Origin of the sequence: Aquabacterium sp. (genome assembly GCF_048860245.1) — a bacterium.
In the GTDB taxonomy this organism is placed as follows: Bacteria; Pseudomonadota; Gammaproteobacteria; order Burkholderiales; family Burkholderiaceae_C; genus Aquabacterium.
Window position 1 is genome coordinate 1 of the sequence record NZ_JBLIZW010000088.1, and the last position, 56,083, is coordinate 56,083.

Annotated in this window: 50 protein-coding genes (1 of these 50 cut by a window edge); 36 read left to right on the top strand and 14 right to left on the bottom strand. The window is 61.5% G+C overall.

The genetic code is table 11. From position 1 onward, the window contains the following. The first annotated feature begins 297 nt into the window (after positions 1-297). Positions 298-834, top strand: coding sequence for a hypothetical protein (locus tag ACMV18_RS09970; RefSeq protein WP_420817710.1), 537 nt, complete (start codon positions 298-300; stop codon positions 832-834). A 29-nt stretch (positions 835-863) separates the two neighbouring features. Then, entirely contained in the window at positions 864-1,574 is a 711-nt protein-coding gene (locus ACMV18_RS09975) for a glutamine amidotransferase (protein ID WP_420817711.1), read from the top strand. Positions 1,575-1,659: 85 nt separating this feature from the next. Here ACMV18_RS09975 and ACMV18_RS09980 read toward each other — a convergent pair whose 3' ends face one another. Continuing rightward, positions 1,660-3,486 carry a TolC family outer membrane protein gene (locus ACMV18_RS09980; RefSeq protein ID WP_420817712.1) on the bottom strand — a complete coding sequence of 609 codons (1,827 nt, stop codon included), beginning with the start codon at positions 3,484-3,486 and terminating at the stop codon, positions 1,660-1,662. 249 nt (positions 3,487-3,735) lie between these two features. Here ACMV18_RS09980 and ACMV18_RS09985 point away from each other — a divergent pair, with 249 nt between their 5' ends. Continuing rightward, entirely contained in the window at positions 3,736-4,359 is a 624-nt protein-coding gene (locus ACMV18_RS09985; RefSeq protein WP_420817713.1) for a transglutaminase-like cysteine peptidase, read from the top strand. Positions 4,360-4,382: 23 nt separating this feature from the next. Then, complete coding sequence (locus tag ACMV18_RS09990) at positions 4,383-6,305, top strand: bifunctional diguanylate cyclase/phosphodiesterase (RefSeq protein ID WP_420817714.1); 1,923 nt, start codon at positions 4,383-4,385, stop codon at positions 6,303-6,305. 6 nt (positions 6,306-6,311) lie between these two features. Here the strand turns inward: ACMV18_RS09990 and ACMV18_RS09995 are convergent, their stop codons facing one another. Genes ACMV18_RS09995 through ACMV18_RS10010 form a run of 4 tightly spaced genes read right to left on the bottom strand, consistent with a single transcriptional unit; the run spans position 6,312 to position 11,224 of the window. After that, positions 6,312-7,754, bottom strand: coding sequence for an HlyD family type I secretion periplasmic adaptor subunit (locus ACMV18_RS09995; RefSeq protein ID WP_420817715.1), 1,443 nt, complete (start codon positions 7,752-7,754; stop codon positions 6,312-6,314). A gap of 20 nt (positions 7,755-7,774) precedes the next feature. After that, entirely contained in the window at positions 7,775-9,961 is a 2,187-nt protein-coding gene (locus ACMV18_RS10000) for a type I secretion system permease/ATPase (protein WP_420817716.1), read from the bottom strand. 15 nt (positions 9,962-9,976) lie between these two features. Then, positions 9,977-10,522, bottom strand: coding sequence for an NUDIX hydrolase (locus ACMV18_RS10005; RefSeq protein WP_374255855.1), 546 nt, complete (start codon positions 10,520-10,522; stop codon positions 9,977-9,979). Positions 10,523-10,552: 30 nt separating this feature from the next. Next, the gene (locus ACMV18_RS10010; RefSeq protein ID WP_420817717.1) at positions 10,553-11,224 is read right to left on the bottom strand and encodes a chorismate--pyruvate lyase family protein; all 672 of its coding nucleotides are present in this window, start codon (positions 11,222-11,224) and stop codon (positions 10,553-10,555) included. Between ACMV18_RS10010 and pgeF the strand changes: the two genes are divergently transcribed. Then, positions 11,223-12,083 (top strand): peptidoglycan editing factor PgeF, encoded by an 861-nt coding sequence (gene pgeF / locus ACMV18_RS10015; protein ID WP_420817718.1) that lies wholly within the window; start codon positions 11,223-11,225, stop codon positions 12,081-12,083. The two genes, ACMV18_RS10010 and pgeF, sit on opposite strands and share 2 nt — an antisense overlap. On the opposite strand, the gene ACMV18_RS10020 is transcribed toward pgeF, so the two are convergent. After that, a complete protein-coding gene (locus ACMV18_RS10020; protein WP_374255849.1) occupies positions 12,015-12,278 on the bottom strand; it encodes a hypothetical protein in 264 nt (87 codons plus the stop codon). The two genes, pgeF and ACMV18_RS10020, sit on opposite strands and share 69 nt — an antisense overlap. Before the next feature lie 536 nt (positions 12,279-12,814). On the opposite strand from ACMV18_RS10020, the gene ACMV18_RS10025 reads away from it, so the two are divergent. The 3 genes from ACMV18_RS10025 to phbB are packed head-to-tail and all read left to right on the top strand — an operon-like array spanning position 12,815 to position 16,470. After that, positions 12,815-14,473, top strand: coding sequence for a PHA/PHB synthase family protein (locus ACMV18_RS10025; protein ID WP_420817752.1), 1,659 nt, complete (start codon positions 12,815-12,817; stop codon positions 14,471-14,473). Between the two features lie 40 nt (positions 14,474-14,513). Beyond that, positions 14,514-15,692, top strand: a complete 1,179-nt coding sequence (locus tag ACMV18_RS10030) for an acetyl-CoA C-acetyltransferase (RefSeq protein WP_420817719.1) — start codon at positions 14,514-14,516, stop codon at positions 15,690-15,692. Positions 15,693-15,732: 40 nt separating this feature from the next. Continuing rightward, positions 15,733-16,470 (top strand): acetoacetyl-CoA reductase, encoded by a 738-nt coding sequence (gene phbB / locus ACMV18_RS10035; RefSeq protein WP_420817720.1) that lies wholly within the window; start codon positions 15,733-15,735, stop codon positions 16,468-16,470. Between the two features lie 88 nt (positions 16,471-16,558). On the opposite strand, the gene ACMV18_RS10040 is transcribed toward phbB, so the two are convergent. Together ACMV18_RS10040 and lexA are read right to left on the bottom strand one after the other, a co-directional pair. Further along, the gene (locus ACMV18_RS10040; protein ID WP_420817721.1) at positions 16,559-16,903 is read right to left on the bottom strand and encodes a hypothetical protein; all 345 of its coding nucleotides are present in this window, start codon (positions 16,901-16,903) and stop codon (positions 16,559-16,561) included. A 124-nt stretch (positions 16,904-17,027) separates the two neighbouring features. Then, positions 17,028-17,741 carry a transcriptional repressor LexA gene (lexA, locus tag ACMV18_RS10045; protein ID WP_374255841.1) on the bottom strand — a complete coding sequence of 238 codons (714 nt, stop codon included), beginning with the start codon at positions 17,739-17,741 and terminating at the stop codon, positions 17,028-17,030. 103 nt (positions 17,742-17,844) lie between these two features. Here lexA and ACMV18_RS10050 point away from each other — a divergent pair, with 103 nt between their 5' ends. Continuing rightward, positions 17,845-18,816, top strand: coding sequence for an asparaginase (locus ACMV18_RS10050; protein ID WP_420817722.1), 972 nt, complete (start codon positions 17,845-17,847; stop codon positions 18,814-18,816). A gap of 153 nt (positions 18,817-18,969) precedes the next feature. Here the strand turns inward: ACMV18_RS10050 and ACMV18_RS10055 are convergent, their stop codons facing one another. Continuing rightward, complete coding sequence (locus ACMV18_RS10055; RefSeq protein WP_420817723.1) at positions 18,970-19,719, bottom strand: SDR family oxidoreductase; 750 nt, start codon at positions 19,717-19,719, stop codon at positions 18,970-18,972. A gap of 68 nt (positions 19,720-19,787) precedes the next feature. Here ACMV18_RS10055 and ACMV18_RS10060 point away from each other — a divergent pair, with 68 nt between their 5' ends. From ACMV18_RS10060 to ACMV18_RS10075, 4 genes are read left to right on the top strand one after another with little or no spacing between them, the layout of a single operon-like run. After that, complete coding sequence (locus tag ACMV18_RS10060) at positions 19,788-21,017, top strand: efflux RND transporter periplasmic adaptor subunit (RefSeq protein WP_374255835.1); 1,230 nt, start codon at positions 19,788-19,790, stop codon at positions 21,015-21,017. A 4-nt stretch (positions 21,018-21,021) separates the two neighbouring features. Further along, complete coding sequence (locus ACMV18_RS10065; RefSeq protein WP_420817724.1) at positions 21,022-22,995, top strand: MacB family efflux pump subunit; 1,974 nt, start codon at positions 21,022-21,024, stop codon at positions 22,993-22,995. Continuing rightward, entirely contained in the window at positions 22,992-24,401 is a 1,410-nt protein-coding gene (locus ACMV18_RS10070; protein ID WP_420817725.1) for an efflux transporter outer membrane subunit, read from the top strand. Before ACMV18_RS10065 ends, ACMV18_RS10070 begins: the two co-directional genes overlap by 4 nt. Positions 24,402-24,460: 59 nt before the next feature. Then, positions 24,461-25,150: a glutathione S-transferase family protein gene (locus ACMV18_RS10075; protein ID WP_420817753.1), complete on the top strand. Its 690-nt coding sequence runs from the start codon at positions 24,461-24,463 to the stop codon at positions 25,148-25,150. Positions 25,151-25,166: 16 nt separating this feature from the next. Here ACMV18_RS10075 and ACMV18_RS10080 read toward each other — a convergent pair whose 3' ends face one another. Both ACMV18_RS10080 and ACMV18_RS10085 read right to left on the bottom strand, forming a co-directional pair. After that, on the bottom strand, positions 25,167-25,958 hold the full coding sequence (locus ACMV18_RS10080; protein WP_420817727.1) for a PaaX family transcriptional regulator C-terminal domain-containing protein: 792 nt from the start codon (positions 25,956-25,958) through the stop codon (positions 25,167-25,169). 97 nt (positions 25,959-26,055) lie between these two features. Continuing rightward, positions 26,056-26,595 carry a hemerythrin domain-containing protein gene (locus ACMV18_RS10085; RefSeq protein WP_420817728.1) on the bottom strand — a complete coding sequence of 180 codons (540 nt, stop codon included), beginning with the start codon at positions 26,593-26,595 and terminating at the stop codon, positions 26,056-26,058. Positions 26,596-26,717: 122 nt separating this feature from the next. Between ACMV18_RS10085 and moaA the strand changes: the two genes are divergently transcribed. The 23 genes from moaA (at position 26,718) to ACMV18_RS10200 (ending at position 53,350) form a co-directional block, all read left to right on the top strand. Then, entirely contained in the window at positions 26,718-27,698 is a 981-nt protein-coding gene (gene moaA / locus ACMV18_RS10090) for a GTP 3',8-cyclase MoaA (RefSeq protein ID WP_374255824.1), read from the top strand. A 63-nt stretch (positions 27,699-27,761) separates the two neighbouring features. Continuing rightward, entirely contained in the window at positions 27,762-29,852 is a 2,091-nt protein-coding gene (locus ACMV18_RS10095) for a type IV pili methyl-accepting chemotaxis transducer N-terminal domain-containing protein (protein WP_420817729.1), read from the top strand. Beyond that, positions 29,849-30,553, top strand: a complete 705-nt coding sequence (locus ACMV18_RS10100; RefSeq protein ID WP_374255819.1) for a response regulator — start codon at positions 29,849-29,851, stop codon at positions 30,551-30,553. Before ACMV18_RS10095 ends, ACMV18_RS10100 begins: the two co-directional genes overlap by 4 nt. 167 nt (positions 30,554-30,720) lie before the next feature. Then, a complete protein-coding gene (locus ACMV18_RS10105) occupies positions 30,721-31,956 on the top strand; it encodes an MFS transporter (protein WP_420817730.1) in 1,236 nt (411 codons plus the stop codon). A gap of 87 nt (positions 31,957-32,043) precedes the next feature. Beyond that, positions 32,044-33,759, top strand: coding sequence for a hypothetical protein (locus tag ACMV18_RS10110; RefSeq protein ID WP_420817731.1), 1,716 nt, complete (start codon positions 32,044-32,046; stop codon positions 33,757-33,759). Between the two features lie 22 nt (positions 33,760-33,781). Then, positions 33,782-33,982, top strand: a complete 201-nt coding sequence (locus ACMV18_RS10115; RefSeq protein WP_374255814.1) for a hypothetical protein — start codon at positions 33,782-33,784, stop codon at positions 33,980-33,982. A 39-nt stretch (positions 33,983-34,021) separates the two neighbouring features. Continuing rightward, on the top strand, positions 34,022-37,843 hold the full coding sequence (locus ACMV18_RS10120) for a nitrate reductase subunit alpha (protein WP_420817732.1): 3,822 nt from the start codon (positions 34,022-34,024) through the stop codon (positions 37,841-37,843). Further along, entirely contained in the window at positions 37,840-39,363 is a 1,524-nt protein-coding gene (gene narH, locus ACMV18_RS10125) for a nitrate reductase subunit beta (RefSeq protein ID WP_420817733.1), read from the top strand. The genes ACMV18_RS10120 and narH overlap by 4 nt, the downstream gene beginning before the upstream one ends. Positions 39,364-39,365: 2 nt before the next feature. Next, positions 39,366-40,088, top strand: coding sequence for a nitrate reductase molybdenum cofactor assembly chaperone (gene narJ, locus ACMV18_RS10130; protein ID WP_420817734.1), 723 nt, complete (start codon positions 39,366-39,368; stop codon positions 40,086-40,088). After that, positions 40,085-40,786, top strand: a complete 702-nt coding sequence (gene narI, locus ACMV18_RS10135) for a respiratory nitrate reductase subunit gamma (protein ID WP_420817735.1) — start codon at positions 40,085-40,087, stop codon at positions 40,784-40,786. The genes narJ and narI overlap by 4 nt, the downstream gene beginning before the upstream one ends. A 10-nt stretch (positions 40,787-40,796) precedes the next feature. Continuing rightward, positions 40,797-41,591 (top strand): peptidylprolyl isomerase, encoded by a 795-nt coding sequence (locus tag ACMV18_RS10140; RefSeq protein ID WP_374255809.1) that lies wholly within the window; start codon positions 40,797-40,799, stop codon positions 41,589-41,591. Then, the gene (locus ACMV18_RS10145; protein ID WP_420817736.1) at positions 41,592-42,293 is read left to right on the top strand and encodes a carbonic anhydrase; all 702 of its coding nucleotides are present in this window, start codon (positions 41,592-41,594) and stop codon (positions 42,291-42,293) included. A 160-nt stretch (positions 42,294-42,453) separates the two neighbouring features. Further along, on the top strand, positions 42,454-43,152 hold the full coding sequence (locus tag ACMV18_RS10150; RefSeq protein ID WP_420817737.1) for a Crp/Fnr family transcriptional regulator: 699 nt from the start codon (positions 42,454-42,456) through the stop codon (positions 43,150-43,152). Between the two features lie 110 nt (positions 43,153-43,262). Next, positions 43,263-43,700, top strand: a complete 438-nt coding sequence (locus ACMV18_RS10155; RefSeq protein ID WP_374255804.1) for a c-type cytochrome — start codon at positions 43,263-43,265, stop codon at positions 43,698-43,700. An 18-nt stretch (positions 43,701-43,718) separates the two neighbouring features. Next, positions 43,719-45,152, top strand: coding sequence for a cbb3-type cytochrome c oxidase subunit I (locus ACMV18_RS10160; protein ID WP_420817738.1), 1,434 nt, complete (start codon positions 43,719-43,721; stop codon positions 45,150-45,152). Between the two features lie 29 nt (positions 45,153-45,181). Next, a complete protein-coding gene (locus tag ACMV18_RS10165) occupies positions 45,182-46,003 on the top strand; it encodes a CbbQ/NirQ/NorQ/GpvN family protein (RefSeq protein WP_420817739.1) in 822 nt (273 codons plus the stop codon). Continuing rightward, positions 45,981-46,955 carry a 4Fe-4S binding protein gene (locus tag ACMV18_RS10170; RefSeq protein ID WP_420817740.1) on the top strand — a complete coding sequence of 325 codons (975 nt, stop codon included), beginning with the start codon at positions 45,981-45,983 and terminating at the stop codon, positions 46,953-46,955. The genes ACMV18_RS10165 and ACMV18_RS10170 overlap by 23 nt, the downstream gene beginning before the upstream one ends. Beyond that, entirely contained in the window at positions 46,955-48,865 is a 1,911-nt protein-coding gene (locus tag ACMV18_RS10175) for a nitric oxide reductase activation protein NorD (RefSeq protein ID WP_420817741.1), read from the top strand. The genes ACMV18_RS10170 and ACMV18_RS10175 overlap by 1 nt, the downstream gene beginning before the upstream one ends. A 141-nt stretch (positions 48,866-49,006) precedes the next feature. After that, positions 49,007-49,708 (top strand): Crp/Fnr family transcriptional regulator, encoded by a 702-nt coding sequence (locus tag ACMV18_RS10180; protein WP_420817742.1) that lies wholly within the window; start codon positions 49,007-49,009, stop codon positions 49,706-49,708. 21 nt (positions 49,709-49,729) lie between these two features. Further along, the gene (gene ubiU, locus ACMV18_RS10185; protein ID WP_374255790.1) at positions 49,730-50,743 is read left to right on the top strand and encodes a ubiquinone anaerobic biosynthesis protein UbiU; all 1,014 of its coding nucleotides are present in this window, start codon (positions 49,730-49,732) and stop codon (positions 50,741-50,743) included. Positions 50,744-50,752: 9 nt separating this feature from the next. Further along, complete coding sequence (gene ubiV / locus ACMV18_RS10190; protein ID WP_420817743.1) at positions 50,753-51,649, top strand: ubiquinone anaerobic biosynthesis protein UbiV; 897 nt, start codon at positions 50,753-50,755, stop codon at positions 51,647-51,649. Next, on the top strand, positions 51,646-52,095 hold the full coding sequence (gene ubiT / locus ACMV18_RS10195) for a ubiquinone anaerobic biosynthesis accessory factor UbiT (RefSeq protein WP_420817744.1): 450 nt from the start codon (positions 51,646-51,648) through the stop codon (positions 52,093-52,095). The genes ubiV and ubiT overlap by 4 nt, the downstream gene beginning before the upstream one ends. Then, positions 52,085-53,350 carry an NnrS family protein gene (locus ACMV18_RS10200; RefSeq protein WP_420817745.1) on the top strand — a complete coding sequence of 422 codons (1,266 nt, stop codon included), beginning with the start codon at positions 52,085-52,087 and terminating at the stop codon, positions 53,348-53,350. Before ubiT ends, ACMV18_RS10200 begins: the two co-directional genes overlap by 11 nt. A gap of 9 nt (positions 53,351-53,359) precedes the next feature. Here ACMV18_RS10200 and ACMV18_RS10205 read toward each other — a convergent pair whose 3' ends face one another. The 3 genes in view from ACMV18_RS10205 to nirJ are tightly spaced (at most 38 nt apart) and all read right to left on the bottom strand, a layout consistent with a single transcriptional unit that may run on beyond the window. Continuing rightward, on the bottom strand, positions 53,360-53,764 hold the full coding sequence (locus tag ACMV18_RS10205; protein ID WP_420817746.1) for a ribonucleotide reductase subunit alpha: 405 nt from the start codon (positions 53,762-53,764) through the stop codon (positions 53,360-53,362). Between the two features lies 1 nt (position 53,765). After that, positions 53,766-55,313 (bottom strand): cytochrome D1 domain-containing protein, encoded by a 1,548-nt coding sequence (locus tag ACMV18_RS10210; RefSeq protein WP_420817754.1) that lies wholly within the window; start codon positions 55,311-55,313, stop codon positions 53,766-53,768. A 38-nt stretch (positions 55,314-55,351) separates the two neighbouring features. Beyond that, positions 55,352-56,083: the 3' portion of a heme d1 biosynthesis radical SAM protein NirJ gene (gene nirJ / locus ACMV18_RS10215; protein ID WP_420817747.1), read on the bottom strand. Its footprint extends 540 nt past the window's final position; the window shows 732 of its 1,272 coding nt (coding positions 541-1,272); its start codon lies beyond the right edge, outside the window — the gene reads right to left on this strand; its stop codon occupies positions 55,352-55,354.

Consider the following 56,083-nt stretch of genomic DNA (forward strand, 5'->3'; position numbering starts at 1 on the left):
TTTTCCGCAAAAATTTACGCAAACCCGTAATACAGGTACGTGTAAAACAGCGAGCAGAAAGTATCCTTGGCAACAGGGGATGCCCATTGAGGGCAATTACGGGTTCTTCTGATACTGTTTGGTGCTGGTTGCGGCTCCACCGCCAGACATGAACCCCAAGTGATTCGTCACTTGGGGTTTTTTGTTTTGGGCTTGCGATCAGCGTGACGCAAAGAGCCATCGACGATGAGGGCTTATCGCGAAGCTGTCATGTTGACGCCAGATATTCCTGCCTGAGTTTGTTGCAGGAGATCTGATGTGGACTTGTTGGTGCCGTACGCCAAGACCGACCTTGCGTGGGATGTGATTCGGGGGCGCAGTGTGGCGCTGGATGCTGCCATGCGGGCCTTGTTGATCATGATGGATGGCAAGCGTCCGTTGCGAGACTTGTTGCCCGCCATGAAAGCACTGTCGCTGAAGGTTGAGGACGTCCATGCCCTGATGGAACGAGGCTTTGTGCGTCCCTGCGTGACGGCGAATGCGCAGCAGCGCCGACTGGCGTCGCGTATGGCGTTGCCTGCGGCCGAGCCGGACGAGGCATGTGTGCCATCGCCTCCCCCTGCCGCACCGCAGCAGAAGTCCCTTGCAGCTGCGAAGTTCTATGCCTTAGATCAGTTGGCGCGCATTTTGGGGCGTGCGGATGAGTCTCTCCGTCTGGCGTCCCGAGAAGTCGTCGATCGGGGCACGATGGAGGCATGGTTGCGCCGGTGTCGGCAAGAAATTGAACTGGTGGCCGGCTTGGAACGAGCGGACCTGTTTGCGACGCGGGTATTCGAAGAATTGCCCAAGGCCTGACAGAATCACCCCAGCATGGGAGGGGCGCGATGAAATCAGTGTTGGCAATTCGGCATGTGGCCTTTGAAGACTTGGGTTCGTTTGAAGCAGTCTTTCAGCATCACGGTTTTGATGTGACTTACGTGGATGCGTGTGTGGATGATTTGTCTGCCGTGGATGCCGCGGCACCGGACCTGCTGGTGGTGTTGGGCGGGCCCATCGGCGTCTACGAAGAGGACACTTACCCCTTCATCAGGCGCGAAGTGGCGTTGCTACAGGTTCGGCTCGAACGGCAATTGCCGACCCTGGGCATTTGCTTGGGGGCTCAGTTGATTGCGCGCGCCATGGGGGCTCGTGTGTACCCCGGGCCGGCCAAGGAAATCGGATGGAAGCCGCTGCAACTCACGGAAGCGGGGCGCCACTCGGCGGTGGCGCATCTGGACGGTGCCTCGACGTCCATGCTGCATTGGCATGGTGACACGTTCGACCTGCCTGAGGGTGCGACCTTGTTGGCGTCCACCGATCTGTGTGCGCATCAAATCTTCAGCGTGGGCGCACATGTGTTGGCGTTTCAGTGCCATCCGGAGGTTCTTGGCGACACGCTGGAGCGCTGGTTGGTCGGGCATGCTTGTGAGTTGGCGGCCAATCACATTGACGTGCCTGAATTGCGAGCCGACGGGCTACTGTTCAGCCGGCAACTGGCGCAGCAAGGCGCCTTGTGCCTCACGCAATGGCTCGTTCAAACGGGCCTGGTGAAATAGGCCCAAGCCACTGCAAAAAGTAAAAGGCGCCCAAGGGCGCCTTTTGTTTGCTCAGGGGTTGCGCAGCAAACTGCGCGCAGCCTGATCAGCGATTGCTTTCCTTCACGATCACCCAGTTGCCGCCCAGCTCCTTCCAGGTCAGCGTCTTGGTGGTCTTGTCCTGGAAATTGCTCGACGTGTAGGTCTGGGTAAACGATGTGGTGACCTCGTCGCCCGTTGGTGTGACCTTGATGTTGTCCAACTTCACGTCGATGGCGCCAGGCTTGCTCAGAGCGCGTGTGCGCTCGCCGCGCCATTTTTCGGGGGTGGAACGGGAAGGGGTGAAGCCTTCAGCGTAGAAGCTGAAATACCGGGCGGGGTCCTTCGACATCCACGCTTCGGCCCACGTGCGCAGGCGTTGCCCAACGGTGTCTGCGGCTTGAGTTTGTGTCGATGTCACAGGTTGGATGGCTGGCGCTTCGGCCGGAGCGGAGATCGCAGGCCCCGCCAGTTTGCGAGCCCGTGCGTCCAGGTCGGCGCGACTGGTGCTGGCCACGTCAATGGCTACCACCGGGCAGCGCTGCGAGGCTTCGCTGGCAGACTGCCAGTCCTGCGCACCTTCCGGCACATCGCCCTTGGAGGGGGACAGTCCCAGCGCGGTGGTCAAGTTGTGTCGAGCCGCCTGCGTGCGGGCATAGGCCAGCATCAGGTCGAACTCGGCATTGGCATATGCGCGCTTGGCTGTGTACAACTCGTTTTCGGCGTTCAGCAAGTCCAACAGGCTACGCTGCCCAATGTCGAATTGCTGCCGGTATGCGTCGCGAGCCTTTTCGATGGCCAGAACGTTGCGGTCCAGTGCCTTCAGTTGCTCTTGCAGCTTGTGGATGTCGTTGTGCGCAATGGCTGCCGTTTGGCGGACGTCGCGGCAAGTCTTGTCACGCAGGTCGGCAGCTTGATTGATCAAGTCGGCATACTGGCGCACACGGGCCCGGTCGGAGCCACCGTTGTACAAGTTCCAGTTCAGCACGATCTCGGCAGAGGTGTCACGCTTCTGATCTTGTACGCCGTCGAAATTGCGGCCTGTGCCGCTTCGGACGCGTGCTTCAACCGTGGGTTGATAACGGCTCTCGGCAACTTTGGCTTGTGCTTCTGCAGAACGCAGGTTCTCAACCGCAGCGCTGATCCCCGCATGGTGGGCCAGGGCCTGGTTGATGGTGTCGGCATTGGTGGGCGCGATGTTGCGATCCAGGCCGTTATCCAGGGGCATGCGTGCAGCAGGGGCCTCACCCACGACACGCAGGTAGCGTGCGCTGACATCGTGCTGGTTGGCGATTTCGGTTGTCAGGTTGGACTCGGCCAGTGCCAGGCGAGCGTTTGCCTGTTCGGAGTCCACGCCACGACCGACACCAGCCTTGAACTTGGTTTGCAGTTGATCGAACGCGTATTTGTGCTGGACATAGTTGTCTTCAGCCAGCGCCACCAGCTTGCGGTAGCGCTGTACGTCGATGTAGGCGCGTGTGGCTTCCAGCGCTGTGTCTTCTGTGGCGCTCAGGAATTCGAAATAGCGGGTCAGTCGGGCATGGCTGAGACGCTCGACTTCCTTGCGTGTCGCCAAGCCATCCCACAGCATCTGGCTGGCGCTCAAGGCCAAACCGTTGCGCGACAGGCTTTGCGATTGGGGATTTCTGCTCGTGATGCGATCCTGGTCACGGCCCACGCTGGCCGACAGATCGACATTGGGCAGGTAGGCGCCACGTGCCACATCGATTTCATTGGTGGCGGCACGCATGGCGTTCAAGCGTGCGGTCACATCTGGGTTGCTGTCCAGTGCCTTTTGAACGGCATCAGCCAAGCCGGTTGCTGGAGCGCTTTGGGCTTGTGCGACCAGCGTTGCGCAAGCGAGAGCCAGAGTTGTGAGACCGGTCTTGATCATCTTTTTGTTCATATGCCTTGTGGGTACAACCAAAGTGACTCAATGCGCCGGGTTTGACGCAGGACGACGTATTTTGTCACTAATCGTTTCAAGGGCGCTTCCTTGAGGGTCATTGAGTCAAGGGGGTCAAGTTTTCGCCACATTAGCCGATTGAAAGACGTGTTCCGTCTTTTCGACTTATTCCACGTCAAAGATCTCAGGGGTCGCGCAGCAGTTTGCGCTCGACCTGTTGCGGCGTGGGCAATGGTCATGATGCTCGTTGCGGTGCAATGGGTATCGGTTGCGCTGGCTTGGGACAGTGTGCGCATGCTGTCACAAGCCCAGAAGCTGGGGGCGACGACGTATGCCCGCGCGCAGGCGCTGAGTCAGGAAGTTCGTGAGTCGATGTCGGGTGACGAGTTGGAGCGTCTCAAGGCCGTCAACACTTTCTTCAATCGCCAGATTCTCTATCGAGATGACCGCGAGGTGTGGCAGGTCCCTGACTACTGGGCTTCGCCGCTCGAGACCCTGCAAAAGGGGGCGGGTGATTGCGAAGACTTCGCCATCGGAAAGTATTTTTCCTTGCTCGCGGCTGGCGTGCCGGGGGGCAAGATGCGGCTGGTGTACGTTCGTGCTCAGCTGGGCGGGGGCGTCGTGGCACACATGGTGCTCGCTTACTATGCAGAGCCCAATGCCGAGCCACTGATTCTGGATAACCTGATCACCGATATTCGTCCCGCCTCGCGACGTCCTGACCTGACGCCCGTGTTCAGTTTCAACGCGGAAGGTTTGTGGCAGGGCGTGGGCGGGGCCAGTGCAGGGGATCCCTCGGCGCGCTTGTCTCGTTGGCGCGAAGTGTTGTTGAAAGCCCGTAATGAAGGCTGGTGGCCCTGACAGGCCGCGTGAGTGGAGTGTTTATGTCCTTGATACGTCAGATCTGGGTCTTGTTGCTGGTCACGCTGCTGTTGGCGTTCTTCGGCAGTTTTGCGGTCTGGATGGTTTCGTCGCGTTCCTATCTGGAGACGCAGTTGCGTTTGAAAAATGCAGACAATGCCCAATCGCTGGCCTTGACGCTGTCCCAGCAACATGGGGACCAGGTCGCGATGGAAATGGCATTGACGGCCATGTTCGACACGGGCTTCTATCAACGCATTGCGCTGAAGGATTCGGCAGGTCGTCTGGTGGTCAGCCGCGAAGCCGATGCGCAGACGGTGCGTGAGCAAGCGCCGCAGTGGTTCATTCAGCTGATGCCTGTGGAGTCTTTGGCGGGAGTGGCCCAGGTCTCCGATGGTTGGCGCGCACTGGGTTCGGTCGAAGTGGTGAGCCATTCGGCTTTTGCGCATGGTCAGCTGTGGCAAGGTGCGGTCAAAACCGCAGGCTTGCTGGCCTTGCTGGGGGGCGTGGCGGGGCTCGTCGCGACATTTGGGGTGCGCGGCATTCGTCGCCCTCTGGATGCCACTGTCAATCAGGCGCAGGCCTTGATGGAGCGCCGTTTCGTGACCGTGACCGAGCCGCGCGTGCCGGAGTTGGCGCGCTTGAGCCGTGCCATGAACGCTGTGGTCGTGCGCTTGAAGTCGACGTTTGATGAGCAGTCTTCCCAAGTGGAGCAACTGCGTCAGCAGGCGCACTGTGACCCGCTCACTGGGCTGTCTCACCGCCGCTATTTCATGACCCAGGTGGGGGCTGAACTCAGCAAGGAAGAGGGCTCCGGTTCTGGCGTGCTTTATCTGATCCGGCTGATGGATCTGGCCGGGGTCAATCGCGTGTTGGGGCACCGCACCACAGACGATTTGCTTCAACGGCTGGCCAAGGGCATGGTGGAGGTGTCCAGCGGCGTGTCGGGCGCCGTACACGGGCGGCTGAATGGCGGCGATTTTGCAGTCTGCCTGACCACCGACGATGTGCCTTTGCCTTCCGCCATGGATTACGCCGATGCTTTGCGTCAGGTGTTTGTGCAGCAAGCGGTCAATGCAGCGGTGGTCGTTGGCGGTGTTCAGTGGGTACGTGGGACGTCGCTTCAGCAGGTGTTGGCAACGGCTGACTCGGCACTGGCACAGGCCGAGTCTCGTGGCGCCTTCTCGGTGGAGGTGGCCGAGTTGCCGGATGGCGGCGCGGGCTCCGTGATGGGTGAAGATGCCTGGCGGGCGCGTCTGCAAGCCGCGGTGGAGGCACGTCGCGCCAAGCTGGTGCAGTATCCCGTGGTGGATCGGGCCTTGCTGTTGGTGCATCACGAGTGCCCCATGCGCTTGCAGTTGGATGGGAATGGCGACTTTGAGCCCGCAGCCAATTGGTTGCCCATGGCGCTGCGTTCGGGCCTCATCTCGCAAATCGACGAGCTGGCGGTCACCATGGCCATCGAAGCGATCAGAGAAGATCAACAGCCCCGTGGCATCAACTTGTCTCCGGCATCGTTGCTGGACAGTGGCTTCGTGCCGCATGTGCGTGCGTTGCTGGCCAACGCCCCGGACGTGGCGCACCTGCTGTGGCTGGAAGTGGCCGAGACAGCTGCTGTGGAGCGGTTTGAGTTGGTGCGCGAACTGTGCAAGCAACTTCGGCCATTGGGCGCACGCATTGGTCTGGAGCACGCTGGCGCTCGCCTGGCCAAGATCAATTTCCTATTCGAAGCCGGGTTGGACTACGTGAAGTTGGACCCGTCTGTGGTGCAAGGCGTGTCGCACGATCCGTCACGATCTGCCTTCGTGTCGGCCACGGTCAGCATGTTGCATGGCTTGGGGCTGCAGGTTTACGCCGAGGGCGTGACCGAGACGGCCGACATCTTTGCGCTTCGCCAATGCGGCATGGATGGCATGACGGGGCCGGCCGTACGCTTGACGGCCTGAGGCCTGTCAGCGCTCGCGCATGGCGTAGGCCTGCGCTTTGAGGACTGGCTTGAGCAGGTAAGAAAGAATGGTTTTCTTGCCTGTCAGGACGTCCACTTCGGCCGTCATGCCCGGGATGATGGGCATCTTCTCGCTGAAGTTGGTTTTCTTGGTGCGCACACGGACGACGTAATACGTATTGACGCCGCGCTCGTCGGTCACGGTGTCCGGGCTGATGTTTTCGACAACGGCATCCAGTCCGCCGTAAATCGAAAAGTCATAGGCCGTGAATTTCACGGTGGCAGCCTGGCCTGGATGGATGAACGCAATGTCCTTGGGCTGAACGCGAGCTTCCAGAACCAGCGCATCGTCCAGGGGAACCACCTCGACGATGTCTTTGCCAGGCGTCACGACGCCACCCACCGTGTTGGCCAGCAGGCGCTGTACCCGACCGCGAACGGGGGACTTCACCTGCGATTTGTCCACCTTATCGGCCAGCGCCACGGCGCCTTCCGTCAGGGCATTCAGGCGCGCCAGCACCTCCGACAATTCCTTGCGGGCATCGTTGCGGAACGACAGATCCGTTTCCTGAATCTTGCGGGTGGCTTCCATGATGGCGGCCTCCGCGCGAGCGGCCTGTGCCCCCGCTTGCTCCATGTCGCCGCGTGCGCGGCTCACATCGCGTTCAAGACGCAGAATGTCCACTTCCGACACGGCACCGCTGTTCAGCAGCGGCCGGGTCTTGGTCAGCTCTTGCTGAGCCAGATCCAGGCTGCGTGTGGCGGAGGTGCGCCGCGCAGTGGCTTCGCTCAGTTCCTGTCGACGCTGGGCCAGTTGCTGCTGACTGATGGAGACCAGTGCCTCGAGTTCTGACCTGCGGGAGTCGTACAACTGGCGCTCTTCATCGACGATGCGTTGGGCCTCGGGGTCATCCGATGGCACCGACGGTGGAACGAAGGGGGAGCCTTCCGCCAAGGCCTTGAGTCGGGCCTGCTTGACGCGCAGCGAGAAGACCTGCGCCGCGCTTTCACGCACACCTGAATTGGCGCGTGTTTCGTCAATTTTGAGCAGCAACTGGCCAGCCTCGACCACGTCACCCTCTTTGACCAGAATCTGCGACACCACGCCACCGTCCAGAGACTGAATCACCTGCAGTTGGCGAGACGGGATGACCTTGGCCTCGCCTTTGGTCACCTCGTCGATTTCAGCGAGCGAGGCCCAGATCAGCAAGATGGCGGTGAGCAACACCGCACTCCTGACGAGTGTTTGTGCGCGATAGGTCCCCGTGGTGGACATCACCGCGTCGGCCTCTTGCTCGAAATCGCGCATGCCGCCCAACGCTGCCGCCGTGGCATCGACCCTGGCGCCGGTCAGCCTGTCCAGCAGTTTGTCGGTGACTGGGGCAATGCCTTCGCGAATGCGTTCCAGCAGCGTGATGACCTTGTGTCCGGCGTTCAGAATGGGTTTCATGTTGCGCACTCCTGGCCGACTCACGATGCGCGGGCGATGCGGCCCGCAGCCAGTGCCTGCATGATTTGCTCGCGCGGACCGTCTGCCACGATCTTGCCTTGGTCCACCACGATCACGCGGTCGACGAAAGCCAGCATGGAAGTGCGGTGCGTGACCAGCACGACGGTTTTGCCTTGCGTGAAGGCTTGCATGCGCTGGGTGACTTGGGCCTCGGTGGAGAAGTCCATGGAGCTGGTGGGCTCGTCCAGCAACAAGATGGGGGCGTTGTGCAGAACCGCGCGCGCAATACCGACGCTTTGTCGTTGGCCGCCCGAGAGCAGTTCACCGCGTTCACCGACCTGCATGTCAAAGCCTTGCGGGTGGCGTTGGACGAAGTCCGTCAAGGCTGCGGTGTCGGCTGCAGCGACGATGGCGTCATCCTGCGCATGGGGATAGCCGAAGGTGATGTTGTCTCGCAAAGAACCGTAGAACAAGGTGACGTCTTGCGACACGCTGCCAATGTTGCGCCGCACGTCGGCGGGGTCGAGCTGACGCATGTCGATGCCATCGAGCAAAACGGCACCATCGGCAGGCTGATACAGCCCCATGATCAGTTTCTGAAGCGTACTTTTGCCCGAGCCAACCTTGCCGATGAGGGCCAACTTCTCGCCGGGGGCGATCTTGAAGCTGACGTCACTCAGCGAGTTGTCTTCGCGATTGGGGTAGGCAAAGGAGACGTGCCGGAATTCGATTTCACCCTTGAACTCGCGGCGCTGAATGAAGCTGGAACCTTCAGGCCGCTCCACCGGGCGACTCATGATGGCCTCCAGCGACTCCAGGGCCGTTCGGGCGCCCTGATACTGCATCAGCAAACCCACAATCTGGCCGGCAGGGGCCAGTGCCCGTCCTGCCAGCATGGTCGAGGCGATCAAGCCCCCCATGGTCAATTGTTTTTCGCCAATCAGGTAGACACCGATGAGGATGATGGCCACCGAGACCATTTGCTGCAGCGTGGCCGTGCTGTACAAGGCCGCAGACGACAGCCCGCGCATCTTGACGTTCAACGAAGACAGAAACCGGTTGGCACGCTCCCAGCGCGCCTGAATCACGCCTTCGGCGCCTTGCGCCTTGATGGTCTCGATCCCCGTGAGGCTTTCAACCAGCGTGGCATTGCGTTGGGCGGAGGCCTGATAGGTGCTTTGCGACAACTCATGCAGCCGGTGTTGCAGCACATAGGCTGACACGATCACGATGGCGAAGATGGTCAGCACCGGCAAGATGAGCCAAGGTGAAATCCATGCCATCACAAAGATGAAAAGGATGGCAAACGGCAGGTCAATCAGCGCGGTGACCGTGCTGGACGCGATGAAGTCGCGCACCTGCTCAAAACCACGCAGGTTGGATGCGAACGATCCGACGGACTGAGGACGATGTTCCAGCCGCATGCCCAGCACGCGCTCCATCAGCGTGGCCGAGATCTGAACGTCAATGCGAGCGCTGGCTTCGTCCACAAAGTGGCTTCTGAGCAGGCGGATGAAAAAGTCGCCCCCCAGCACCAGGGTGATGCCCAACGCCAGAACCCACAGGGTTTCGACCGCGTGGTTGGGGACCACCCGGTCGTAGACGTTCATGGAGAAGATGGGGAAGGCCAGTGCGAACAGGTTGATCAGCAGCGCCGCCCACATCACGTCGCGATACACGAAGCGCTGGGCCAAAACGGGGCCCCAGAACCAGTGCCCTGAACGGGTGGCCCGAATTTCTGGCGTTCTGGCATCGAAACGGAAACGAGGTCGGGCAAAGAGCACGACCCCGCTGAAACGCAGCGTCAAGGCCTCTGTGTCCAGCACGATTTCGCCTTGCCCGGTTTCTGGCATGAGGACACGCCATTGAGCATCGCTGGTGCGCCCCAGCAGCACACAAGCCCGGTTGCCGTGCAGGATCAGGATGGCGGGCAAGGTGACCGCATCAATCTGATCGAGCTTCAGTCGCTGCAGTTTGGTGCTCAGGCCTGCGCGTGCCGCAGCACGCTCAGCGAGGGAGACGGTCAAGGCACCGCGCCCCACTGGCAGTCCTGCTGCGAGCGATGCCCGTGAGGCCGGCAGGCCGTGGAGATGGCAAACCTCGACCAGACAGTCCAGCAACGGATCGGGGCTGATCAGGTCATCGCGCAAGCGGGGCGCATCACTGTTGGTCGGTGTGGAGGTCACAGGTGCTTGAGGTGCGTTCATGGCTGCGGGCTGCTGTCAGCGGATATCGGCGCAGTGCACATCAAATTGACCCCTCTTGCGATCATCAAAGAAGCGCTGTAGGGTCATGCGAACCGTGCGGAAGGCCAGTTCGTCCCAAGGGATTTCATCCTCGCGGAAGAGGCGCGCTTCCATGGTCTCTGGACCCGGATCGAACGTCGGGTCGAGCAAGCGTGCGCGGTAAAACAGATGGACCTGACCGGCTGCAACCACATTGATGATGCTGTAGAGCCCCTGCATCTCAATGTTGGCGCCCGCTTCTTCATGGGTTTCGCGCGCGGCACCTTCTTCGGTTGTTTCGCCCAGCTCCATGAAACCGGCCGGGAGCGTCCATAAACCCTTGCGCGGCTCAATGTTGCGCTTGCACAGCAGGACTTGCTCGCCCCAGACGGGGACCGTGCCCACGACATTGAGCGGGTTGACATAGTGGATGTGCCCGCAAGAGGGGCAGACAGCCCGTTCGCGGTTGTCGTCGGCAGGCACCTTGTGCTCGACTGGGGTGCCACAGACCTGGCAGTGCTCGATTCGGCGTGAAAACAGCATCCCTGCAGTGTAGGGCAACCCGGTGCGGGCTCATCGTCGTGTTTTCAATCGCGTCACCCACGGCGCAAAGGCCTCTTGGACCTGCAGCGGGGCGCCACGGTGCCAAAACACAGAGCGTCGAATCCAGTCTGGTGTCGGTCCGTGTGTGATGCCGGCAAGGCCTGGGTGACGTCGCCACTGACGATCCATGCGCTGGCGCTGACTGGCATGTCGTTGAATTCGCTGGTGTGTCAAAGGTTCACGGCGCACTTGGCGGTGTGAGAACAGCAGTTCAGCCAGCGGTCGGGCGCCCAACCCCTTGATGGCGCGCCACGGACCTTTGACGGCCCGCGAAGGGGTGCTGCTGCGAGCCCACACTGCAGGTTGGCCGTTCACGCTCAAGATGACCTCTCGGACATGGCCTTGCGTTGTTCGGATGACCTCACGTTCCTGCCGCCAGAGCTTGGCTGAGCCTTGGAACACCACTTGGACGGTGACCGTGCCATGCTCGCGCAAGCGGGCGGTCAAGGAACCCGGGGCGGTCAGCCACGCCTTCAGTGATGGTCGCGTTGCCCCCGCCCGACTGACTCGCGAGGCATGCGGGCGTCGGACCTGACGGTGTCCGAATCCTGATGGGCGAGCGTGGTGCGACATGGCAAGTGCGGTCTGGCGGGGTAGCATCGGGGCTGGATCATAGCGGCCCGATGCGTCAGTTGTCCCCATGTCAGTTTCCCTCCTTTCTTCGTCTCGTGTGGCGGCTGATCTGCCTGATGGATGGATGCATGTCCATCTTGGGCGTGGCGTGGGCGCGATCATGTCTGCGCGGCACGGGGGCATCAGCGAAGGCACCTATGCCCAATGCAACCTGGGTGACCATGTCGGGGATCAGCCTCATGCGGTGGATCGCAACCGACAGGTGTTTGGCAGCGCCATCAAAGCAGAGCCTGTGTGGCTGACCCAGGTTCACGGTCATCGTGTGGTCAGGCTCAGCCGTCGTGCAGCCCCTGCCAGTGCCGTGGACTGGATTGACGTGTCTCAGGCCAACGTGCAACCGCAGGCCGATGGTGCGTTGACCACCGAGCCTGGGATTGCCTGCACGGTCATGGTTGCAGATTGCTTGCCAATTCTGTTGGCTGCGCCTGGCAAGAAGGGCGTTGCTGCGCTTCATGCGGGGTGGCGGGGTTTGGCCGGGGCAGGGGCGATGGGCGGCGTGGGCATCGTGCACAACGGCGTGCGCGCGCTGTGCGAAGCGACCGGGTGTGATCCTGCTGCCTTGCGCGCTTGGCTGGGCCCTTGCATTGGGCCTCGCCAGTTCGAGGTCGGGGCCGATGTGCTGGCGGGGTTTGGTGCTGACCCGGCGTCTCCCAAAGCGCATCGGCGCTTTCTTCAAGCTCCGGACGCAGCCGATGGCCCACGCTGGATGGCCGACTTGCCCGGGTTGGCCCAAGACGTGTTGCACCAAGTTGGTGTGCTGGACATTGGGGGCGGGCGGTGGTGTACCGCCAGCGATGCCTCAAGGTTCTTTTCGTTCCGGCGCGACCGGGTCACTGGCAGGCAGGCTGCCAGCATCTGCCTGCGCTGAGGCGGCTTGCTCGGCAGCCTGTCTGGCTTTGCGGCGTGCCGGCGTGCTGAGGACATACATCACCAGCGCGACAGGCGCCACGCCATAGAACAGCAAGGTGATGATCGCACCGAGGATGGTGCCTTGCGGGTTGGTGGCCTCAGCCATGGCCATCATGATGGCCACGTACATCCAGGCGATTGCGACGATCCACATTCGTTTCGGGGGCTAATAGGGGAAAACGCTAGGTATTCTCTTCGGCGCTTGGCATTGCCGTTGCTAGCTCAGAGTCAGAATACAGAAACATTCAGGGTTCATGATTGGAACCGAACAATCACGGAGAAACGAGGAGAGTTATGGCGGTAACACCACGGTCGCGGTCTGTTCGTGCGACCTCAACAGAAGCGAAGAAAGCTGGCACCACTGCATCGAAGCCGGCTGATACGTCTCCCAAAGCCAGCGCTGCCAAGCGCTCTCCTGTGCGCAAAAAAGCGCCTGTGACTCAGCCGACACCTGAGGTGGTTGATGCCCAAGCCAAGGCGGCGCCGCAAGAGGCATCGGCCGAGCGTCAAAGTGCGACCGGTACGACTTCACACGCATCGGCATTCGAGCAAATGATGTCGTCGTTTCAGTTGCCTGGCTTCGACCAGTCGAAGTGGACGGCACCCTGGGCGGAACAATGGAGCAAGCTGCAAGGCGGGCTGCCCGGCATGAAGGAGTTGCCCGGCTTCAATGCGGATTTGCTGGCCCCCATGAAGCAGGCCATGGATTCGTTGGGGCAAAGCATGCAAGCCAGCTTGTCATCCATGGCAGGGCTGAGCGTGCCGAGCGAGCAACTGCAGGCCATTCAGCAAGAGTATCTGCAACAAGCGACCGAGCTTTGGAATGCCGCTTTGCAGCATCCCGACCAGATCAAGGCGTCTGATCGACGCTTTGCTGCGCCGGAGTGGAACAGTCAGCCAGGCAGCGCCTTCATGGCGTCGATGTATCTGCTGAACTCGCGTACGCTGCAAAAACTGGCTGATCAGCTGCAGGGCAATGAGAAGGCGCGGCAGCGCGTGCGCTTTGCCGTTCAGCAGTGGGCTGATGCCGCGTCTCCCAGCAACTTCCTGGCTTTCAATCCAGAGGCGATCAAGAAGGCCGTGGAGACCAAGGGTGAAAGCTTGCAGCAGGGCTTGCAGCACTTGTTGCATGACATCCGCCAGGGGCACATGTCTCAGACCGACGAGTCGGTGTTCGAGGTAGGCAAGAACGTGGCGACCACCGAAGGCGCGGTGGTGTTCGAGAACCCGTTCTTCCAGTTGATCGAATACAAGCCGCTCACCGCGAAGGTGCACGAAACGCCCTTCCTGTTTGTGCCACCTTGCATCAACAAGTACTACATCCTGGACTTGCAGCCCGATAACTCGCTGGTGCGTTACCTGCTGGAGCAGGGGCATCGCGTGTTCATGGTCAGTTGGGTGAATGCAGACGAGTCGCTCGCGAAAGCGACCTGGGATGACTACATCGAGTCTGGCGTCATCAAGGCGATCGACACCACGCGTGACATCACCGGCGCCGATCAGATCAATGCGCTGGGCTTCTGTGTCGGGGGCACCTTGCTGGCTTCTGCGCTGGCGACCCTGGCGGCCAAGGGACGCAAACCTGTCGCCAGCCTGACCTTGCTCACCACGTTCCTGGATTTCGGTGACACCGGCATCATGGATGTGTTTGTGGACGAGGCCATGGTGCGTCTGCGTGAAATGACCTTGGGCCCCAGCAGCCCACAAGGTGGTGGCTTGATGAAGGGCTCGGAGTTGGCGGCCACCTTCTCGTTCTTGCGCGCCAACGATCTGGTCTGGAACTACGTGGTGGGCAATTACCTCAAAGGGGAGATGCCACCCCCGTTTGACCTACTGTACTGGAACAGTGACAGCACCAATCTGCCAGGCCCCATGTACACCTGGTACCTGCGTAACACCTACCTTGAAAACAACTTGTGCAAGCCCGGTGCAGTGACGGTGTGTGGCGAGCCGCTGGATCTGTCCTTGCTGGACATGCCGGTGTTTGTGTACGGCTCGCGTGAAGATCACATCGTGCCCTGGCAGTCTGCCTACGCTTCGACCCAACTGTTGAGTGGCCCGGTGACCTTTGTGCTGGGTGCCTCGGGCCACATCGCAGGTGTGATCAACCCACCCGCCAAGAAAAAGCGCAGTCACTGGGTAACAGGGGCGTCTGTTCGCCAACTGCCGGCCACAGCGGATGCCTGGATGGCTTCTGCCTCAGAACAGGCAGGGAGCTGGTGGCCCGTGTGGTCCGCTTGGCTGAGCGAGCACGCTGGTGGCACGGTTAATGCACCGCGTCAGCTTGGCAGCAAGAGCCATCCCGCCATGGAGTCTGCGCCCGGACGTTACGTGTTGCGCAAGGCCTGATTTTTCTCCAATAACGTCAATTGCTTGAAGGAGCACAGACATGACCGACATCGTCATCGTGGCCGCAGCGCGAACCGCTGTGGGCAAATTCGGCGGTTCGCTGGCCAAGACCCCGGCCAGCGAGCTTGGTGCCGTGGTGATCAAGGATCTGCTGCGTCGCACCGGTGTATCCGGCGACCAGATCAGTGAGGTGATCCTGGGTCAGGTGCTTCAGGCTGGGTGCGGGCAGAACCCGGCTCGTCAAGCGGTCATCAAGGCGGGTTTGCCGCACAGTGTGCCTGCCATGACGATCAACAAAGTATGCGGCTCGGGATTGAAGGCCGTGATGCTGGCTGCGCAGGCCATTCGCGACGGCGACGCCGAGATCGTGATTGCTGGTGGTCAGGAAAACATGAGCATGTCGCCGCATGTGGTGCCGAACTCGCGTGACGGCATGCGCATGGGCAACTGGCAAATGGTTGACACCATGATCAACGATGGTCTGTGGGACGTCTACAACCAGTACCACATGGGCATCACCGCCGAAAACGTGGCCAAGCAATACGGCATCACGCGCGAAGAGCAGGATGCGCTGGCATTGGCGTCTCAGCAGAAGGCGGCCGCTGCACAGGATGCTGGGCGTTTCAAGGACGAAATCGTGCCCGTGCTGATTCCCCAGCGCAAAGGTGACCCGCTGGTGTTTGACGCCGACGAGTACCTGAACCGCAAGACATCTGCCGAGGCTTTGGCGGGCTTGCGTCCCGCGTTTGACAAGGCTGGCAGCGTGACCGCTGGCAATGCGTCCGGGATCAATGACGGTGCAGCAGCCGTGATGGTGATGAGCGCAGCCAAGGCCAAGGAATTGGGCCTGACGCCCATGGGACGCATCGCGTCGTATGCGAATGCCGGTCTGGATCCTGCCTACATGGGCATGGGGCCGGTGCCTGCATCACGCCGCGCCCTGGAGCGCGCCGGTTGGACACCGGATCAACTGGATCTGCTGGAAATCAATGAAGCCTTCGCCTCCCAGGCCTGTGCGGTGCACAAGGAAATGGGCTGGGATACCAGCAAGGTCAATGTGAACGGCGGTGCGATCGCCATTGGTCACCCCATTGGCGCGTCGGGTTGCCGCGTGCTGGTGTCTTTGTTGCATGAAATGTCCCGCCGTGATGCCAAGAAGGGCATTGCGTCGCTGTGCATCGGTGGCGGGATGGGCGTGGCCCTGACCATCGAGCGTTGAGTTACTCAGTTCATAAATTCATCCCCAAGAGGAGTCAAACATGAGTCAAAAAGTAGCGTACGTGACCGGTGGCATGGGTGGCATCGGGACATCGATTTGCCAGCGTCTGCACAAGGATGGCTACAAGGTCATTGCAGGTTGCGGTCCAAGCCGTGATCACGCCAAGTGGCTGGATGAGCAGAAGGCGCTGGGCTACACCTTCTACGCTTCGGTGGGGAACGTTGCGGACTGGGATTCGACGGTTGAGGCGTTCCGCAAGACCAAGGAAGAGCATGGCCCCATCGACATCCTGGTCAACAACGCCGGTATCACACGCGACGGCATGTTCCGCAAAATGACCAAGGCGGATTGGGATGCCGTGATGGACACCAACCTGAACAGCCTGTTCAACGTCACCAAGCAGGTGATTGACGACATGGTGGACCGTGGTTGGGGTCGCATTGTCAACATCAGCTCGGTCAACGGTGAAAAGGGTCAGTTCGGGCAGACCAACTACTCTGCCGCCAAGGCGGGCATGCACGGTTTCACGATGGCCTTGGCGCAAGAAGTGGCCAGCAAAGGTGTGACCGTGAACACGGTGTCGCCGGGTTACATCGGGACAGAAATGGTGCGCGCCATCCGTCCCGATGTGCTGGACAAGATCGTTGCAACCATCCCGGTGAAGCGCCTGGGGGCGCCGGAGGAAATCGCCTCCATGGTGTCATGGGTCGCCAGTGAAGAAGCCGGCTTTGCCACCGGTGCGGATTTCTCCGTTAACGGTGGTCTGCACATGGGCTAAGTCTCCTGGCCCACTCACATGGGTTGCTCCATGTGATTCGACTGCATCCCGCCCCACCGTCAAGGTGTTGGCGGGATTTTTCATGGCTTCAAGCTGCCGCTTCTTGTTCGATCACCAGGCGATCCAAAGCTGCGCACACTTCGGCAAAGCGACCCGTGATGACGGTTCTGCGAACGTCGCTGGGGTCGGAGCTGATGCGAACGGCATGGTCTGGTGTCCGCCGAGCATCGTGAGGGCGCAAGGCAATCACGTTGTGGGTGGTCGTGGCCGCATGAGGCGGAACCGTCCAGGGTGTGATGGGGCGGGGGCGGATGGGCTGCGGTTCCTTCGGTGCGTTGCCGGACTGGGCCTGTTGTGCCGCAGGAACCAGCATGGGCATGTTTGCACGCTGGATTTGACGGAGGAAAAATGCACGAGCCAGATGGTGAATCATGGTGAACTCCTGATGACAGCAATGAAGTTCGGCAGGATTCCAGCAACACGTCTCCCTGCGGGATTGCGCAATCAGATGTGATGGCGCGAATGCCCGCCACCCGCAAGGTGACGACGAAAAGGGATCAGATCAGCGGCTGGTTGCGGATCAGTCCTACGGCCAGACCTTCCAGTTCAAAGTCTGGGGAGTCTGGCGTGACCACAATGGGTTGGAAGTCTGGGTTCTCGGGCAGCAACTCAATGCCTTGAGCCGTGCGTTGAAAGCGTTTGACGGTGACCTCGTCACCGATGCGGGCGACCACGATTTGTCCATTGCGAGCTTCGCGTGAGCGTGCAACAGCCAGCAGGTCGCCGTCCAAAATACCGATGTCCTTCATGCTCATGCCACGCACGCGCAGCAGGTAGTCAGGGCGCTTGGCGAACAAACTGGGCTCGACCGCGTAGGTTTGCTCGACATGTTCTTGCGCCAGAATGGGTTGCCCGGCAGCCACACGGCCGACCAGGGGCAGCACCAGTTGTTCCAGTCCGGGCAAGGCCAAGCTGAAAGGTAAAGACCCGCTGCTGCTCTTGGTGCTGGCGGCTTGCTTGCGGTTTTCGTTGACGGAGCGGAGGGTGTCGGCCTTCAGTCGGATGCCGCGAGAGGTGCCCCCCACCAGTTCGATGACACCCTTGCGCGCGAGGGCTTGCAGGTGCTCTTCTGCCGCATTGGCAGAGCGAAAACCCAACTCTGCTGCAATTTCAGCGCGAGTTGGCGGCGCGCCGGTGCGGGCAATGGCGCGCTGGATCAACTCGAAAATCTGTTGCTGGCGCGGCGTCAGTTTGGGTTTATCGTTCGTCATCGCGTATGGCCTCAGAGGGCTGTAGGTGAAGCGTCAGAATCGATGCTTGCTGTCATTTTATACAGGACTGTTTGTTTGTCCAGTATTTTCGCAAAGGTGTGGTGTGAGCGCTCAGCGTGTGGTCATTTTGGGTACGGGGGGCACCATTGCCGGAACGGGTGATGACCCGGGGCGTGCTTGGTCTTACCGTGCCGCGCGGTTGTCGGTCGAGCAATTGGTGACGGCGGTGCCCGCGTTGGCGGCTGTCCCGCTGGAAACCATGCAGGTTGCCCAGATCGACAGCAAGGACATGACGTGGGCGGTGTGGCGGGCGCTGGGGCAGGCGCTGGCGGCTCAGCTGAGTCGGGCGGATGTGGCTGGCGTGGTGGTCACGCACGGAACGGACACGCTGGAAGAAACCGCTTGGTTGCTGAACGCCTTGCATGACGGCAGCAAGCCGGTGGTGTTGACGGCAGCAATGCGGCCGGCCACAGCCCCGGACGCCGATGGGCCGCGCAACTTGCTCGATGCGGTGCATGCGGTGCAAGCCTTGTCAGCACGTCAGGTGGGCGGGGTGTTTGTGGTCATGCAGTCCGTGGCATGGCCTGCGCAACATGTTCGCAAGGCGCACAGTCATGCGCTGGATGCGTTCGACGGTGGTGGTGCAATGCCAGTTGGGCGAGTGGACTCGCAAGGTGTGTGGAACTGGTCTTTGCAAGACGCACCAGCCTGCGGTGGAGTGGGGTGGCCATGGCTGGACATGGTGCCGCCTCGCGTCGAGATCGTCACGAGTCATGCCGACGCTGATGGTTGGGTGGTTGATGCCCTCGTGGCGCACTCGCAAGTCAGCGCACAGCGGCCTTTGCGCGGCCTTGTGGTGGCATCGACCGGGCACGGCACCCTTCATGAGGGCATGACGGCCGCGTTGGTCCGGGCAGCGTCAGCGGGGGTTTTGGTGTGGCGAAGCTCGAAGGTGGCTCGAGGGGGTGTCATGCCCAGAGAAGGCGACCGTTGGACTGGTGTGCCTGGGCTGACTGCCTCGCAGGCCCGCGTGGCAATGATCTTGCATTTGCTGGGGGCCTGCGTCAGGAAATAAATGTCGGGAGGTCAGCTCGACGATTGACGGTGGTGTCCAGCTCGTCGGTCGGCTTGCCGCCCGCCAGGGCACTGCGATATTGCTTGGCTGTGCTCTGGAACGAACGCTATCTTGTCGTTCAATTGTGAAACTGTGATGACAGTGGGCCAGGCTTCATCGCCCGCCGGTGACATCCAGAATGGCGCCAGCGGTGTAGCTGGCCGCATCCGACAACAGCCACACGATCGCTTGCGCGACTTCGTCTGGTTGGGCGGCCCGTCCCATGGGTAAGGTGGGCGCCAGGCGTGTTGCGCGATCCGGTTCTCCTCCGGTGGCGTGAATGCCCGTGTCGGTGATGCCCGGTCGCACGGCACAAACTCGGATGCCATCGGCCGCAACCTCTTTGGCCAGCCCTTGCGTCAGCACGTCTATGGCGCCTTTGCTGGCCGCGTAATCCACGTACATGGCGGGGGCGCCACTGCGCACGGCGCTGCTGGATACGTTGACAATGACGCCACCGTGTCCACCATGGCGCCACGACATGCGGCGAATGGCCTCTTTGGCGCACAGCATGGGTCCGACGACATTGACCGCCATCATGCGCTGCAGGCGGGCGGCAGACATGTCTTCCAGTCTGGCGGTTCGATCAATGATCCCTGCGTTGTTGACCAGTCCCGTCAAGGGAGGGAGTGATCGATCGGCCTCTTCAAAGAGACGGAGCACATCGGTTTCTTCGGCCAAGTCGCCTTGCGCGATGACGGCTTGCGGCGCGCCCAGCCGCAGGCATTCGGCCGCAACGGCCAAAGCAAGGTCCGCATGAGCAGCGTAGTGAATCAGCAGCGAGTGCCCTTGTCGAGCCAGTAATCTGGCGCATGCCGCGCCAATGCCTTGGCTGGCACCTGTGATCAGCGTAACGGGTTTCATGGTTTGACTTTACATTGCCTTAACCTCGGCGTTGCGCTCGGGCAATCGAGACGGTGGACACTACAAGCATGACGACAATCAGCATGAAGAAATGGTTCTCTGGCTGGCGCCTGGCGGCCGGTGTGGTGATTCTGGCGGCCGCGGGCTGGGGTGTGAAGGCGGTTTTGTTTCCGCCTAAGGCTGCCCCCCAAGTCATCACGGCCAAGGTCGAGCAGACGGACATGGAAGACACCGTTCTGGCAACGGGCACCATTGAAGCCAGCAAGGAAGTCAGCGTGGGTGCGCAGGTCTCGGGGCAGATCAAGCGTCTGCATGTGGATCTGGGTGACCACGTCAAGGTGGGCCAACTGATCGCAGAGATTGACTCGACCACCCAGCAGAATGCCTTGCGCAACGCCGAGGCCCAGGTGGCGCTTTTGCAGGCGCAGTTGCAGGCCAAAAAGGCCTTGCTGAAGCAGGCCGAGTTGAGCTTCAAGCGCAAGCAAGAGTTGTTCAAGCAGGACGCCGGTTCGCGTGCGGACCTGGAGGATGCCGAGGCCAGTCTGTCGACCACCAAGGCTGAAATCGCGGCGCTGGAGGCTCAGATTCGCCAGGCCAATATTTCGGTGGACACGGCCAAGGTGAACCTGGGGTACACGCGCATCGTGGCGCCCATTGATGGCGTGGTGACCGGGGTGCTGGCCGAAGAGGGGCGCACGGTGAATGCTGCGCAATCGGCGCCAACCATCATCAAGTTGTCGAAGGTGGATCAGGTTCGCATCAAGGCGCAGATTTCCGAAGCCGATGTTGTGCGTGTGAAGCCGGGCTTGCCGGTTTACTTCACGATTTTGGGGGAACCTCAGAACCGCTATGACGCCAAACTGAGTGCGATTGAGCCGGTGCCAGAGTCGGAGCAGGTCGATACCACCACCAAGACGACCACGACGACCAGTTCTTCCACCACCACCGCGATTTACTACAACGGCCTGTTCGACGTACCCAATCCGGAGGGGAAGTTGCGCGTGGCCATGACCGCGCAGGTGTTCATTGTTTTGGCCAAGGCAGACAAGGCCTTGGTGATCCCGGCGACTGCCTTGGGTGCGAGGGACCGCAAGACCAAACAGTACACGGTGCGGGTCTTGACCACAGAGGCCAATGGCGAGAAGAAGATCGAGCCTCGTCAAGTGCGCGTCGGGTTGAACAATCGCGTTCAGGCTCAGGTTCTGGAAGGCTTGAAGGCGGGCGAAGAAGTCGTGGTGGGCGAGGCGGCTGGCAAGTCGGGTGACGGCAGTGGCGCACGTCCTCCACGCATGTTCTGATGCCATGAGTGATCATTTGTCATCTGTTGTTGCGCCCGCCTTGCTGGAGGTCGTGGACCTGTGGCGAGAGTTCCCCTCTGGCGAGGGGAGTGTGGCGGTGCTCAAAGGCATCAACCTGCGCATTCAGTCGGGCGAGATGGTGGCCATCATGGGCGCCTCGGGGTCCGGGAAGTCCACGTTGATGAACATCCTCGGCTGCCTGGATCGGCCGACGCGCGGTGTCTACAAGGTCAATGGGCAAGAGACGGGACAACTGGGGCCCGATGAGCTGGCCCGCTTGCGCCGAGAGCACTTCGGATTCATCTTTCAGCGCTACCACCTGCTGGGTGATTTGACGGCGAAAGGCAACGTCGAGATACCGGCCATTTACGCCGGACACAGCAAGTCGGAGCGTGATGTGCGCGCAGCTGCCTTGCTGGGCCGGCTGGGTTTGGGTGAGCGCACGGAACATCGGCCCGGGCAGTTGTCAGGTGGTCAGCAGCAGCGCGTGAGCATTGCGCGGGCCCTGATGAACGGTGGAGACGTCATCTTGGCTGACGAACCCACGGGCGCCTTGGACAGTGCCAGCGGGGCGGAGGTGATGCGGATCTTGCAGGAGCTGCATGCCGAGGGACACACCGTCATCATCGTGACGCACGATGCCAAAGTGGCGCAGCATGCGCAGCGCATCATCGAGGTGTCCGATGGGCAGATCCTCAGTGATCGAACCAATCCGGATGCCACACCGAATGCAGACCTGCGGGCGACCCAGCCACAGGAGCCCCATCCTTGGCGCGCGCATTGGGATCGATTTTCGGAGGCGTTCACCATGGCGTTGCGTGCCATGGCAGGGCATCGTCTGCGGACCTTGCTGACGATGCTGGGCATCATCATTGGCATTGCGTCGGTGGTGTCGATGGTGGCCTTGGGTGAGGGGTCACGTCAGCGTGTCTTGAAAGACATCTCTGCCATGGGGACCAACACGATCGACGTGTTCTCGGGCAAGAACTTTGGGGATCGTCAGGCATCCAAGATTCGCACCTTGGTGCCGGCCGATGCCGAGGCTTTGGCGCAACTGGGCTATGTCGACAGCGTGACGCCCACCGTCAACACCAGTGTCACGCTGCGACGTGGCAACGTGGAAGCCACCGCCAACGTGACGGGGGTGGGGGACCAGTTTTTCCGGGTCAAGGGCTACACCATGGCGCAAGGCCAGGAGTTCGATGCCGAGGGCGTTCGGCGTCAGTCTCAGGAGGCCGTGATTGACCCTGCGACCCGCAAAGCGCTGTTTGCCGAATGGGAGAACCCGGTTGGCCAAGTGATTTTCCTGGGCAGCGTGCCGGTGCGGGTCATTGGCGTGACGGCGCCCCAGGAAAGTGGCTTCCTGATGTCGGATAACTTGAACGTGTGGGTGCCGTACACCACCGCGATGCGACGGTTGCTGGGGCAATCACACGTGCGCAGCATCACGGTGCGTGTGAGTGACAGTGCGCCGTCGGTAGCGGCCGAAGAAGGTATCACCAAGTTGTTGACGCAGCGGCATGGCACCCAAGACTTCTTTTTGCGCAACAGTGACAGCATCCGTCAGACGATCGAGAGCACCACGCAAACGATGACCTTGCTGATTTCGTCCATCGCGGTGATCTCGCTGATTGTGGGTGGGATTGGCGTGATGAACATCATGCTGGTGTCGGTCACCGAGCGCACGCAGGAGATTGGCGTGCGCATGGCGGTGGGGGCGCGGCAGAGCGACATCCTGCGGCAGTTCTTGATCGAGGCCGTTCTGGTGTGCCTGATCGGGGGCGTGCTCGGGATCGGCCTGGCATTGGGCATTGGGGTGCTCTTTGCCAAGATCGGTGGGTCGTTCCAGATGGTGTATTCGGTGAGTTCGATCGTGGCGGCCTTTGGTGTGTCGTCGCTGATCGGGGTGGTGTTTGGGTTCCTGCCTGCTCGCAATGCGGCGCGTCTGGACCCGGTTGAGGCCTTGTCGAGGCAATGATGCAGATGCAAAACAAGGGCTTGCGCCAAGCGACTTTGTCTGTGACGGTGCTGGCGGCATTGACGCTGGGGGCGTGTGCAGGACCCACGGCTTATCAGCGGCCATCGGTGACGGTGCCAAATGCGTGGCAGCAAGAGGCGGTGAAGCACGATGCCGATGTGCGGGCCCAACAAGACTTGTCGCCATGGTGGCAGCGCATGGGCGATCCGGTGCTGGTGCAGCTGATTGATGAAGCACTGGCGCGCAACAACAATTTGGCGCAAGCGGCGATCAAGGTGCAGCGTGCGCAGCGGGTGGCCGGTCAGGCTGCCAGCGATCAACTGCCGTCCGTGAAGGTGCAGGGCTCGTCCACGGCTTCTCGCCCCTTGGATGGTGGCAGCACGACGCGTGTGAGTGCCGCCACCGCGTCGGTCAGTTGGGAACTGGATCTGTGGGGGCGCTTGAGCGCAGCCCGCAGTGCGGCTGAATGGGAGGCTCAGGCGACCGAGGAGGATCGGCGCGCCGTGGCGCAGTCCCTGGTGGCGACCGTGGCCAAGCAGCATTGGCAGGTCGCCTATCTGAACCAGCGCATCGAGGCCAGCCAGCAGAGCATCGATTACGCGCGTCAAACGCTGAAGCTGGTACAGGCGCAATACGACGCCGGAGGCACCTCCGGACTGGAACTGGCCCAAGCAGCGCAGTCTCTGGCCGCGCAGCAGGCTGCACATACGCAGTGGGTCCAGCAGCGTGTCGAGGCCCGCAACGCTTTGGCGATCTTGTTGGATGCGCCACCGGGCGCGACACAGAAAGAGTCCCCCCGTTTGACGGAGGGGGCTCTGCCTGCGGTGTCGTCCGATTTGCCTGCGTCCCTGATGACCCGGCGGCCTGACTTGCGGGCGGCTGAGTTGCGTCTTCAAAAGGCCGGGGCGGTGGTGAATGCCACGCGTCGCAGTTATTACCCCACCTTGACCTTGACCGGCAGTGCCGGTGGCACCAGTGAGGCCTTGAGCAAGGTGCTGCAAGATCCGGTGGGGACCCTCGGAGCCGGGCTGGTCTTGCCCTTTGTGCAGTGGCGTGACATGGACAAGGCGGTGGCCATCAGCCAGGCCGATCAGGACGTGGCGATCAGAGGTTTCCGCCAGAGTTGGTATCAGGCCTTGGCCGAGGTGGAAAACGCACTGTCCGCGCGTGTGCAGTACGAAGTCCAGGGTGAAAGCCTGACACGAGCGCTTGATGCCGCCAGGACGGCAGAGCGTTTGGCAGAAGTTCGCTACCGAGCTGGGTCGGTGCCCTTGAAGACGTGGCTGGATGCTCAGGAAACGCGCAGGCAGGCGGAGCTGAACTTGGCGGCAAACCGACTCAACCGCCTCAATGCATTGGCCACGCTGTACTTGAATCTGGGTGGAGACACGGTCGTCCGTGATTGAGGGGTGCGGCAAAGTCCCTATGCCGCGCTGGATTTGTGATGATCGGTATGCTGTGGCGCATGATTACCGTTCACCATCTTGAGACCTCGCGTTCGCAACGCGTCCTTTGGCTGCTGGAAGAGTTGGGTCTGCCTTATGAGATCAAGCTTTACAAGCGTGATCCGCGCACGCGGCTGGCCCCGCCGGAGTTGAAGGCCATTCACCCCCTGGGGAAGTCGCCGGTGATCACCGATGGTGATTTGGTCGTGGCCGAGTCCGGTGCCATCCTCGAGTATCTGGGGGAGCGCTATGCCGGGCAGGCATCCGGTGATGCAGCGCACCTGTTGACCCAGGTGGGAACGCCGGAACACCTGCAGCTTCGCTACTGGATGCACTACGCCGAAGGGTCGCTGATGAACTGGCTGGTGATGAAGCTGGTGTTCATGACCATCCCGACACAGCCCATGCCGTTTTTTGTGCGCCCGATTGCCAAGGCGCTGTGCGGCCAGGTCCAAGCCAAGCTGATTGATCCCAACGTGGCTGCGGCGGCTGCATTCATCGAAGATCACTTGTCCAAGCACACCTGGTTTGCGGGTGAGCGTCTGACCTTGGCGGACTTCCAGATGAGTTTTGCCGTGTCTGCCTTGCTGTCGCGTGCGTCGGTGGCCCAGTCATGCCCTCACTTGGCGGCTTATGCCAAGCGGATGGAGGCACGGCCAGCCTATCAGCGCGCGTTGGCCAAAGGTGGCCCGGTGATCATGTCCGCTTGAAAGAAGCGGGCAGCGCTCAAGCACCGTTGAGCGATGGGAGCAACTGGCGCCAGACGCGGTGACCGGTTTCGTCAAAAGAGGCGACGGCTTCTCTGAACGCGCGTCGCTCTTGCGTGTCGACCAGCGGCTCAGGCAGCAAGGGGTCGAACACGAGTTGGCGGATGGCTTCGTTGCCCAGGAGATAGCACTCGCGGGCCGCGACGTCCGGTTCAAGTTTGTCAGACCGTGCCAGCCAGTCTTCCAGCTTTTTGCGGGTCTGGATGTAGCCCTGCGTCAAGGCGGAGGACTGCCAGAGCTGGCGCGCACGCTGGTCCAGCTCGGGGGGGAGGTCGCTGGCGGCGAACACGGGGGCCTCGGCTTCCAGCCCAAGCCGGTGCAAGCGCTCGCGCGTTTCTGCTGCGTGGCCCACCAAGTTGTCGGGGCGAACGTACAGGGCGCTGTCGAGTGCCTTGAAGCCCAGGAGCGCCAGAGCGCGTTCACGTTGCCGCAGTGCGGTGCGGTCGCTGCGGCCCAGGTTGCCGGTACTGACCATGATCCATTGGCCACTCCAGGGCACCACACGCTCTTCGGCCTGACGCCATTGCTCAACTTGTTCGGCCAGATCTGCGGCGCGGGAGCCGAGTTCGTAGCTGCCGCGGCCAGCGGATTGCACCAGACCTGACGCGGCCAGGCGAACCAGCGTGACCCGCACACTGTTTTCCCGGATGCCGAAGAGAGCGGCAGAGGTGACCGCATCTGCGGCGGTGAGCGAGGCGCCATCTGCTGCACGCAGCAGATTGAGGATCAGGTGCTTGGGTGAGGGCGACATGGCTTGGCGTCGAATGAACTGCGTCGCATCATACGACTGCCGATTCGGTTCTTGGCGCGGAACCCCAAGCAGCAATCCCTCCGGTTGACGACTTAGTTCACGCGCGGGTGCGCCGAGCCACCATGGCTGCACTGATTTCTGTCAGTGTTTGTGCGGAGAGCTGGTCTGCGGCCGGATACACCTCGTCCTCTTCTCTTTGTGCATGGGCGATGTAGCGATGCGCAAACGTCGCCAGCTCATCAGGGGGGGCATGGACCTGACCGGCGGCAACGGCCCGCAGCCAGGGCGTGACAGCCTGCCAGAGGTGTCCCAGCGAGTGATGTTCGGCTTCCAGGCTGTCAATGGCTTGTGTCAGCCGACTTTGTCCCAAGGCGCGCAAGGCCGGAAAGAGGTTCAGGTCTTCATCTTCGTGATGCAGCGGCGCGGCCATCTCGAAATAGCGCAAGATGGACCGAGCCGCCTCCTGGGCTTGTGCATCCACGTGATGCTCGCCAGAGACAGGGTGCACCAACCCGTCCAGGTGTGAGCGGAGTTTGAGTGCCAGGGTGGCGAAGCGGCGAACCTTGTCGTGACAGGCTCGCAACAACTCCAGCGGATCGTCGATGCTGGGGGCGACAGGCTGCAAAAGCGGTTTCATGGCGTATTGATAGCACGTTTGAATCGCCCTGTTGCCTTGTCGAAGAACTACTCCTATTGGCTAATTGGCGACCGCAGGACTCTTCTTTAGAGTGCCAAGCACCTGCCAACAGGTTTTTCGCCATGAGTCGCCTGATTGATTCGTTCCATCGCCGTATTGATTACCTTCGCGTGTCCGTGACGGACCGCTGTGATCTGCGCTGCACATACTGCATGCCCAAGGGCTTCAAAGGTTTTGAAGAGCCCGAGCATTGGCTGCGACATGATGAGATGGCCCGCCTCGTGGGGCTGTTTGTCAGCCAGGGCGTGAGCAAGGTCCGACTGACAGGGGGCGAGCCACTGCTGCGCAGAGGCGTGACCGATCTGGCCAGGCAGCTGACGTCGATGAGTGGTCTGCACGATTTGTCGGTGTCCAGCAATGGCACGCAGCTGGCGCATCTGGCAGGGCCGTTGAAGGAGGCTGGGGTTCATCGCCTCAACATCAGCCTGGATTCGCTGGATCCGGCGTGTTTTGCACGGATCACCGGGCGTGACTGCCTGACGGATGTGTTGCAGGGACTCAAAGTTGCGCGTGAAGTGGGCTTCAACCCCATCAAGCTCAACATGGTGGTGCAGGCCAATGTGAATGTGAGCGAGGTGGTGCGCATGGTGGCCTTTGCCATCGAGCATGGCTTTGTGCTGCGGCTGATCGAGCCCATGCCGATTGGTGACACGGGGCGGGCCACCGCAGGCGTCAATTTGACGCGCCTGGGTGAACAGTTGGCCGACCAATATGGTTTGGTTCCTGAGATCTTGGGCCGTGGTGCAGGTCCTGCCAGGTACTGGTGTACCGCTGACCGCCGGATGAGTCTGGGTGTGATCACACCCATGTCGCAGCACTTTTGCGAGGCCTGCAATCGCGTTCGCCTGGGGGTGGATGGCACGCTGTACCTCTGCCTGGGGCAAAACGATCAAGTGCCCTTGGGCAAGATGATGCGTGAGGGCGCTTCGGACGAAGCACTGCTGGACGCCATCCATCAGGGCATTGCGGCCAAGCCAGAGCGGCACGAATTCAACGAGAAGCCACAGCAGATTGTTCGCTTCATGTCGCAGACGGGGGGGTGATGCTCGGCATCCTCGGCGGCTTGCCCCGCAACCTTGCCAGGCATGACAATGGGCCCATGTTGAATGAGGCGCGTGTCGGGCGCAGTCGAGTGGGGGCAGGGCGTGACGGTTGAGCAGGGTGACTCTCCTTTCATGGATGAAGGGGGCGACTTCGAGGCGGATTCCTCGTCTTCCGGTCTCGGTAGACGGTTGGCCCGCATGGGTCTGGCGTCCAAAATGGCCGTCATTGGTGGGGTGTTTTTGTCCCTGGCGCTGGCCTCCATTGCGCTGACCTTGTGGGTCACGTGGCAGTTGGTCGGTGGCGCTGCCGCAGTGAACGAAGCGGGCCGCATGCGGATGCGCAGCTATGAGCTGGCCTTGCTGCTCAATCAGCAATATCCGGTCGAGAGTCGGACCCGCTTTCTGCTGGATGTGAACGAGCGCTTGTCAGCCTTTGATGACAGCGTGGCGTTGCTGCGCGCGGGCGATGCCATCCGGCCGCTGTTTGTGCCGTGGGATGCCGATTCCCGCGCGCGCTTCGAGGCCGTGGTGGAACATTGGCAGCATCTTCGCAAGGAGGTGGAAGGCGTGGCGCAAGGTCAGCCCTTGCCCAAGACGTTTGCCAGTGATGTCGATGATTTCGTGAAGTACATCGACGAGCTGGTCTCGGCCATTGAACGGCATCTGGCCCGCTGGACGGGTCTGCTGCACACCTTTCAGATCGCCATGATGGTGGCGGCCATTCTGAGCGCGTTGGCCTTGTCCTATGTGCTCAAGGTAGTGGTCCTGGTGCCCATTGCGCGACTTCAGAGCGCCTTGCAGCGCATGGAAAACGGCAATCTGGCAACCCGTGTGAAGGTGGTGTCAGACGACGAGCTCGGCGCCTTGGCGCAAGGCTTCAACAGCATGGCGGCCAAGTTGGAGTCCTCATACGCCAATCTGGAGCAGAAGGTTCAGGAGAAGACTGCGGGTTTGGAGATCAAGCAGCAGCGCTTGGCCGCGCTGTATGAGGTGGCAGCGTTTGTTGCCAAAGCGGAGACGTTGGATGTGCTGTCTCAGGGCTTTGCGCGTCAGATGCGGCGCATTGCGCATGCCGATGCGGTGGCCATCCGGTGGTCGAACGAGGCCAACGAGCGTTATGTGCTGCTCGCGAGCGACTGTCTGCCGCAAGTCATGGCGGAGGATGAGCAATGCGTCCTGTCCGGGGATTGCTTGTGCGGCTCGAAGGTGCCGCCCGGTGTGCAACCCGCATTGCGTGTGATTCCGATCATGGAAGCATCGCGTGCGTTGGAGCAGCAGGCTGGACGGCGTGTGCATGAGTACTGCGAGAAGGCCGGGTACACCACGCTCATCACCGTGCCCTTGGCCATGCACCAGCGGGTGCTGGGTGAAGTGGAGATTTTCTACCGTGGCTACCCGCAGATTGGCGACGAAGAGCGCGGCCTGTTCGAAGCATTGGCGAGTCATCTGACCGGTGCCATGGAGGGGCTGCGCGCTGCTGCGATGGGACGTGAGTCAGCGATTGCCAACGAGCGGCAGCTGCTGGCTCAGGAGTTGCACGATTCGATTGCGCAATCGCTGGCATTTTTGAAGATTCAGATGCAATTGCTGCGTGATGCGATGTCGCGACAAGATCAGCCTTCCATCGATGCGATCCTGGATGAGCTGGATGCCGGGGTCAGAGAAAGCTATGCCGACGTGCGCGAGTTGTTGCTGCACTTCCGTGTACGGACGCACACCGAGGACATTGAGCCGGCCTTGCGTGAAACCTTGTCCAAATTTGAGCACCAGGCCAAGTTGCCCACGCAGTTGAACATTCACGGGCATGGTTTGCCCATGCCGCCCGACATTCAGCTCCAAGTGCTGCACATCGTGCAGGAAGCGCTGTCCAATGTGCGCAAGCACGCGCAGGCCACTCAGGTCTGGGTGGATGTTCAGACGCAGCCCGCATGGTCCTTCTGTGTGCGTGATAACGGACATGGTTTCGATCTTTCCGCAGGTCCGCCAGACGACACGCACGTGGGGTTGCGCATCATGCGTGAGCGAGCCCAGCGCATTGGCGCCACCTTGAGTTTCACGTCCGATCACGACGGCACGCGAGTGGAACTGCGCTTGCCGTCCCTGCAGGCGAGCCGCTCGCCCGGTCTACAACAAATCATTCCTACATCGTTATGACTGAAGACATCCGCACTGTTCGATTATTGGTGGTCGACGACCACACACTGTTTCGTCGCGGCTTGATTGCTTTGTTGTCCCGTGATCAGCGGCTGGTTGTGGTCGCTGAGGCGGGGGACGCAGGCGAAGCCCTGAAGCTGGGCCAACAGCATCAACCCGATGTCATCCTGTTGGACAACCATCTGCCGGGGGTCCATGGCGTAGAGGCCTTGCCGCAGTTGTGCGGGGCCTTGCCCCATACGCGCATCGTGATGCTGACCGTCAGTGAGGATGCGGACGATTTGGCGCAAGCCTTGGCGCGTGGCGCGGCAGGGTACCTCCTCAAGACGGTGGAGGGCGATGAGTTGGTGAACGCCATCCTCCGCGTGGCAGGCGGGGAATCGGTCGTGTCGCCCGAGATGACCAGCAAGTTGGTGGCGGCCTATCGGCATGCACTCACCAGTACGCCCGAGGCTGACGTCACGACCGAATCGGCTGCCAGTGCCGAGGTGTTGGAGGAGGATCCGGGCGTTTCTCGCTTGTCGCCGCGAGAGCGCGACATCTTGCGCGAGATCGCCCGTGGTGCCAGCAACAAGGAGATCGCGCGCACGCTGGACATTGCCGAAACCACGGTGAAGATTCACGTGCAGCACATCCTGCGCAAGCTGAATTTGACCTCGCGTGTGCAGGCGGCGGTGTACGCCACAACCCGTGGCGCCTGACTTGACCGAGGTCAATAGGTGGGCGAGGCTACTCCTTTGTGATGAGGAACGATGCGTCGGGATGACGCGTCATCGTTCTTTTGCCAAGCGGAACTTGATCTTGAGAAGGATGGGCGCCCCCACCTGAAATTCCCACACTGGCAGGCATGGAAAAAGGAGAGAACTCCATGTCTGTCAACAATAGGAGCCGATCCATCTCGGTACTGGTCGTCAGCACACTGGCCTTCACGGTGTGCTTCATGGTGTGGATGATGTTCGGGGTGATTGGCATCCCCCTGAAAAAGCAACTGGGGTTGAACGCCACGCAATTTGGTCTGTTGACCGCCATGCCGGTGCTGACCGGCTCGCTGGTGCGTGTGCCGCTGGGTATCTGGACCGACCGTTTTGGCGGCCGCATCGTGTTGTTCGTGATCATGCTGCTGTGCGTGCCGGCCATCTTCCTGATGAGCTACGCCACCGAGTTCTGGCACTTCCTGGTGCTGGGCTTGTTTGTGGGCTTGGCGGGCGGCTCGTTCTCGGTGGGGACGCCCTATGTGGCGCGCTGGTTCCCCAAGAATCAGCAAGGCTTTGCCATGGGTGTGTTTGGTGCCGGTAACTCGGGTGCCGCCGTCAACAAGTTTGTGGCGCCAGTGATTTTGGTGGCGGCAGGCTGGGCCATGGTGCCCAAGGTGTACGCAGCGATCATGCTGGGCACCGCCATCATCTTCTGGTTGGGCAGTGCACACGATCCTGCGCACCAGGTGCCTGCCAGCAAGGGCGGTTTCATGGCCCAGCTCAAGGCGCTGAAGGACCCTCGTGTTCTGAAGTACTGCCAGTACTACTCCATCGTGTTTGGTGGTTATGTGGGCCTGGCACTGTGGATGGTGCAGTACTACGTCGGTGAGTACGGTCTGGACATCCGCGTGGCGGCGCTGCTGGCGGCTTGCTTCTCGTTGCCCGGTGGTGTGTTGCGTGCGATTGGTGGCTACCTGTCCGACAAGCATGGCGCTCACAAGGTGACCTGGTGGGTGATGTGGGTGAGCTGGATCTGTCTGTTCATCCTGAGCTATCCCCAAACCGACTTCACCATCCAGACCATCAATGGTCCCCAGACGTATCACATTGGGCTGAACGTTTACACCTTCACCGCCGTCATGGGCGTGCTGGGTGTGGCGTTTGCCTTCGGCAAGGCCAGCGTCTTCAAGTACATCAGCGACGACTTCCCCACCAACATCGGCACGATCTCGGGCATCGTGGGTCTGGCCGGTGGCATGGGGGGCTTCCTGTTGCCCATCCTGTTCGGCTACCTGCTGGACCTGACGGGTGTGCGTTCCAGCGCTTTCATGCTGCTCTACGGCGTGGTCTGGGTCTCCCTGATCTGGATGTACTGGACCGAGGTGCGTCGTACCGACGTGCTGGCCTGATCCCCTCATTTCGCTCAATCAAGACATTTACAGCGCAAGCCCGCCATCACGGTGGTGGCTGACTTGCGCTCATCCTGAGGAACTCCCATGGCAAAGATTCAAAACTGGAAGCCGGAAGATCCGGCTTTCTGGCGCGACCAAGGTAGCGCGCTGGCTTGGCGAACCTGTGGTGTCACCACGTTCTCGCTGATCTTCTCGTTTGCGACGTGGTTCGTGATGAGTGCGGTGGTGGTGCGCATGCCCGCCATCGGCTTCAAGTTCACCACCTCCGAGTTGTTCTGGCTCGCTGCCATTCCCGGTCTGGCATCGGGCATCTTGCGTCTGATTCACTCCAACTTCATTCCGGTGTTGGGGACGCGTGCAGTCATCAGTGTGTCGACCATCATCAAGGTGGTGCCGATGCTGTGGCTGGGCTATGCCGTTCAGGATCTCAATACGCCGTGGTCGACCTTCATGATCATTGGCTTCCTGTGTGGCATGGGTGGTGGCGACTTCTCGTCCTTCATGCCCTCGACCTCGATCTTCTTCCCCAAGCGTCTGCAAGGCACTGCCATGGGCATCCAGGCTGGCCTGGGTAACTTCGGCGTGTCGATCGTGCAGTTCGTGGCGCCATGGATCATTGGTCTGGCTGCACTGGGTACGGTCGCTGGCGGTCCTCAGGTGTTCACCAAGGGTGATCCGATCAAGGGTGCCCTGGTCGTCACCAAGGAAGACAAGCTGGTCAAGGACGTGGTTGTGGCCAAGCCCGAGTACGTCTCGGCCATCGACATCGTGCGTGAAAACGGCGTCATCAAGGACGTCAAGCTGCGCGACACCGATACCGTGAAGGTCATCAAGGCGGATGTGGTCAAGGATGCCAACGGGGTCATCACCGCAGTGAACCCCACCAAGGGCGTGGGCCTGGAAGTCAAGCGCAACGAAGCCGGTGCCGTCACCGATGTGACCCTGCGCAATGTGGTCAAGAAGCCCATGTGGCTGCAAAACGCTGCATTTGTGTGGGTGCCATTTTTGGTGCTGGCCACGGTGCTGGCTGCTGTGTTCCTGCGCAGCCTGCAACTGCCTTCGCGTGGCTTCATGGGGCAGTTCGAGATCCTGAGCAGCCGCAACCGTGCACGCGTCCACACCTGGAACTGCACGATGACCTACATCTGCTCGTTCGGTTCGTTCTCGGGCTTCTCGGCAGCGTTCCCCATGCTGATCAAGACGCTGTACGGCGGTTTTGACGGTGCCCCCGATCCTTTGCAGTACGCCTACATCGGCCCACTGCTGGGTGGTTTGGTGCGCATGTTGACCGGTGGCTTCTTTGACAAGGTTGGTGGCTCCAAGGGCATGCAGTGGACCACCATTGGCCAGATCGGTGGCGTGGTGTTCCTGGTGTTCGGCGGTTACCTGACCCCCACCAGCATTGAGCAGTTCAGCGGTTTCCTGTGGGGCATGCTGTGGATCTTCCTGATGTCCGGCATCAACAACGCCGCCACTTTCCGTCAATACCCCATCGTGTTTGCCTACTCGCCTGCCAAGGGGGCGCAAATGCTGGGCTGGACGGGTGCCTGGGCGGCATTCGGCCCCTTCGTGTGGAACTCGCTGATTGCCACCTCCATTGAGAAGACCGGCACCGTCAACGCCTTCTTCATCGGTACGGCTGTGTTCTATGTGTACTCCCTGTTCATCAACTGGTGGTACTACACCCGCAACGGCGCCGAGCGCTTTGACTACGGCAATGCCGGCGGCACCTGGTGGGACAAGCTGTCTGACGCCGAGAAGGAGCGCATGAAGCGCATCGACCTGGGTCAGGCCGCCTGAGCTACGTCAACAGGAGTACGCCATGGACATCGTTGTCAACGCAGGGGCCGTCGCGTATGGGGTGACGCTGGTGCTGGCCAGCGTCATTCGACACCCCATCACCGAAGCGATGCGCATTGATGCGCTCTTCATTCCGCAAGCGAATGAACGCACGCGCCCGCTCAATCTGCTGTTCGGACTAGCTATTGCGGGTTATGGCGCTTGGTCGCTCATCTCGCGATGATCGGTGTCAAGGCCTTTCAAAGATTGCAAGGAATCAACCATGAGTCATTTTCTTGACCGTTTGACCTTCTTCGCGCAACCCAAAGAGGAGTTCGCGAATGGTCACGGCGTTACCAACGGTGAAGACCGTACCTGGGAAGACGCCTATCGCAGCCGCTGGCAGCACGACAAGATCGTGCGCTCTACCCACGGCGTCAACTGCACGGGCTCTTGCTCGTGGAAGGTGTATGTCAAGGGCGGCATCGTCACCTGGGAAACCCAGCAGACCGACTACCCCCGTACCCGCGACGATCTGCCCAATCACGAACCTCGTGGTTGCGCCCGTGGCGCCAGCTACTCCTGGTACCTGTACAGCGCCAACCGTGTGAAGCACCCGATGGTGCGTGGCGAGCTGCTCAAGCAATGGCGTGCGGCACGCAATGTGGCCAAGTCGCCTGTGGATGCCTGGTCCACCCTGATGGCCAACGACGACGCCCGTCGCTCCTGGCAGAAAGAGCGCGGCCTGGGCGGCTTCGTGCGCGCCAGCTGGGACGAGGTTAACGAGATCGTGGCCGCGGCCAACGTCTACACCATCAAGCAATATGGTCCGGACCGCATCATCGGCTTCTCGCCGATCCCTGCGATGTCGATGATCAGCTATGCGGCAGGCAGCCGCTACCTGAGCCTGATCGGTGGCGTGTGCATGTCGTTCTACGACTGGTACTGCGACTTGCCACCCTCCAGCCCACAAATCTGGGGTGAGCAGACCGAAGTGCCCGAATCGGCCGACTGGTACAACTCGAACTACATCATTGCCTGGGGCTCGAACGTGCCTCAGACCCGTACCCCCGACGCCCACTTCTTCACCGAAGTGCGCTACAAGGGCGCGAAAACCGTGGCGGTCACGCCTGACTATTCCGAAGTCGCCAAGCTGGCCGACATCTGGATGCACCCCAAGCAGGGCACCGATGCGGCGGTCGCCATGGCCATGGGCCATGTGATCCTCAAAGAGTTTTACTTCGACAAGCGCAGCGCGTACTTCGATGACTACGCCCGTCGCTACACCGACTTGCCCATGCTGGTCATGCTCGAAGAGCAAGACACACCGGCCGGCAAGGCCTTGGTGCCGGGGCGTTACCTGCGTGCCAGCGACATGACCGGTGAGGTGGCGCAAGGCTCCAACACCGAGTGGAAGACCTTGGCGTACAACAACGATGGCAGCATCGTGGTGCCCAATGGTTCCATCGGCTTCCGCTGGGGTGCTGCCGGCCGCTCGGACGAAGGCAAGTGGAACCTGGAGACCAAGGAAGGCGTGAACAACGCCGAGGTCAACCTGAAGTTGTCCGTGCTGGAAGATGCCAGCAAGGCAGAGGTGGTGTCGGCAGACGTCAACAAGGTCGCTTTCCCGTACTTTGGTGGCATCGATTCCCCTGGCTTCTCGTCCAACAAGCAAGGCGACGTGTTGCTGCGCAACGTACCCATGCAGCGTCTGACCATCCAGAAGGATGGCCAGTCCAAGGACGTGTGGGTGGCAACCGTGTTCGACCTGCAAGTGGCCAGCTACGGCGTGTTCCGTGGCCTGAAGAATGCCCAAGGTCAACTGGTGGACGATGGTGCCCAGTCGTTTGACGACAACGTGCCTTACACCCCCGCCTGGCAAGAGCAGATCACCGGCACCCCTCGCCAGCAAGTGCTGACCGTGGCACGCCAGTTTGCCGACAACGCCGACAAGACCCATGGCAAGTCCATGGTCATCATCGGTGCGGCCATGAACCACTGGTACCACTGCGACATGAACTACCGCGGCATCATCAACATGCTGATGATGTGCGGCTGTATCGGCCAATCGGGCGGCGGATGGGCTCACTATGTGGGCCAGGAAAAGCTGCGTCCCCAAACCGGCTGGACCGCCTTGGCGTTCGCGCTGGACTGGGTGCGCCCACCCCGTCAACAGAATTCCACCAGCTTCTTCTATGCCCACACCGATCAGTGGCGCTATGAAAAGCTGGGCGTCAGCGAAGTGCTTTCGCCACTGGCCGACAAGGCCAAGTTCGGCGGCAGCATGATCGACTACAACGTGCGCGCCGAGCGCATGGGCTGGCTGCCCTCTGCGCCTCAATTGCAGACCAATCCGCTGAGCATTGCCAAGGACGCGCAAGCCCGGGGCATGGATGCGAAGGACTACACGGTTGAAGCGCTCAAGAGCGGTTCGCTGAAGATGTCATGCGAGGACCCGGATCATCCGCTGAACTGGCCGCGCAACATGTTCGTGTGGCGTTCCAACATCCTGGGCTCGTCCGGCAAGGGCCACGAATACTTCCTCAAGCACCTGCTGGGCACCACCCACGGCGTGCAGGGCAAGGACCTGGGCCCCAACGATGCCAAGCCACAAGAAGTCGAATGGCACAAGCAAGCCCCTGAGGGCAAGCTGGACCTGCTGGTGACGCTGGACTTCCGCATGAGCACCACTTGTCTGTACTCGGACATCGTGTTGCCCACGGCCACCTGGTACGAAAAGAACGACCTCAACACGTCCGACATGCACCCCTTCATCCACCCGCTGTCTGCGGCCGTGGATCCGGCATGGGAAGCCCGTTCCGACTGGGAGATCTACAAGGGCTTTGCCCAGAAGTTCTCGGAAGTCTGCGTGGGGCACCTGGGGGCCGAGCGCGAAGTCGTGATGACACCGATCATGCACGACACCGCCGCCGAGTTGGCGCAACCATTCGGTGTGCAGGAATGGAAGAAGGGCGAGATTGACCTCATCCCCGGCAAGACTGCGCCCCAAATCACCGTGGTCGAGCGCGACTACCCCAACACCTTCAAGCGCTTCACCTCGCTGGGCCCGCTGATGAACAAGCTGGGCAACGGCGGCAAGGGCATTGGCTGGAACACGCAGGACGAAGTCCATGCGCTGGCCGAGCTCAATGGCACCGTGCGCGAAGAAGGCGTCAGCCAAGGGATGCCCAAGATCGTGTCCGACATCGACGCCACCGAAGTGGTGTTGATGTTGGCTCCTGAGACCAACGGCCACGTGGCTGTGAAGGCTTGGGAAGCACTGGGCAAGCAAACCGGTCGTGACCACACCCATCTGGCCCTGCACCGCGAAGACGAGAAGATCCGCTATCGCGACATCCAGGCGCAACCGCGCAAGATCATTTCCTCGCCCACCTGGTCGGGTCTGGAAAGCGAGAAGGTGTCTTACAACGCCGGCTACACCAATGTGCACGAGCTGATTCCATGGCGCACCTTGACCGGTCGTCAGCAGTTCTACATGGATCACCCGTGGATGATCGCGTTCGGTGAAGGCTTCGTGTCGTACCGTCCGCCGGTTGACCTCAAGACCCTGGATGACGTGGCGGGTGTCAAGCCCAACGGCAACAAGGAAATTGCGCTCAACTTCATCACGCCGCACCAGAAGTGGGGCATTCACTCGACCTACTCCGACAACCTGTTGATGCTCACGCTCAACCGTGGTGGCCCGGTGATCTGGCTGAGTGAAGACGACGCCAAGAGCGCCGGCATTGTGGACAACGACTGGGTGGAACTGTTCAACACCAACGGCGCCATCGCGGCGCGTGCGGTGGTCAGCCAGCGGGTGAACAACGGCATGGTCCTGATGTATCACGCTCAGGAAAAGATCGTGAACACACCGGGCTCTGAAATCACTGGCACCCGAGGCGGCATCCACAACTCTGTGACCCGTGTGGTGCTCAAGCCCACGCACATGATCGGCGGCTACGCGCAGTTCAGCTACGGCTTCAACTACTACGGAACGATTGGCACCAACCGCGATGAATTCGTGGTCGTGCGCAAGATGAACAAGGTTGACTGGCTGGACGACGAAGGCTCCGCCACCAGCTCGCAAGGAGCACACGCATGAAAATCCGCGCTCAAATCGGGATGGTCCTGAACCTGGACAAGTGCATTGGTTGCCACACCTGCTCGGTGACCTGCAAGAACGTCTGGACCAGCCGCCCGGGCGTTGAGTACGCCTGGTTCAACAACGTCGAAACCAAGCCCGGTATTGGTTATCCCAAGGAATGGGAAAACCAGGACAAGTGGAAGGGTGGTTGGATTCGCAAGGCCGACGGTTCGATTCAGCCCCGCCAAGGCGGCAAGCTGAATCTGCTGATGAAGATCTTTGCCAACCCCAACCTGCCCGAGATCGACGACTACTACGAGCCCTTCACCTTCGACTACGACCATCTGCAGTCGGCCCCCAAGAGCAAGGCCGCGCCCACCGCGCGTCCTCGCAGCTTGATCACCGGCAAGCGCATGGAGAAGATCGAATGGGGCCCCAACTGGGAAGAAATCCTGGGTGGTGAGTTCAGCAAGCGCAGCAAGGACAAGAACTTCGATGACGTCCAGAAGGACATCTACGGTCAGTTCGAAAACACCTTCATGATGTACTTGCCTCGCCTGTGCGAGCACTGTCTGAACCCCGCTTGCGTGGCATCGTGCCCATCGGGCTCGATCTACAAGCGTGAAGAAGACGGCATCGTGCTGATCGACCAGGACAAGTGCCGCGGCTGGCGCATGTGCGTGTCGGGCTGCCCCTACAAGAAGATCTATTACAACTGGCAGTCGGGCAAGGCCGAGAAGTGCATCTTCTGCTACCCACGGATCGAAGCCGGTCAGCCGACCGTGTGTTCGGAGACCTGCGTGGGGCGCATCCGCTACCTGGGCGTGCTGCTGTATGACGCAGACAAGATCCAGGCTGCAGCCAGCGTCGAGCATGACCGTGACCTGTACCAGGCCCAATTGGACCTGTTCCTGGACCCGAACGATCCGAAGGTGATCGAGCAGGCTCGCAAGGACGGCATCCCCGAAGCCTGGTTGATCGCTGCCCGCCACAGCCCCGTCTACAAGATGGCTGTGGACTGGAAGGTCGCGCTGCCGCTGCACCCCGAGTACCGCACGCTGCCCATGGTCTGGTATGTGCCACCGCTGTCGCCCATCCAGTCGGCTGCCAACAGCGGTCAACTGGGCGTCAATGGCGAGATTCCGGACGTCAACCAGCTGCGCATCCCGGTCAAGTACCTGGCCAACCTGCTGACCGCTGGCGACACCATGCCCGTGACCCGCGCGCTGGAACGCATGCTGGCCATGCGCGGCTACATGCGCAGCAAGCATGTGGATGGCGTGGACAACAAGAAGGTGCTCGACCAGGTCGGCCTCGACAAGCACACCGTGGAAGACATGTACCACGTGATGGCGATTGCGAACTACGAAGACCGCTTCGTGATTCCATCGGCGCACCGTGAGTACGCCGAAAACGCCTTTGACGTGCGAGGCGGCTGCGGCTTCTCGTTTGGCAACGGTTGCTCCGACGGGGCCACCGACGCCAGCCTGTTTGGTGGCAAGAAGAAGCGCACCATTCCCATCAAGTCCGAGGTATGACCATGAGTGGCGCCATTCAAACCAAGGCCGGCGCCACACCGGCCTACAGCCTGCGTGCCCTGGCGCGCATGCTGACCTACCCGGATCAGAGTCTGCGCGAGCTGGTGCCCGATCTGCAAAAGGTCCTCACGGACGAGGCGGCCTTGTCGCCGGCACGTCTGCGTGGCCTGAGCATGTTGCTGGGGTCCTGGCTCGACATGGATGTGATGGAAGTGGAGCAGGGCTATGTCGAACTGTTCGACCGCGGCCGTGCCACCTCCTTGCACCTGTTCGAGCACGTGCACGGCGATTCGCGCGACCGTGGCCCGGCCATGATCGATCTGGTCAAGACCTACGAACAAGGCGGCTTGCTGCTGGACCCCGACAAGATCGGCGGTGAACTGCCGGACTACCTGCCGGTGGTGTTGGAGTTTGCTTCCACGCTGCCAGCTGACCAGATGCAGGCGTTCATGGGCGAGATCTCACACATCCTCAATGCGATCCATGCTGCGCTGCTCAAGCGTCGCAGCCTGTATGCCCATGTGCTGGCCGCTGTGCTGGAGCTGGGGCAACAGCCCGTCGAGAACGTGGACGTGCCCGAAGACGAGGACATGGACACAGCTTGGGCCGAGCCTGAAGCCTTTGCCGGCTGCACGAGCAAGGGCCAGCAAAGTCCTGACCAGCCTCAACCCATCCAGATCGTGCGGCGTACCGCATCGAACCCACAACGAGGAGCATCAGCATGAGCCTCTCTCATCAATTCGTGTTTGGCATCTACCCGTACATCTGTGGTGCCATCTTCCTGCTGGGCAGCCTGATCCGCTTCGATCGGGACCAGTACACCTGGCGCAGTGAGTCCAGCCAGATGCTGTCCACGGGCAGCCTGCGGGTGGGCTCCAACCTGTTCCACCTGGGCATCATCGGCCTGTTCTTCGGTCACTTCTTCGGCATGCTGACGCCTGCTGACCTGATTCACGCCCTGGGTGTGAGCTCGTCGCAGAAGCAGCTGCTGGCGGTCGTGGCTGGTGGCACGCTGGGTTCATTGGCCCTGATCGGCCTGATCGTTCTGATCCACCGTCGCCTGACCAACGAGCGCATCCGCGCAACCTCGCGTGGCCGTGACTTCCTGGTGCTGTTCTGGATCCTGGCGACCTTGCTGCTGGGCCTGTCGACCATTCCCCTGTCGCTGCATCACAGCGATGGCGGCGAAATGCTCAAGCTGATGGCCTGGGCGCAGCATCTGGTGACCTTCCAGGGGGATGCCGCCGGCTTCATCGCCGAAGCCTCGCCGGTGTTCAAGGTTCACATGTTCATGGGCATGTCGTTGTTCGCGATCTTCCCCTTCACCCGTCTGGTGCACGTGTGGAGCGGCTTTGCGGCAGCGGGCTATGTGGCCCGTCCGTGGCAGGTGGTTCGCAGCCGCCGCATCGGCCTGAACAAGTAAGGAGCACACCATGTTGACCTCGACCGATGCACTCGCCGACAAGGCTTGCCTGAAAGTGGGCGACGTGGTGCTGTCCGATGACATCACCACGCTCACCGAGGCGGAATGCCGTCAGCGCGCCAGCGTGGAGTTGCTGCGTCAGGCAGCGATCGAAGCTGGTTTGCTGTCGGCCGACGATCCGGCCCCGCAGGAGGGCGTGATCAGCGAAGCCGCGGCCGAGGCCATTGACACCTGGCTGGCGCAAAACCTGCGCGTGCCCGAACCCGACGAGCAGGCGTGTCGCCGTCACCATGCGGCGCATGCCTCGCGCTATGCTCAGGGCGAGCGGGTTCAGGCGCGCCACATTCTGTTTGCCGTGACGCCAGGCGTGGACGTCAAGGCCCTGCGCGGGCGTGCCGAGCAGGCTTTGCTGGATGCGCGGGCCGAGCCCCGTCGCTTTGCCGAGCTGGCCCGCCAGCTCTCCAACTGCCCCAGTGCCGAGCACGGCGGTGACTTGGGGTGGCTCAGTGCGCAGGACTGCGCACCTGAGTTTGCCCGCGAGTTGTTCGCGCAAGACGAAGGGCATGCCAACGTGGGTGTGCTGCCTCGCTTGGTCCACAGCCGCTTTGGCTTGCATGTGGTCGAGGTGTTGCAGCGCGATCCAGGGCAGCAGCAGCCTTTTGAAGTCGTTCAGGAAGCTGTCGCGCAATCGCTGCGTCAGCAGACCTGGATCACTGCGCTCAAGCAAGCCATGCAGTTGTTGGCAGGCAGATGGGAAGTCTCCGGCGTAGACTTGGCTGCAGCTGACTCTCCTCTTCTGCAATAAATGGACGACGAACTGCTACAGCGCATCCGCCGATTCAGGACGGACTATTTCCCGCAGTATCAAGGCCAGTTCAAGGACTTGGTTGAGCAGGGGCAGCACCCCACAACCTTGTTTGTGGGGTGTTCTGACAGTCGCCTGGTTCCCTACCTCCTGACCGGGGCAGGGCCAGGCGAATTGTTCATTGTGCGTAACGTGGGGGCGCTGATTCCGCCTTACAACGGGCTGCATGGCCTGCACGGCACGGCGGCCGCCATTGAATATGCGGTGCTGAACTTGCACATCAGCCGCATCGTGGTGTGTGGACACTCGCACTGCGGGGCCATGAAGGCCCTGTACGAAGAAATCTCACCCGAGGCCAAGAACCTGGATGCCTGGCTGGATTTGGCTCGCGAAGCCGCCCTGCCTGTGCAGGTGACACCCGAAGCCCTGCGCCGCACCGAGCAGCGCGCCGTGGTCCTTCAGTTGGAACGGCTCATGGACTATCCCATGGTGCGTGAGCGTGTCGAAAAGCGAAAGATTTCACTGCACGGATGGCACTACGTCATCGAAGAAGGTGAGATCCATGTCTTCGATGTGCAGACCGGGGCATTTGTGCCCGCATCCAGGGCAGAACACAGCGGCACGGGGCCTTATCAGCACACCGATGTGGATGGTGGTTCCATCTTCAACGAGGTTGACGACAGCTGGTACGCCGGACGCTGAATCTCCGTTATTCATCGGTGTTTTGCGGGGCTGCATACCTCTAAAGGACTAGGGGTAGAGCCCGACTAAGACGATCGGGCAACTTTGCGCGGCGTCAAATCCATGACGATTTCAGGTCACCAGAATCAAATGATTCCAGGGACTACCAGAGGGAAAAATCATGGGTTCTCGCCGATTGAACGTGCCGTCTTATCTCAGTCATCAGCCCTTGTTCAAGGGCATGAATGAAAGTGAATTGGTCAACATGGCAGATGCCTCGCAACTGAGGCGTCTGGGGCGAGGTGAAGCCATCTTCCAGGCGGGCGAAGCGTGTGAGGCGCTTTACTTGGTGGTGGAGGGGCTCGTCAAGCTCTATGCGCGGGGCGCTCAAGGGCAAGAGAAGGTCATTGAAGTTGCAGCGGCGGGTGAGTGTGTCTCTGAGGCCTTGATGTTCAGTGACGTGGCCCACTCGGTGAACGCTTGCGCCTTGACCGATGTGTTGCTGCTGGTCATTCCCAAATCGGTGCTGCTGCAAGCCATCAATGGCAATGGTGAATTGGCGATCGGCTTGATCACTCGGTTGTCCCGACGCTTCACACGCATGGTGAAGGACATCGAGGCTTTGACGCTGCAGTCCGGTGTCGAGCGGGTGGTGGACTATTTGTTGCAGTCGCCCGTGGTGGACGGTGGGCAAGACACGGTGGAGGGCGATATCACCGTGTCCTTGCCAGCCAGCAAGGGCACGATTGCATCCTTGCTGTCGGTCACGCCGGAGCACTTCTCTCGCATCCTTCACGAGCTTCAGGCCAACGGTCTGATCGCTGTGAATCGTCGCCAGATTCACATTCCTGACGTGCAACGCCTGGCCTGCTACAGCTGAGTCACTGAACGGACTAGTCCTTTTGGCGCGTTCGTTCTTGAACGAGTTCAAGGAAAAGGGAGGGCGGTTTCCCTAGTCTCTGCAAGTCCCCTGAAAAGAAGGAGAACGGCATGAGCCAGGGTAAACCAAGCGGCTTCACCAAGCAGGCGGCCCGCAATATTTTTTATGGCGGGTCTGTATTTTTCGCCTTGTTGTTTGCAGCCATCGTGTTCGACAGCGAACACAAGATCCCAGAGCGGTCCAACGCCCAAAACATCACCGAGTCGGTGGTGCGGGGCAAGAAGATCTGGGAGACCCGCAACTGCATCGGTTGCCACACCTTGTTGGGTGAGGGGGCGTACTTCGCACCCGAGCTGGGCAATGTGTACAAGCGTCGCGGTGGCGAGTTCATCAAGGCCTGGATCAAGGGCCAACCCACCGGTGCACCGGGTCGTCGTCAGATGCCCCAGTTTGACCTCAATGACCAACAACTCAATGATCTCGTCGATTTCCTGAAGTGGACCGGCGAAATCAATACTGAGAAGTGGCCTCCCAACATTGAAGGTTGATCGACGCGGAGCATCATCATGATCAAGACACTCAAGTTTCAATCGCAGGCGGTCGCCAAGCCTTATTTCATGGCGGCACTGCTGTTGTTCGTGGGGCAGATCGTTTTCGGTCTGGCCATGGGCCTGCAGTACATCGTCGGCGACTTCCTGTTCCCGGCCATTCCCTTCAACGTTGCCCGCATGGTGCACACGAACTTGCTGATCGTGTGGCTGCTGTTCGGCTTCATGGGGTCGGCCTATTACCTGGTGCCTGAAGAGGCTGAAACCGAGCTCTACAGCCCCAAGCTGGCCTGGGTTCTGTTCTGGGTCTTCCTGGTCGCTGGGGCACTGACGGTGGTGGGTTACCTCACCGTGCCGTATGCCAAGCTGGCCGAGATGACCGGCAACGACTTCCTGCAAACCATGGGGCGCGAGTTCCTCGAGCAGCCTTTGCCGACCAAGGTGGGCATCGTGATCGTGGCGTTGGGCTTCCTGTTCAACATCACCATGACACTGCTCAAGGGCCGCAAGACCAGCATTTCGCTGGTGCTGCACATCGGTCTGTGGGGCCTGGCGCTGATGTTCCTGTTCAGCTTCGTGAACCCGCATAACCTGGTGCGCGACAAGATGTACTGGTGGTTCGTCGTTCACCTGTGGGTGGAAGGCGTGTGGGAACTGATCTTGGGCGCACTGCTGGCCTTCGTGCTGATCAAGACCACGGGCGTGGACCGCGAAGTCATCGACAAGTGGTTGTACGTCATCATCGCGTTCTCGCTGATGACCGGCATCCTGGGCACAGGGCACCACTTCTACTTCATCGGTCTGCCTGGCTACTGGCACTGGATTGGCTCGGTCTTCTCTGCGCTGGAGCCGATTCCGTTCTTCATGATGACGGTGTTTGCCTTCAACATGGTTCAGCGTCGTCGCCGTGAGCACCCCAACCAGGCCGCCGTGCTGTGGGCGGTGGGCACCTCGGTGATGGGTTTCCTGGGCGCGGGGCTGTGGGGCTTCATCCACACGCTGTCTTCGGTGAATTACTACACCCACGGTACGCAGATCACAGCGGCCCACGGTCACTTGGCGTTCTATGGCGCCTACGTGCTGGTGGTCATCACCATGATCAGCTATGCGATGCCACTGATGCGTGGTCGTGAAGCCAATAGCCAACGTGCACAGAGCGTGGAAATGTGGTCTTTCTGGATCATGACCATTGCCATGGGCACCATGGTGCTGGCTCTGACTGGCGCCGGCATCCTGCAAGTGTGGCTGCAACGTTATTCGACCTCGCCTCAGCCGTTCATGACGGTTCAGGAGCAACTGAACTTCTTCTACTGGCTGCGCCTGTGGGGTGGTGTGGGCTTCCTGGCAGGCTTGGTGATGTACGTCATCAGCTTCTTCATCGGTGGCGAGCCCCGTACCGCTGCCAGCGTGGGTGGCGGTAACGCCCGCGCCGTTCCTGCTCAGCGCGCCTGAGCCCTGTTCGTCGGATCAGAAAGATCAACATGGAAATGCTGAGCGCCAAGCAACTCTCTGCGGCAGACGCACAGATGCCTCATTACGTCCCTCAGGCCGATGAGTGCCAACTGTTTGAGCATGCGTGGCGCTGTCAGCTGCCCTTGTTGATCAAAGGTCCGACGGGCTGTGGCAAGACCCGCTTTGTGGAACACATGGCCGCCCGGCTGGGGCGGCCCCTGATCACCGTGTCCTGTCATGACGATCTGAGTGCGGCCGACCTGGTCGGTCGCCATCTGATCGGGCAGGGCAGCACGGTCTGGCTGGATGGTCCTTTGGCGCGCGCGGTGCGCGAAGGGGCCATCTGCTATCTGGACGAGGTGGTGGAAGCCCGAAAGGACACCACCGTCGTCATGCACCCGCTGGCCGATGACCGGCGCGTGCTCCCCATCGAGCGCACCGGCGAATTGCTGGTCGCGCCGCCCGAATTCATGCTGGTGGTGTCTTACAACCCCGGCTATCAAAATTTGCTGAAGGCCCTCAAGCCCAGCACTCGTCAGCGCTTTGTGGCGCTGAGCTTCGATTACCCCCACGCAGGGGTTGAGCAAGAGATCGTGCGCACCGAATCGGGTGTGCGGGCCGATGTGGCCGAAGGCTTGGTGCGACTGGCGCAGGCTTTGCGCCGACTGACCGACCACGATCTGGAAGAAACCGCCAGCACCCGCTTGCTGGTGATGGCCGCCCGACTCATTGGCGCCGGCATGTCGGTGGAATCCGCCTGCCGCGCCGCCGTGGTGGATGCGTTGACCGACGACGCCGATACGGCCGCCGCCCTCATGGAGATTGTGCGTGGCACCCTCGCGTGCGACTGATCGCCTGCAAGTCCATCGTCGCCGGTGGCAGGTAGGCTTCTTTGCCTTGTTTTTGCTGGCGCCTGCGCTGAACCTGTTTCGGTTTGATCTGACCGAAACGCAGTTGTGGGTGCTGGGCATGCGCTGGTCGCTGGGGATCGATGCCCTGATGCATGGCCAGATCACGCCCACACAGGCCGGCATCAGCCTGGCCTTGCGGGGGCTGTTGCCCATCGTGGTGGTCGTGGCGGTGTTTCTGACGGTGGCCTGGCGTTATGGTCGTCTGTATTGCGGCTGGCTGTGTCCGCACTTTTCAGCGGTGGAACTGCTCAACCGGGTGTTGCACCGCGCTGTGGGCAAATTCAGCCTGTGGGACAAGCACCGCGTGCCGCGTCGCAACGCCCAAGGTCAGTTGGCGCAGCCGCAAGCGGCGTGGTGGCCGGTGTTCGTCGCCCTGAGTGCGCTGCTGGGCTTCTTGTGGGCCATCACCTTGCTCACCTATCTGCTGCCGCCAGACCGGGTCTGGAGTCATTTGTGGCACGGCACACTGACCGATGGCGAGGCCCGCTTCATCTGGATTGGTACGGGCGTCTTCACGGCCGAATTTGTGCTGGCCCGTCATCTGTTTTGTCGATTCGGCTGTGCCGTGGGGCTGTTTCAGAGTCTGGTATGGATGGCCAACCCCAAAGGCATGGTGGTGGCTTTTGCGCGTGAGCGCGCGCGTGAGTGCAAGACCTGCGATGTGCCAGTGGGCTCGGCCTGCGACAACGCTTGCCCCATGCGCCTGCACCCGCGCAACATCAAGCGCATGATGTTTTCGTGCGTGCAGTGCGGGCAGTGCCTGAGCGGCTGCGACACCTCGCAATCGGCGCAGCAGCGCACCCCGGTGTTGCAGTGGCAGATCGGGCTGGATGCCGTGCGTGAAACCTTGCGCCAAAAGAAGCTGGAACAACTCGACAAGGAGCCCCGCTGATGGAAGAGTTGGTCGGTCAGTGGTGGCACCGCGTGGTCACGCGCATGGCGGATCGCAGTCATCCGGAGGCTGCGGTTCACCTGGAGGATGTCAGCGCGCAACTCACGGTGATTTTTCGATCGCTGGGTGGCTTGCCGCAGTGGCGTCTGGCCTCGGCGGCTGAGCGCAGCCATGGTGGCCCCAGGACGTGGATGCAGCGTCTGGCCGGTGGTGGCAAGCGATCGGCCCAGCCGGTGCTCGACGCCGAAACCTTGGCGCTGCCGCCCACTGTCGCGGTGTTTGACGATGCGCAGCTCAACCGTTTTTTGTATGTGTGGCTGGCGGGGCAGGGCGCTGCGCGTCTGCTCTTGAGCGAGCTTGCCCCTGACGAGCAAGGCGGCTGGCTGCAAGCCAATCTGTATGCCAGTGCCTGGGTGCTCCATCAATTCCCGGGCTGGGTGCCGCGCTATCAAGCCATGGTGCGTGCCGTGCTGGCGCTGCGGCCGGACGTGGCTGAACTGAAGGGGAAGCAGGCCCAGGCCGAAGAGGTGGTGCAGACGGCGTTGCGTCATACCTTGAGTTGGCGCAGCCCGGTCGCATTGGATCAGGTCTTGCCTGCGGGCTTGGCTGACCCCGTTGGTGCTTCAGACACCTTGCCAGTCTGCTTATGGGTCACGCATGAGGCTGACGCGGTGACCGCAGCGCCATCACGGCGAGCCGCCCCGAGCGAAGGGCAGGCTCCGCCACGCGATGAGGCCAAGTCCACCGATGGCGTGCGCCGTCGTGCGCGCCAAACCAAAGACCCTCATGAGCGCAGTGGGCTCATGATGTTCTTCCGCACAGAGTCCCTGTTGTCGTGGGCGGAGCTGGTGAACGTCAACCGCCAGACCGATGACGATCCGGATGACAACGCCCAGCAAGCCGCCAACGACATGGACACCTTGTCCGTGGCGCCCGGTGGTGAGACATTGGCCTCGCGCGTGCGCTTCGACCTGGACTTGCCCAGTTCCGCGGCCGACGACACGGTCATCGACGCCAGCATCCGCGTGCCCGAGTGGGACCATCGCAAAGGCCGTTTGTTGCCCGATCACTGTGGCATCCAGTTGTTGATGCCCAAATTACAAGACGCGCCCTGGCAGGTGCCGCCCCCTTTGCGCGTGACGGCTTCGCGCATGCGCCGCCGGCTGGAGTCGCTGCGGGCCTTGCCCCGCTGGCAGAGTGGCTACACCAGTGGCGAGCGCCTGGAGGTGGATGCCTGGGTGCGTCACATGACCGAGCAAGCTGCGCAGGGCGATCAGGCGCAGCAATGGGGCGAACCCCGCGTGTTTGCGCGCCCCCAGCGCAGCGAGCGCAGCCTGGCCACCTTGTTGCTGGCCGACCTGTCCTTGTCGACCGATGCATGGGCCACGCAAGAGGCCCGCGTCATCGATGTGATCCGCGATGCGCTGTACGTCTTCGGTCAGGCCATGGACGGATTGGGGGACCCCTTCGAAATGCTCGGGTTCAGCTCGGTGCGGCGCGACAACGTGCGCGTCCATGCGCTCAAGCAGTTTGAAGAACACTGGAGCCCGATGACGCGTGACCGCATCGGGGCCATCAAACCGGGCTATTACACCCGCATGGGGGCGGCCTTGCGTTACGCCACCAGGCGGTTGGAGGCGCGCCCTGAGCGGCAACGTTTGCTGCTGCTGCTCACCGATGGCAAGCCCAATGACCTGGACCACTATGAAGGGCGATTTGGCCTGGAAGACACCCGCCATGCCGTCCACGCGGCCCGACAGGCAGGCTTGTATCCCTTCTGCATCACCATTGACGAAGAAGCCGCCGATTACTTACCATACCTCTTCGGTCAGCAGGGTTATGCGTTGGTGCATCGCCCCCAGGATTTAATAGGCAAATTGACACAAGTCGTTGCCATGCTGTCGGCATGACGCTTGTCACTACTACCAAAGAACGAGGGTAGAAGCCCGGGGCTAGTTCGACCGGGCAAATTTGCGTCAACTCAAATCAATGCTCGCAACAGATTTCCAGAATCCGCTGCGATTGCTGATGGACAGATGAGGAGGATCTCGATGCAAACACACACAGAACTGGATGTGCCTGCGTACCTGTCGGTGCTGCCCTTGTTTCATGAAATGAGGCCTGCGGAACTGGAACGCATTGCCGAATCGGCGGCGCTGAAACGATTTGTGCGTGGTGAAGAGGTGTTTCGGGTGGGGGAGCCCTGTGAGGGCTTTCATGTGGTGGTGGCAGGGCAGGTCAAGCTCTACGCCTTGTCGCACTCGGGACACGAAAAAGTCATCGAACTCATCAGCCCGGGCAACAGTTTTGCCGAGGCGTTGATGTTCACGGGCAAGCCCTACATCGTCAATGCCCAAACCTTGAGCGACAGCCTGGTCCTCACTGTCAAGAAGCAGGCCGTGATGGCTGAAATTGAGCGCGACCCTCGCTTCTCGCTGCGTATGCTGGCGGGCATTTCGCGCCGCCTGCATGGACTGGTGCAAGACGTGGAGGCCTCTGCGCTGCATTCGGGCATCCAGCGGGTGATTGGCTACCTCTTGCGAGACCAGTCCCTGGAGGATGTGGTGCCGGGGCAGGTGGCCACGGTGCAGTTGCCGGTGAGCAAGGCCACGATTGCATCGCTGCTGTCGTTGACGCCTGAGTATTTCTCGCGTGTGCTGCGCGAGCTGGAAGACGGTGGGCTGATTGCCATGGACCGTCGGGACATTCGCATTCTGGATGTGCAAGGTCTGTCGCGCTATCACTTGCAGTGACGGACCCAGGAAAGGGTTGACATGAGTACCTACAAACGGCCGGACCTGGTGTGTCCGGCCGGGTCCTTGCGGTCGTTGCAACTGGCGATCGACGCCGGCGCTGACGCCGTGTACATGGGACTGAAAGACGCGACCAATGCGCGCAACTTCGCCGGGTTGAACTTCGACCTGAAGCAATCTCGACAGGGCGTGCAATACGCCAGAGACCGCGGTCGACAGGTGCTGATGGCCTTGAATACCTATGCCCAGTCCGCAGCACCTCAGAAATGGTTTGAGGCCGTGGACGTGGCCGCCGACATCGGGGTGAGCGCCCTGATCCTGTGTGACCCCGCCGTGATGGCCTACGCTCGGCGACGACACCCGGATCTGCGACTGCATTTGTCGGTGCAGGCCTCGGCCACCAACTACGAAGCCATCGAGTTTTATCGCGAACGCTATGGCATTCAACGAGCGGTCTTGCCCCGCGTGCTGACCTTGTCACAGGTGGCGCATGTCATCCGTCACACCCAGGTCGAGATCGAGGTGTTTGGTTTTGGCAGCCTGTGTGTGATGGTGGAGGGGCGTTGTGCGCTCTCGTCCTATGCCACGGGGCAAGCACCCAACACCGCGGGCGTCTGCTCGCCGCCCTCTGCGGTGCGCTGGGACAACGTGGGCGCCGATGTGGATGCCCGCTTGGGCGGCATCCTGATTGACCGTTTCACGCCCGATGAACCACGCGGCTACCCCACGCTGTGCAAAGGCCGCTTTGAGGTGGACGGCGAGGTGGACTACGCCCTCGAAGAGCCGACCAGCCTCAACACCTTGTCGATCTTGCCGGAGTTGTTAAAGGCCGGTGTGTCGGCCATCAAGATTGAAGGTCGTCAGCGCAGCGCCGCGTATGTTGAGCAGGTGACCCGCACCTGGCGCCAGGCGATCGATGCTTGCATGGCCCAGCCCGAGCGTTATGTGGTGCAGCCGGCCTGGACCACCTCGCTGGGCCGTCTGGCCGAGGGGCAACAGCACACCTTGGGGGCGTATTCGCGTCCCTGGCAATGAAAGACCGCGATGTTTGAACTGAGTGTAGGACCGGTGCAGTACTACTGGTCACGCGACACCCTGACGCACTTCTATGCTGAGGTTGCTGATTCCCCCGCCGCCACGGTGTGTCTGGGCGAAGTGGTGTGCTCTCGGCGGCATGCCCTCAAGCCCGAAGATTGGCTGGACCTGGCCAAGGACTTGCGCGCAGCAGGCAAAGAGGTGGTGATTGGCACGCAGGCCCTGATCGAAACCGAGGCCGAACTGCGGGCCTTGCGCAAGTGGGTTGAGCATGGCGAGTACATGCTGGAAGCCAACGATGCCGGGGCCGTGCGCCTGCTGGCGGGCCGGGCACCGTGGGTCATTGGCCTGCATGTCAACGTGTACAGCGCGCCGACCCTGGCTGAGTATGTCGCCATGGGCGCGGTACGCTGGGTGCCGCCGGTCGAGTTGTCGCTGGACGGCATGGCTCAGGCGGCGAAGGAGGTGGCGGGCGTTCAGGTCGAAGCGTTTGCCTTCGGGCGCATGCCCCTGGCCTTGTCGGCACGGTGCTTCACGGCCCGACACCACCGTCTGCAAAAAGACAGCTGTGAATTCCGCTGCCTGGATGACCCAGATGGGCTGGCCTTGCGGACCCGCGAAGGACAGGACTTCCTCGCGCTCAATGGCATCCAGACACAATCGGGTTCGGTGCAATGCCTGCTGGGCATGCGGTTGGCACTTCAAGCTGCGGGCGTGACTCGCTTGCGCTTGTCGCCCACGGCCCGGGACTTTGCCGACGTGTTGCACTTGTTCGATCAGGTCATGAACCGGGATGCGGACGCCGAGGTGGCCTTGCTGCAGGTGCAGGGCTTGGCTTTGCCTGGCCCCTTGTCGAATGGCTATGCGCAGCCTCAGCGCGCGGGCATGTTGTGGGTGACATCATGATGGATCTGAATGTGGCACGCGCCAAGGGCACAATTCGTGCGGTCGTCAGTCGCTTGCCGGTGTGGCCGCCCTCCATGGTGCTGTCTCAGGCGCTCAATCGCTTGTGGTGGCCCTTGGTGGACGACGACACGCAGCAGGCGCTCTCGGGGCGTGTGGTGGAGCTGGTGGTGGACGACCTGGGCATCACCTGTCGCCTGAAGGCTGGCAGCAGGGGCCTGACGCCCGCCTTGGCGCACGAACCCGTGGCCTTGCGCCTCAAGGCGTCGGCGCAGGTGTACTGGCGGCTGGTGCAGGGCAAGGACGATCCGGACACCCTGTTCTTCGATCGCCTCATGGTGATGGAGGGCGACACCGAGTACGGCCTGCTCTTGAAGAACACGCTGGATGCGGTCGGGCCACCTCGCTGGCCCGGTTCATCGCAAGGAGGGGCGCACCATGTCTCTTGATCGCACGGCCACGGCCCCAGCCCCCTGGCGCTGGCAGACCTTGATGGCGGCACCGCACCGGCTGGCCTTTTTTTCGGCTGCGGTGGTGATGTCTGCTGCGGCACTGTGGTGGGCACATGAACTGGTGGGCCGCGCCACTGGCTGGTTTGCACCTTCCGCAGCCGTGCCCAACACCTTTGTGCATGCCCTGGTGATGAGCCTGGGCTTCATGCCTTTGTTCTTTTGCGGTTTTCTGTTCACGGCAGGTCCCAAGTGGCTGCAAATGCCCGAGGTGACCGCACCGCAAGTGCGCGGGCCGGTGACCGCCTTGACGGTCGGATGGTTGGCCGTGCTGGCCGGCGGGCACCTGCATCACCTGCTGGCGGCAGCGGGGGCCTTGGCGGCCACCGTCGGCTGGAGCTTGTTGACCTGGCGCTTCTGGGCGCTGGTGCGTCGAAGCAAGGTGCGTGACCGGGTGCATGCCAAGGTCATTGCCGTGGCGTCTTCTCTGGGGGCAGGCTGGATGTTGCTGGGTGCCTTGGGACTGGGCAGCATGCACCTCGAGTGGGTGCGTTGGGCGGCCTTGGCTGGCTTGTGGCTCTTCATCGCCCCGGTGTACGTCACCGTGGCCCACCGCATGATTCCCTTCTTCACCGCATCGGCCTTGCCGGTGCTGGATGCTTGGCGCCCCTTCTGGTTGCTGTGGAGTCTGTTGGCAGCGCTGGGCCTCCAAGGGCTGTGGCTGGTGCTGGACACCTTGGGGTGGTCAACCACTCCTGGCGTGGCCAGCGTGCGCGTGTTGACCTCGGCATTGACCGGCTTGGGCGTGTTGGCCCTGGCCATTCGATGGGGGTTGGTGCAAAGCCTCAAGGTGCGCTTGCTGGCGATGTTGCATCTGGGCTTTGTGTGGCTGGGCGTGGCGCTGTGCCTGGATGCCTTGGCTGTGGTCCTGCACTTTGCGGGGCAACCAGCCGTGGTGCTCTTGCCTTTGCATGCGCTGACCATGGGCTTCCTGGGCAGCGTGCTCATCGCCATGGCCACCCGCGTCAGCTGTGGTCATGGCGGGCGCACCCTGGCGGCCGACGACCTGGCCTGGGCCTTGTTCTGGGTGCTACAAGGCGCCGTGCTGTTGCGCCTGGTGGCGGTGGTGTGGACTGAAGGTGCCCCGTGGGTGCTGGTCGCTGCTTCGGTGGCCTGGCTGGCCGCAGTCGGGGGCTGGTCCGTGCGCTACGGCCGCTGGTTTGGACGCCCCCGTCTGGATGGGCGCCCGGGTTGAGCCTGGCGCTCAGCCCAATTGCACCGCATCACCGGAGCGGTTGAAGGGAATGAAATTGCGGATCTGGCCCACCTTCACGGCATCCACCATGCTTTGAAGGTGCGGCGCCGCATCGTCGCTGCTCGGAGCGCGTCGCCCCTTGCCCGACATCCCCGCCACGAAGACGATGGCCCAGTCGTGACCGAACTGGTTGGCTTCGGTGCACAGCGTTTCAAAGGTGCCGATTTCTTCGGGCGTCTTGTCCACGCACATCACGGGGGTCAGTTCGCCACCGTGGCCCGCTGCAAAAGCGGCTCGTTGTTCGGGCGAAGCATCATCGGGCAGGCCGGCGCCCGCAAACACCAGCAGCAGTCGCTGCGCGTCGGGTTGCTGGCGGGCCGCTTGCAGCAGGTCGTCAAAAGTCGAGATGTTCATGTCAGTGCGAGGTGCCTTCCGAGCGGGTGATCTTGTTGAAGATGTTGTACTTGCCCACAGGCTTGCTCATGGGCAGGCGTTTGATTTCCTTCAGGGTCTCTGCATCGTAGACGATGAGTGCCCCGTTCTGCTCCCACAGGCTGGCGAGGGCGTATTTGCCATCGCGTGTGAACTCAATGTGGGCCAAGGTCTGGCCTTCGGGGCCCTTGATCTGGGCCACGGGTTCCAGCGTGGTCTTGTCGATCACGGTCATGATGTGTTTGGCCGTGGGCGACATCATCGCGTCGGTCCACATGTAGCGTGAGTGTTCGTGGCTGCGCATGAAGAAGCCCGGTCCCGGCGTGGGGATCTGCTTGATGATTTGCCAGGACTTCATGTCGATGATGCTGATCAGGCCTTGCTGCAGGTTGGGCGTGGCGAGCACAGACTGCCCCTGGTAGGAGAACGCAATGCCCGAGCCCAGGTGCGGCATGCCGGGCAAAGGCAGTTCGGCCACACGCTGGCGCGCATCCAGGTTGATGACCTGGGCCGTGGGGGCGCTGGCATCGCCGCTGGCCACGCGGCCGGCGCCGATCACATGGCGGTAGGGCGGGTCAAAGAAGAAATCGTCCAGCGGCAGGCTCAGCGGTGTGCGCCGAATCTCCTGGTAGCCCGGCTTGGCAATGGCTTCCCCCATGCGGAAGTCATGAACGTAGCCATCGTGGATGGGCTCGGCCTTCGGGTTGTACGAGATCTCCCACAACTCGGGCAGGTCTTTGAGCGCCACGATGAAGCTCTGGCGAGGCGCTGCGTCATACACTGCCGACACACGTGAGGTCTTGCTGCCATCGAGCGTGGCTGCGGGGTAGTTGCGGACCAGGTTCAAATCGGCGTCGAACAGCACGGCATTGCGCGGCAGGTAATTGCCGGCCAGCACCCATTTGCCATCGCCCGACACGGCCACGTTGCGCATGTTCAGCCCGGCACGGACCTCAGCGACCACGCGCAGGTTGTACAGGTCGTACTTGGTGATCCAGCCGTCACGCGACCCGAAGTACACAAAGCGGCCGTCTGGCGAGAACTTGGGTCCACCGTGCAGTGCATAGCGCGTGGGAAAGCGGTGGATGACTTCCAGCTTGTCCCCGTCGACGATGGACACGTGGTGATCGCCGCCTTCCACGACCACGAACAGATTGAGCGGATCGGCCTGCCAGATGGGCTTGCGCTGATCGGGGCGGGTGGGGGCGTAGGCCACGCGTGAGGCCACGATGTCCTCATCCAGCCAACGCGGGGTCGGGGTGGCGGGTGAGTAAATCCAGCCAGCCAGGCGCTGGATGTCGTCGGCCGAGACCTTGTCGCCAAAGGCCGGCATTTGGGTGGCCACCCGGCCACGGGTGATCACCTGCACGGCATCGGCTTTGCGCAGGCGCTCCAGGCTTTCTGGCAACAGGGCGGGCCCCATGCCACCCGTGCGCTGCTCGCCGTGGCAGGCCGCGCAATGTTGTTGGTACAGCGCCGCTGGGGCGGCGGGTTCCTGGGCGCGCGCCTGGTCCCATCCCATCAGCAGCATGCCGCCGGCCAAAGCCAGGCGCCACAGCAGGTCGAGGTTCATGGGGTCACCTCGCTGGCGATGGGAATGGTGGTGCGTTGCGGGTCGTGGCCTTTGTGACTGGTGAAGGGAGTGACGGCCACACGGGCGCTGGCAGCGTCGGCGGTGAGGCCGATTTCTGCATCGTCCAGATAGCAGCCGGGGTCTTCGGCCCAGAAGTTGCCGGTGACCTGTTGGGCGCGCACACGGGTGTTACCACCGCACATGTCGAGGTGCACGCAGCGTGCACAGCGTCCTTCTACGGGCCGTGGCTGCTGCTTCAGGCCGGCCATCAGTGGGTCGGACACGTCTTCCCAAATGGCCGAGAAGGGGCGTTGCCGCACATTGCCCAGCGGGTAATGCCACCACATGGTGTCGGGGTGAACCTCGCCCAGGTTGTCGATGTTGGCAATGTGCAGGCCAGAGGCATTGCCGCCCCAGGCCACGAGGCGATCGCGCACCGCCGGGGCCCACTGAGGTGTGTGGGTGCGCAACCAGTTGATCAGGTAGGGCGCATCGGCGTCGTTGTTGCCGGTCACGTATTCTTCGTCGCGGCCGTCGAGCGCAGCTTGCCAGGCGGTTTGCAGCAGCAGGTCCAGTGCATCACGGGTGGCTGCGAAGTGCGCGTCTTTGGCGCGGTGGATGTTGCCGCGTCCCGCGTAGTTCAGGTGCGAGAAGTAGAACTTGGTGATGCCTTCGTCGCGCATGAGTTGCAGCAGTGCGGGCAGGTCGTGCGAGTTCATGGCCGTCAT

What these genes read in the sequence shown, in the direction of transcription:
- ACMV18_RS09975 (WP_420817711.1), top strand. Translation starts at nt 864, where the DNA reads ATGAAATCAGTGTTGGCAATTCGGCATGTGGCCTTTGAAGACTTGGGT.
- ACMV18_RS09980 (WP_420817712.1), bottom strand. Translation starts at nt 3,486, where the DNA reads ATGATCAAGACCGGTCTCACAACTCTGGCTCTCGCTTGCGCAACGCTG.
- ACMV18_RS09985 (WP_420817713.1), top strand. Translation starts at nt 3,736, where the DNA reads ATGATGCTCGTTGCGGTGCAATGGGTATCGGTTGCGCTGGCTTGGGAC.
- ACMV18_RS09990 (WP_420817714.1), top strand. Translation starts at nt 4,383, where the DNA reads ATGTCCTTGATACGTCAGATCTGGGTCTTGTTGCTGGTCACGCTGCTG.
- ACMV18_RS09995 (WP_420817715.1), bottom strand. Translation starts at nt 7,754, where the DNA reads ATGAAACCCATTCTGAACGCCGGACACAAGGTCATCACGCTGCTGGAA.
- ACMV18_RS10000 (WP_420817716.1), bottom strand. Translation starts at nt 9,961, where the DNA reads ATGAACGCACCTCAAGCACCTGTGACCTCCACACCGACCAACAGTGAT.
- ACMV18_RS10005 (WP_374255855.1), bottom strand. Translation starts at nt 10,522, where the DNA reads ATGCTGTTTTCACGCCGAATCGAGCACTGCCAGGTCTGTGGCACCCCA.
- pgeF (WP_420817718.1), top strand. Translation starts at nt 11,223, where the DNA reads ATGTCAGTTTCCCTCCTTTCTTCGTCTCGTGTGGCGGCTGATCTGCCT.
- ACMV18_RS10010 (WP_420817717.1), bottom strand. Translation starts at nt 11,224, where the DNA reads ATGGGGACAACTGACGCATCGGGCCGCTATGATCCAGCCCCGATGCTA.
- ACMV18_RS10020 (WP_374255849.1), bottom strand. Translation starts at nt 12,278, where the DNA reads ATGTGGATCGTCGCAATCGCCTGGATGTACGTGGCCATCATGATGGCC.
- ACMV18_RS10025 (WP_420817752.1), top strand. Translation starts at nt 12,815, where the DNA reads ATGAAGCAGGCCATGGATTCGTTGGGGCAAAGCATGCAAGCCAGCTTG.
- ACMV18_RS10030 (WP_420817719.1), top strand. Translation starts at nt 14,514, where the DNA reads ATGACCGACATCGTCATCGTGGCCGCAGCGCGAACCGCTGTGGGCAAA.
- phbB (WP_420817720.1), top strand. Translation starts at nt 15,733, where the DNA reads ATGAGTCAAAAAGTAGCGTACGTGACCGGTGGCATGGGTGGCATCGGG.
- ACMV18_RS10040 (WP_420817721.1), bottom strand. Translation starts at nt 16,903, where the DNA reads ATGATTCACCATCTGGCTCGTGCATTTTTCCTCCGTCAAATCCAGCGT.
- lexA (WP_374255841.1), bottom strand. Translation starts at nt 17,741, where the DNA reads ATGACGAACGATAAACCCAAACTGACGCCGCGCCAGCAACAGATTTTC.
- ACMV18_RS10055 (WP_420817723.1), bottom strand. Translation starts at nt 19,719, where the DNA reads ATGAAACCCGTTACGCTGATCACAGGTGCCAGCCAAGGCATTGGCGCG.
- ACMV18_RS10060 (WP_374255835.1), top strand. Translation starts at nt 19,788, where the DNA reads ATGACGACAATCAGCATGAAGAAATGGTTCTCTGGCTGGCGCCTGGCG.
- ACMV18_RS10065 (WP_420817724.1), top strand. Translation starts at nt 21,022, where the DNA reads ATGAGTGATCATTTGTCATCTGTTGTTGCGCCCGCCTTGCTGGAGGTC.
- ACMV18_RS10070 (WP_420817725.1), top strand. Translation starts at nt 22,992, where the DNA reads ATGATGCAGATGCAAAACAAGGGCTTGCGCCAAGCGACTTTGTCTGTG.
- ACMV18_RS10075 (WP_420817753.1), top strand. Translation starts at nt 24,461, where the DNA reads ATGATTACCGTTCACCATCTTGAGACCTCGCGTTCGCAACGCGTCCTT.
- ACMV18_RS10080 (WP_420817727.1), bottom strand. Translation starts at nt 25,958, where the DNA reads ATGTCGCCCTCACCCAAGCACCTGATCCTCAATCTGCTGCGTGCAGCA.
- ACMV18_RS10085 (WP_420817728.1), bottom strand. Translation starts at nt 26,595, where the DNA reads ATGAAACCGCTTTTGCAGCCTGTCGCCCCCAGCATCGACGATCCGCTG.
- moaA (WP_374255824.1), top strand. Translation starts at nt 26,718, where the DNA reads ATGAGTCGCCTGATTGATTCGTTCCATCGCCGTATTGATTACCTTCGC.
- ACMV18_RS10095 (WP_420817729.1), top strand. Translation starts at nt 27,762, where the DNA reads ATGAGGCGCGTGTCGGGCGCAGTCGAGTGGGGGCAGGGCGTGACGGTT.
- ACMV18_RS10100 (WP_374255819.1), top strand. Translation starts at nt 29,849, where the DNA reads ATGACTGAAGACATCCGCACTGTTCGATTATTGGTGGTCGACGACCAC.
- ACMV18_RS10105 (WP_420817730.1), top strand. Translation starts at nt 30,721, where the DNA reads ATGTCTGTCAACAATAGGAGCCGATCCATCTCGGTACTGGTCGTCAGC.
- ACMV18_RS10110 (WP_420817731.1), top strand. Translation starts at nt 32,044, where the DNA reads ATGGCAAAGATTCAAAACTGGAAGCCGGAAGATCCGGCTTTCTGGCGC.
- ACMV18_RS10115 (WP_374255814.1), top strand. Translation starts at nt 33,782, where the DNA reads ATGGACATCGTTGTCAACGCAGGGGCCGTCGCGTATGGGGTGACGCTG.
- ACMV18_RS10120 (WP_420817732.1), top strand. Translation starts at nt 34,022, where the DNA reads ATGAGTCATTTTCTTGACCGTTTGACCTTCTTCGCGCAACCCAAAGAG.
- narH (WP_420817733.1), top strand. Translation starts at nt 37,840, where the DNA reads ATGAAAATCCGCGCTCAAATCGGGATGGTCCTGAACCTGGACAAGTGC.
- narJ (WP_420817734.1), top strand. Translation starts at nt 39,366, where the DNA reads ATGAGTGGCGCCATTCAAACCAAGGCCGGCGCCACACCGGCCTACAGC.
- narI (WP_420817735.1), top strand. Translation starts at nt 40,085, where the DNA reads ATGAGCCTCTCTCATCAATTCGTGTTTGGCATCTACCCGTACATCTGT.
- ACMV18_RS10140 (WP_374255809.1), top strand. Translation starts at nt 40,797, where the DNA reads ATGTTGACCTCGACCGATGCACTCGCCGACAAGGCTTGCCTGAAAGTG.
- ACMV18_RS10145 (WP_420817736.1), top strand. Translation starts at nt 41,592, where the DNA reads ATGGACGACGAACTGCTACAGCGCATCCGCCGATTCAGGACGGACTAT.
- ACMV18_RS10150 (WP_420817737.1), top strand. Translation starts at nt 42,454, where the DNA reads ATGGGTTCTCGCCGATTGAACGTGCCGTCTTATCTCAGTCATCAGCCC.
- ACMV18_RS10155 (WP_374255804.1), top strand. Translation starts at nt 43,263, where the DNA reads ATGAGCCAGGGTAAACCAAGCGGCTTCACCAAGCAGGCGGCCCGCAAT.
- ACMV18_RS10160 (WP_420817738.1), top strand. Translation starts at nt 43,719, where the DNA reads ATGATCAAGACACTCAAGTTTCAATCGCAGGCGGTCGCCAAGCCTTAT.
- ACMV18_RS10165 (WP_420817739.1), top strand. Translation starts at nt 45,182, where the DNA reads ATGGAAATGCTGAGCGCCAAGCAACTCTCTGCGGCAGACGCACAGATG.
- ACMV18_RS10175 (WP_420817741.1), top strand. Translation starts at nt 46,955, where the DNA reads ATGGAAGAGTTGGTCGGTCAGTGGTGGCACCGCGTGGTCACGCGCATG.
- ACMV18_RS10180 (WP_420817742.1), top strand. Translation starts at nt 49,007, where the DNA reads ATGCAAACACACACAGAACTGGATGTGCCTGCGTACCTGTCGGTGCTG.
- ubiU (WP_374255790.1), top strand. Translation starts at nt 49,730, where the DNA reads ATGAGTACCTACAAACGGCCGGACCTGGTGTGTCCGGCCGGGTCCTTG.
- ubiV (WP_420817743.1), top strand. Translation starts at nt 50,753, where the DNA reads ATGTTTGAACTGAGTGTAGGACCGGTGCAGTACTACTGGTCACGCGAC.
- ubiT (WP_420817744.1), top strand. Translation starts at nt 51,646, where the DNA reads ATGATGGATCTGAATGTGGCACGCGCCAAGGGCACAATTCGTGCGGTC.
- ACMV18_RS10200 (WP_420817745.1), top strand. Translation starts at nt 52,085, where the DNA reads ATGTCTCTTGATCGCACGGCCACGGCCCCAGCCCCCTGGCGCTGGCAG.
- ACMV18_RS10205 (WP_420817746.1), bottom strand. Translation starts at nt 53,764, where the DNA reads ATGAACATCTCGACTTTTGACGACCTGCTGCAAGCGGCCCGCCAGCAA.
- ACMV18_RS10210 (WP_420817754.1), bottom strand. Translation starts at nt 55,313, where the DNA reads ATGCTGCTGATGGGATGGGACCAGGCGCGCGCCCAGGAACCCGCCGCC.